General features: G+C 73.1%; 55 protein-coding genes, 2 tRNA genes and 1 pseudogene (1 of these 58 cut by a window edge). 30 read left to right on the top strand and 28 right to left on the bottom strand.

Going from position 1 to position 56096, the window contains the following annotated elements:
* Positions 1–203: the 3' portion of an AfsR/SARP family transcriptional regulator gene (locus D7318_RS03690; protein ID WP_120695379.1), read on the top strand. Its footprint begins 565 nt before the window's first position; only the last 203 of its 768 coding nucleotides appear in the window; its start codon lies beyond the left edge, outside the window; the stop codon is at positions 201–203.
* Positions 204–279: 76 nt separating this feature from the next.
* Here D7318_RS03690 and D7318_RS03685 read toward each other — a convergent pair whose 3' ends face one another.
* From D7318_RS03685 to D7318_RS03665, 5 genes are all read right to left on the bottom strand, one after another.
* Positions 280–1332, bottom strand: coding sequence for an ABC transporter ATP-binding protein (locus D7318_RS03685; RefSeq protein ID WP_120695378.1), 1053 nt, complete (start codon positions 1330–1332; stop codon positions 280–282).
* Positions 1329–2462, bottom strand: a complete 1134-nt coding sequence (locus D7318_RS03680) for an ABC transporter ATP-binding protein (protein ID WP_120695377.1) — start codon at positions 2460–2462, stop codon at positions 1329–1331. Before D7318_RS03680 ends, D7318_RS03685 begins: the two co-directional genes overlap by 4 nt.
* Positions 2462–3505 carry an ABC transporter permease gene (locus tag D7318_RS03675; RefSeq protein WP_120695376.1) on the bottom strand — a complete coding sequence of 348 codons (1044 nt, stop codon included), beginning with the start codon at positions 3503–3505 and terminating at the stop codon, positions 2462–2464. The genes D7318_RS03680 and D7318_RS03675 overlap by 1 nt, the downstream gene beginning before the upstream one ends.
* A gap of 15 nt (positions 3506–3520) precedes the next feature.
* On the bottom strand, positions 3521–5032 hold the full coding sequence (locus D7318_RS03670) for an ABC transporter permease (protein WP_120695375.1): 1512 nt from the start codon (positions 5030–5032) through the stop codon (positions 3521–3523).
* Positions 5033–5249: 217 nt separating this feature from the next.
* The gene (locus D7318_RS03665; RefSeq protein WP_230423316.1) at positions 5250–6956 is read right to left on the bottom strand and encodes an ABC transporter family substrate-binding protein; all 1707 of its coding nucleotides are present in this window, start codon (positions 6954–6956) and stop codon (positions 5250–5252) included.
* Positions 6957–7366: 410 nt separating this feature from the next.
* Between D7318_RS03665 and D7318_RS03660 the strand changes: the two genes are divergently transcribed.
* The 10 genes and pseudogenes from D7318_RS03660 to D7318_RS03615 all read left to right on the top strand — a co-directional run bounded on the left by D7318_RS03660 (position 7367) and on the right by D7318_RS03615 (position 15750).
* Positions 7367–7939, top strand: coding sequence for a DUF2617 family protein (locus tag D7318_RS03660; RefSeq protein ID WP_120695373.1), 573 nt, complete (start codon positions 7367–7369; stop codon positions 7937–7939).
* Positions 7936–8766: pseudogene (locus D7318_RS03655) on the top strand (spermidine synthase); the annotation flags it as partial. The gene D7318_RS03660 and the pseudogene D7318_RS03655, both read left to right, overlap by 4 nt.
* A 159-nt stretch (positions 8767–8925) precedes the next feature.
* On the top strand, positions 8926–9759 hold the full coding sequence (locus tag D7318_RS03650; RefSeq protein WP_120695372.1) for an SRPBCC family protein: 834 nt from the start codon (positions 8926–8928) through the stop codon (positions 9757–9759).
* Between the two features lie 123 nt (positions 9760–9882).
* Positions 9883–10704: an aldose epimerase family protein gene (locus tag D7318_RS03645; protein WP_230423315.1), complete on the top strand. Its 822-nt coding sequence runs from the start codon at positions 9883–9885 to the stop codon at positions 10702–10704.
* Between the two features lie 11 nt (positions 10705–10715).
* The gene (gene pyrE / locus D7318_RS03640) at positions 10716–11252 is read left to right on the top strand and encodes an orotate phosphoribosyltransferase (RefSeq protein ID WP_120695370.1); all 537 of its coding nucleotides are present in this window, start codon (positions 10716–10718) and stop codon (positions 11250–11252) included.
* Positions 11253–11383: 131 nt separating this feature from the next.
* Positions 11384–12406 carry a class II fructose-bisphosphate aldolase gene (gene fbaA, locus D7318_RS03635; RefSeq protein ID WP_120695369.1) on the top strand — a complete coding sequence of 341 codons (1023 nt, stop codon included), beginning with the start codon at positions 11384–11386 and terminating at the stop codon, positions 12404–12406.
* A 66-nt stretch (positions 12407–12472) separates the two neighbouring features.
* Entirely contained in the window at positions 12473–12886 is a 414-nt protein-coding gene (locus D7318_RS03630; protein ID WP_120695368.1) for a DUF3151 domain-containing protein, read from the top strand.
* 101 nt (positions 12887–12987) lie between these two features.
* Complete coding sequence (locus D7318_RS03625; protein ID WP_120695367.1) at positions 12988–13815, top strand: tryptophan 2,3-dioxygenase; 828 nt, start codon at positions 12988–12990, stop codon at positions 13813–13815.
* Positions 13802–15001: a kynureninase gene (gene kynU / locus D7318_RS03620; RefSeq protein WP_120695366.1), complete on the top strand. Its 1200-nt coding sequence runs from the start codon at positions 13802–13804 to the stop codon at positions 14999–15001. Before D7318_RS03625 ends, kynU begins: the two co-directional genes overlap by 14 nt.
* Positions 14998–15750, top strand: coding sequence for an alpha/beta hydrolase (locus tag D7318_RS03615; RefSeq protein ID WP_230423314.1), 753 nt, complete (start codon positions 14998–15000; stop codon positions 15748–15750). Before kynU ends, D7318_RS03615 begins: the two co-directional genes overlap by 4 nt.
* Here D7318_RS03615 and D7318_RS33660 read toward each other — a convergent pair.
* The 4 genes from D7318_RS33660 to D7318_RS03595 form a co-directional block, all read right to left on the bottom strand.
* Positions 15672–16781 carry a class F sortase gene (locus D7318_RS33660; RefSeq protein ID WP_230423313.1) on the bottom strand — a complete coding sequence of 370 codons (1110 nt, stop codon included), beginning with the start codon at positions 16779–16781 and terminating at the stop codon, positions 15672–15674. The genes D7318_RS03615 and D7318_RS33660 overlap by 79 nt on opposite strands.
* Entirely contained in the window at positions 16781–17329 is a 549-nt protein-coding gene (locus D7318_RS03605; RefSeq protein WP_120695365.1) for a hypothetical protein, read from the bottom strand. Before D7318_RS03605 ends, D7318_RS33660 begins: the two co-directional genes overlap by 1 nt.
* A gap of 165 nt (positions 17330–17494) precedes the next feature.
* Positions 17495–19156: an ABC transporter permease gene (locus D7318_RS03600; RefSeq protein WP_120695364.1), complete on the bottom strand. Its 1662-nt coding sequence runs from the start codon at positions 19154–19156 to the stop codon at positions 17495–17497.
* A complete protein-coding gene (locus D7318_RS03595; RefSeq protein ID WP_120695363.1) occupies positions 19153–20103 on the bottom strand; it encodes an ABC transporter ATP-binding protein in 951 nt (316 codons plus the stop codon). The genes D7318_RS03600 and D7318_RS03595 overlap by 4 nt, the downstream gene beginning before the upstream one ends.
* An 82-nt stretch (positions 20104–20185) precedes the next feature.
* On the opposite strand from D7318_RS03595, the gene D7318_RS03590 reads away from it, so the two are divergent.
* Positions 20186–20707: a GbsR/MarR family transcriptional regulator gene (locus tag D7318_RS03590; RefSeq protein WP_230423311.1), complete on the top strand. Its 522-nt coding sequence runs from the start codon at positions 20186–20188 to the stop codon at positions 20705–20707.
* 46 nt (positions 20708–20753) lie between these two features.
* On the opposite strand, the gene D7318_RS03585 is transcribed toward D7318_RS03590, so the two are convergent.
* The gene (locus D7318_RS03585; protein WP_120695696.1) at positions 20754–21491 is read right to left on the bottom strand and encodes a diacylglycerol kinase family protein; all 738 of its coding nucleotides are present in this window, start codon (positions 21489–21491) and stop codon (positions 20754–20756) included.
* 138 nt (positions 21492–21629) lie between these two features.
* On the opposite strand from D7318_RS03585, the gene D7318_RS03580 reads away from it, so the two are divergent.
* On the top strand, positions 21630–22913 hold the full coding sequence (locus tag D7318_RS03580) for an adenylosuccinate synthase (protein WP_120695361.1): 1284 nt from the start codon (positions 21630–21632) through the stop codon (positions 22911–22913).
* 192 nt (positions 22914–23105) lie between these two features.
* On the opposite strand, the gene D7318_RS03575 is transcribed toward D7318_RS03580, so the two are convergent.
* Genes D7318_RS03575 through D7318_RS03565 form a run of 3 tightly spaced genes read right to left on the bottom strand, consistent with a single transcriptional unit; the run spans position 23106 to position 24749 of the window.
* A complete protein-coding gene (locus D7318_RS03575; RefSeq protein WP_120695360.1) occupies positions 23106–23960 on the bottom strand; it encodes a helix-turn-helix domain-containing protein in 855 nt (284 codons plus the stop codon).
* Positions 23961–23980: 20 nt separating this feature from the next.
* On the bottom strand, positions 23981–24511 hold the full coding sequence (locus D7318_RS03570) for a DUF6879 family protein (RefSeq protein WP_120695359.1): 531 nt from the start codon (positions 24509–24511) through the stop codon (positions 23981–23983).
* Entirely contained in the window at positions 24477–24749 is a 273-nt protein-coding gene (locus tag D7318_RS03565; protein ID WP_120695695.1) for a hypothetical protein, read from the bottom strand. Before D7318_RS03565 ends, D7318_RS03570 begins: the two co-directional genes overlap by 35 nt.
* A 205-nt stretch (positions 24750–24954) precedes the next feature.
* On the opposite strand from D7318_RS03565, the gene D7318_RS32385 reads away from it, so the two are divergent.
* From D7318_RS32385 to D7318_RS32380, 4 genes are all read left to right on the top strand, one after another.
* Complete coding sequence (locus D7318_RS32385; RefSeq protein ID WP_147437608.1) at positions 24955–25146, top strand: hypothetical protein; 192 nt, start codon at positions 24955–24957, stop codon at positions 25144–25146.
* Positions 25143–25547: a hypothetical protein gene (locus D7318_RS03560; RefSeq protein WP_147437607.1), complete on the top strand. Its 405-nt coding sequence runs from the start codon at positions 25143–25145 to the stop codon at positions 25545–25547. The genes D7318_RS32385 and D7318_RS03560 overlap by 4 nt, the downstream gene beginning before the upstream one ends.
* A gap of 92 nt (positions 25548–25639) precedes the next feature.
* Positions 25640–25801 carry a Scr1 family TA system antitoxin-like transcriptional regulator gene (locus D7318_RS34875; RefSeq protein WP_220729508.1) on the top strand — a complete coding sequence of 54 codons (162 nt, stop codon included), beginning with the start codon at positions 25640–25642 and terminating at the stop codon, positions 25799–25801.
* Between the two features lie 168 nt (positions 25802–25969).
* Positions 25970–26182, top strand: coding sequence for a hypothetical protein (locus D7318_RS32380; RefSeq protein ID WP_147437606.1), 213 nt, complete (start codon positions 25970–25972; stop codon positions 26180–26182).
* A 54-nt stretch (positions 26183–26236) separates the two neighbouring features.
* On the opposite strand, the gene D7318_RS33310 is transcribed toward D7318_RS32380, so the two are convergent.
* The 3 genes from D7318_RS33310 to D7318_RS03545 all read right to left on the bottom strand — a co-directional run bounded on the left by D7318_RS33310 (position 26237) and on the right by D7318_RS03545 (position 32486).
* Complete coding sequence (locus D7318_RS33310) at positions 26237–28450, bottom strand: protein kinase domain-containing protein (RefSeq protein ID WP_220729489.1); 2214 nt, start codon at positions 28448–28450, stop codon at positions 26237–26239.
* Positions 28451–28618: 168 nt separating this feature from the next.
* Positions 28619–30619 (bottom strand): serine/threonine-protein kinase, encoded by a 2001-nt coding sequence (locus D7318_RS03550; protein ID WP_120695357.1) that lies wholly within the window; start codon positions 30617–30619, stop codon positions 28619–28621.
* Positions 30620–30713: 94 nt separating this feature from the next.
* Entirely contained in the window at positions 30714–32486 is a 1773-nt protein-coding gene (locus D7318_RS03545) for a protein kinase domain-containing protein (protein ID WP_120695356.1), read from the bottom strand.
* Between the two features lie 229 nt (positions 32487–32715).
* Between D7318_RS03545 and D7318_RS03540 the strand changes: the two genes are divergently transcribed.
* The 6 genes from D7318_RS03540 to D7318_RS03515 all read left to right on the top strand — a co-directional run bounded on the left by D7318_RS03540 (position 32716) and on the right by D7318_RS03515 (position 39932).
* A complete protein-coding gene (locus D7318_RS03540; RefSeq protein ID WP_230423309.1) occupies positions 32716–33375 on the top strand; it encodes a GntR family transcriptional regulator in 660 nt (219 codons plus the stop codon).
* 111 nt (positions 33376–33486) lie between these two features.
* Positions 33487–34137 (top strand): hypothetical protein, encoded by a 651-nt coding sequence (locus tag D7318_RS03535; RefSeq protein WP_120695354.1) that lies wholly within the window; start codon positions 33487–33489, stop codon positions 34135–34137.
* 149 nt (positions 34138–34286) lie between these two features.
* Positions 34287–35573 (top strand): phosphoribosylamine--glycine ligase, encoded by a 1287-nt coding sequence (gene purD / locus D7318_RS03530; RefSeq protein WP_120695353.1) that lies wholly within the window; start codon positions 34287–34289, stop codon positions 35571–35573.
* A 182-nt stretch (positions 35574–35755) separates the two neighbouring features.
* A complete protein-coding gene (locus D7318_RS03525; protein ID WP_120695352.1) occupies positions 35756–37267 on the top strand; it encodes a M48 family metalloprotease in 1512 nt (503 codons plus the stop codon).
* A 185-nt stretch (positions 37268–37452) separates the two neighbouring features.
* Positions 37453–38955, top strand: a complete 1503-nt coding sequence (locus D7318_RS03520) for a N,N-dimethylformamidase beta subunit family domain-containing protein (RefSeq protein WP_183091302.1) — start codon at positions 37453–37455, stop codon at positions 38953–38955.
* 62 nt (positions 38956–39017) lie between these two features.
* Positions 39018–39932 carry a phosphoribosylaminoimidazolesuccinocarboxamide synthase gene (locus D7318_RS03515; RefSeq protein ID WP_120695350.1) on the top strand — a complete coding sequence of 305 codons (915 nt, stop codon included), beginning with the start codon at positions 39018–39020 and terminating at the stop codon, positions 39930–39932.
* Between the two features lie 112 nt (positions 39933–40044).
* Here the strand turns inward: D7318_RS03515 and D7318_RS03510 are convergent, their stop codons facing one another.
* The 7 genes from D7318_RS03510 to D7318_RS03480 form a co-directional block, all read right to left on the bottom strand.
* Positions 40045–40656, bottom strand: a complete 612-nt coding sequence (locus D7318_RS03510) for a response regulator transcription factor (RefSeq protein WP_120695349.1) — start codon at positions 40654–40656, stop codon at positions 40045–40047.
* Positions 40653–41924: a sensor histidine kinase gene (locus D7318_RS03505; protein ID WP_120695348.1), complete on the bottom strand. Its 1272-nt coding sequence runs from the start codon at positions 41922–41924 to the stop codon at positions 40653–40655. Before D7318_RS03505 ends, D7318_RS03510 begins: the two co-directional genes overlap by 4 nt.
* 14 nt (positions 41925–41938) lie before the next feature.
* Positions 41939–42769, bottom strand: a complete 831-nt coding sequence (locus D7318_RS03500) for an ABC transporter permease (RefSeq protein WP_120695347.1) — start codon at positions 42767–42769, stop codon at positions 41939–41941.
* Entirely contained in the window at positions 42766–43665 is a 900-nt protein-coding gene (locus D7318_RS03495; protein ID WP_120695694.1) for an ABC transporter ATP-binding protein, read from the bottom strand. Before D7318_RS03495 ends, D7318_RS03500 begins: the two co-directional genes overlap by 4 nt.
* Before the next feature lie 202 nt (positions 43666–43867).
* Positions 43868–43940, bottom strand: a tRNA-Gly gene (locus D7318_RS03490).
* Positions 43941–44001: 61 nt separating this feature from the next.
* Positions 44002–44076, bottom strand: a tRNA-Gly gene (locus D7318_RS03485).
* Between the two features lie 74 nt (positions 44077–44150).
* The gene (locus tag D7318_RS03480; protein WP_113688021.1) at positions 44151–44480 is read right to left on the bottom strand and encodes a histone-like nucleoid-structuring protein Lsr2; all 330 of its coding nucleotides are present in this window, start codon (positions 44478–44480) and stop codon (positions 44151–44153) included.
* A 337-nt stretch (positions 44481–44817) separates the two neighbouring features.
* Here D7318_RS03480 and purS point away from each other — a divergent pair, with 337 nt between their 5' ends.
* Genes purS through purL form a run of 3 tightly spaced genes read left to right on the top strand, consistent with a single transcriptional unit; the run spans position 44818 to position 48037 of the window.
* Positions 44818–45093 carry a phosphoribosylformylglycinamidine synthase subunit PurS gene (purS, locus tag D7318_RS03475; RefSeq protein ID WP_120695346.1) on the top strand — a complete coding sequence of 92 codons (276 nt, stop codon included), beginning with the start codon at positions 44818–44820 and terminating at the stop codon, positions 45091–45093.
* The gene (purQ, locus tag D7318_RS03470; protein WP_120695345.1) at positions 45090–45776 is read left to right on the top strand and encodes a phosphoribosylformylglycinamidine synthase subunit PurQ; all 687 of its coding nucleotides are present in this window, start codon (positions 45090–45092) and stop codon (positions 45774–45776) included. Before purS ends, purQ begins: the two co-directional genes overlap by 4 nt.
* Positions 45773–48037 carry a phosphoribosylformylglycinamidine synthase subunit PurL gene (gene purL / locus D7318_RS03465; RefSeq protein ID WP_120695344.1) on the top strand — a complete coding sequence of 755 codons (2265 nt, stop codon included), beginning with the start codon at positions 45773–45775 and terminating at the stop codon, positions 48035–48037. Before purQ ends, purL begins: the two co-directional genes overlap by 4 nt.
* A 34-nt stretch (positions 48038–48071) precedes the next feature.
* Here purL and D7318_RS03460 read toward each other — a convergent pair whose 3' ends face one another.
* The 3 genes from D7318_RS03460 to D7318_RS03450 are packed head-to-tail and all read right to left on the bottom strand — an operon-like array spanning position 48072 to position 49402.
* Entirely contained in the window at positions 48072–48560 is a 489-nt protein-coding gene (locus D7318_RS03460) for a hypothetical protein (protein ID WP_120695343.1), read from the bottom strand.
* A gap of 44 nt (positions 48561–48604) precedes the next feature.
* Entirely contained in the window at positions 48605–48922 is a 318-nt protein-coding gene (locus D7318_RS03455; protein WP_120695342.1) for a DUF2795 domain-containing protein, read from the bottom strand.
* A gap of 27 nt (positions 48923–48949) precedes the next feature.
* Positions 48950–49402, bottom strand: a complete 453-nt coding sequence (locus D7318_RS03450; RefSeq protein ID WP_120695693.1) for a YbhB/YbcL family Raf kinase inhibitor-like protein — start codon at positions 49400–49402, stop codon at positions 48950–48952.
* Positions 49403–49521: 119 nt separating this feature from the next.
* Between D7318_RS03450 and D7318_RS03445 the strand changes: the two genes are divergently transcribed.
* From D7318_RS03445 to purM, 3 genes are all read left to right on the top strand, one after another.
* Complete coding sequence (locus D7318_RS03445) at positions 49522–50286, top strand: sterol carrier family protein (RefSeq protein WP_120695341.1); 765 nt, start codon at positions 49522–49524, stop codon at positions 50284–50286.
* A 79-nt stretch (positions 50287–50365) separates the two neighbouring features.
* Complete coding sequence (gene purF, locus D7318_RS03440; protein ID WP_120695340.1) at positions 50366–51961, top strand: amidophosphoribosyltransferase; 1596 nt, start codon at positions 50366–50368, stop codon at positions 51959–51961.
* Positions 51962–52048: 87 nt separating this feature from the next.
* Positions 52049–53128 (top strand): phosphoribosylformylglycinamidine cyclo-ligase, encoded by a 1080-nt coding sequence (gene purM, locus D7318_RS03435; RefSeq protein WP_120695339.1) that lies wholly within the window; start codon positions 52049–52051, stop codon positions 53126–53128.
* Between the two features lie 125 nt (positions 53129–53253).
* On the opposite strand, the gene D7318_RS03430 is transcribed toward purM, so the two are convergent.
* Together D7318_RS03430 and D7318_RS03425 are read right to left on the bottom strand one after the other, a co-directional pair.
* Positions 53254–53520 (bottom strand): DUF3073 domain-containing protein, encoded by a 267-nt coding sequence (locus tag D7318_RS03430; protein ID WP_120695338.1) that lies wholly within the window; start codon positions 53518–53520, stop codon positions 53254–53256.
* Positions 53521–53782: 262 nt separating this feature from the next.
* Positions 53783–54907, bottom strand: coding sequence for a Leu/Phe/Val dehydrogenase (locus D7318_RS03425; RefSeq protein ID WP_120695337.1), 1125 nt, complete (start codon positions 54905–54907; stop codon positions 53783–53785).
* Between the two features lie 179 nt (positions 54908–55086).
* Here D7318_RS03425 and D7318_RS03420 point away from each other — a divergent pair, with 179 nt between their 5' ends.
* A complete protein-coding gene (locus tag D7318_RS03420) occupies positions 55087–55935 on the top strand; it encodes a hypothetical protein (RefSeq protein WP_120695336.1) in 849 nt (282 codons plus the stop codon).
* Positions 55936–56096: the final 161 nt, after the last annotated feature.

The raw sequence follows: 56096 nt of genomic DNA, 5'->3' as shown, positions 1-56096 counted from the left end.
AGCACCTGGTGGGCCACCCCACCGACGAGTCGGCCTACCAGCTGCTCATGCGGGCGCTGCACGAGGCGGGGGACAGCAGCGCCGCGCTCGCGGTCTACCAGCGCGCCAACCGCCGCCTGGTGGACCACGGCCTGCTGCCGGGGCCCAGGCTGCGCGGCACGCAGCAGGCCATCCTCAACCACAGGCCGCTGCCGCCCGGTTGAGAGGGGTGCGCCCTGGACGGCGGCCCCGGGCGCACGGGGGCCCGGGGCCGCGCCCCCGCTACGCCGTCCCTCCCCCCTACACCGTCTCCGGGATGACCGCCTGGTCCTCCGCGAAGTGGCACGCCACCGGGTGCCCCGAGCCGCGGTCGACCAGCTCGGGCACCTCGGTCGCGCAGATGTCCTGCGCCTTCCAGCACCGGGTGCGGAAACGGCAGCCGCTCGGCGGGTCGAGCGGGCTCGGCACGTCCCCGGTCAGCACCGTCCGCTTCCTGGCGCGCTCCTTCCTGGGGTCGGCCAGCGGCGCGGCGGAGAGCAGCGCCTGCGTGTACGGGTGCGAGGGCCGCTCGTACACGTCCTCGCGCGTGCCCGTCTCCACGATCCGGCCCAGGTACATCACGGCGACGCGGTCGGAGATGTGGCGGACCACCGACAGGTCGTGCGCGATGAAGACATAGGCGACGCGGAGCCGGTCCTGGAGGTCCTCGAGCAGGTTGACGATGCCCGCCTGCACGGAGACGTCGAGCGCCGAGACCGGCTCGTCGAGCACGAGCAGCCGCGGCTCGAGGGCCAGCGCGCGGGCGATGCCGATGCGCTGCCGCTGGCCGCCCGAGAACTCGTGCGGGTAGCGGTTGCCGTGCTCGGGGCTGAGGCCGACCAGCTCGAGCAGCTCGGCCACCCGCTCCTTGCCGCCCGAACGCCAGCGGCCCGCCACCTTGAGCGGCTCGGCGACGATGTCGTTGACCGGCAGCTTGGGGTTGAGCGACGCGTACGGGTCCTGGAACACCATGCCCGCGCTGCGCTGCACCTGGCGCAGCGCGTTGCCGGTGAGCGTGGTGATCTCCCGGCCCTCGAAGCGGACCGAGCCCGAGGTGGGCTTGATCAGCTGGAGGACGGCCCGGCCCGTGGTGGACTTGCCGCAGCCCGACTCGCCCACCACGCCGAGCGTCTCGCCCCGGCCCACGCCGAACGAGACGCCGCTGACGGCCTGGACCTGTCCCGTGATCCTGCGGATCAGGCCGCCGCCCCTGACGGGGAAGTTGACGACCAGGTCGGAGACGCTCAGCAGCTCGTCGGATCCGCCGTCCGCCGTGTCCTTCTCGAGAGCGGTCGGCTCGCTCGGCGTGGTCATCGGCCCTCCTTGAAGAACGCGGTGGCGTCCGCCGCCTCGGCCAGCTTGTCGCTGTGGTGGCAGGCGGCGTGGTGTCCGTCGCCGGTGTCGGTGACGGCGGGTTCGTCCTCGCGGCAGATGTCGCTCGCCAGCGGGCAGCGCGGCGAGAACGGGCAGCCCGGCGGCAGGTGGATCAGCGAGGGCGGGGTGCCGACGATGGGCCGCAGGCGCGCGTCACGCTCGCCCTCGAGGGAGGGGATGGAGCCGAGCAGGCCCGCGGTGTACGGCATGCGCGGCTCGTAGAACACCTGGTCCGTCGCGCCGATCTCCACGGGCTTGCCCGCGTACATCACGAGCGTGCGGTGGGCCATGCCCGCGATGACGCCGAGGTCGTGGGTGATCAGCAGGATCGCGGCGTTGACCGTGTCCTTGACCTCGAGGAGCTTCTCCAGGATCTGCGCCTGGACGGTCACGTCGAGCGCGGTGGTGGGCTCGTCGGCGATGATGATGTCCGGGTCGTTGATGATGGCCATCGCGATCATCACGCGCTGGCGCATCCCGCCGGAGAACTCGTGGGGGTAGGCCCGCAGCCGCTTGCCCGCCTGCGGGATGCCGACGAGCTCGAGCATCTCCCGCGCCCGCTCGAGGGCCTTCTTGCGCGGCACCAGCTGGTGGGCGAGAACGGCCTCGGCGAGCTGGTCGCCGACGCTGCGGACCGGGTTGAGCGACGTCATCGGGTCCTGGAAGACCATGGCGATCTTCCGGCCGCGCAGCGAGCGCTGCTCCCTCGGGCGCAGCGTCAGCAGGTCCTGGCCGCGGTAGCGGATGGAGCCGCGCACCCTGGCGTTCTTGGGCAGCAGGCCCATCACGGCCATCGAGGAGACCGACTTGCCCGAGCCCGACTCGCCCACGATGCCGAGCACTTCGCGGGCGTGCAGCGTGTAGTCGACGCCGCGGACGGCCTTGACCAGGCCGTCGTCGGTGGGGAACTCGACCGTCAGGTTCTCGACGGTCAGGATCTCCTCGTCGGTGGGCGGGCTCGAGTCGGCCAGCGTCCTGGCGGTGTGGACCTCATCGGCGGCGTCGGTGACCGCGGCGTCGAGCGGCGAGGACGGCGACGGCACCGAGGGGGTGGCAGGGGGAAGGGACATCAGTCACGCACCCGGGTCTGTCGGGGGTCGAAGGCGTCGCGCAGGCCGTCGCCGATGAAGTTCACCGAGAGCGCGATGGCGACGATGAACAGGCCTGGCCAGTAGAACAGCCACGGCCTGACGGTCAGCGCGCTCCGGTACTCGGTGATCAGCCGGCCGAGCGACGTGTCGGGCGGCTGCACGCCGAGGCCGACGAACGAGAGCGCCGACTCCAGGAGCACCGCGCTCGCGATCGTGAGCGTGGCGGCCACGATGATGATGCCGACCGTGTTCGGCAGGATGTGCTTGAAGATGATCCGGCGGGACGAGGTGCCGACCGAACGGGCCGCCTCCACGAACTCCTTCTCGCGCAGCGACAGCACCTCGCCGCGCACCAGGCGGGCGATCTGCGTCCACGCCACCAGGCCGAGGAAGAGGGCGAAGAGGACCACGCCCTTGTCCGCGATGATGACGCCGATCAGGCCCGCGATCAGCAGGGTGGGGATGGCGATGACCACGTCGGTCACCCGCATCAGCACGGCCTCGATCCAGCCGCGGAAGTACCCGGCCGCGGCGCCGATCACGGTGCCGACGAGCGTGGCGACCAGGCCGACGATGATGGCGATCAGCAGCGACACCTGGGTGCCGCGCATGGTGAGGGCGAAGTAGTCGCGGCCTATGTTGTCCTGGCCGAAGGGGTGTTCACCGAGGTGGACGCCGCCCCCGCCGAGGAGGTCGGGGAGCACGGAGAGCGTCGGGTCGCCGTTGCCCACGACGTTGCCCGTGGTGGTGGGGTCCTTGTCCCACCAGCCGGGCAGGGGGCCCGCGCCGATCGAGGTGACCGCGAGCGCCACCACGAAGAACAGCAGCAGCATCCCGGCGAGGGCGCCGCGGTGCCGGAGGAAGCGGCGGCGGACCAGCTGGCCCTGGGAGCGGGCCACCACCGCCATGCCCTGGGCGGCGTCGGCCGCCCCCGGTGGTCGGGCCCCTGCCGTGGCGGGGTCCTTCGCGGGGTCCTTCGCGGGGCCCTTCTCCGGCGCGGACGCCGGCGGATTCTGTGTCATGACCGGTCAGCTCCTCTACGACAGCCGGATGCGGGGATCGACGAACGCGTAGGCGATGTCGGCCAGCATGTTGAAGACGACCACCGCGCCGCCGGTGACCAGGAAGAACGCCATGATCGGCATCGGGTCGCCCTGTTCGATGCCGGTGAAGAGCAGCGAGCCCATCGCCGACCAGCCGAAGACCTGCTCGGTCACCACCGCGCCGCCCAGGATGGCGCCGATGTCGTAGGCGACCAGGGTGGTGATGGGGATGAGGCCGTTGCGCAGGACGTGCCGCGTGACCACGGCCCGCTCGCTCAGGCCCTTGGCCCGCGCGGTGCGGACATAGTCCTGGTTCATGACCTCGAGCATGCTGGCGCGCGTGTAACGCGTGTAGCTCGCCAGGGAGAGCAGCACCAGGGCCAGGGTGGGCAGCGCCAGGTGGCCGAACGAGTCGAGGCCGCTCTCCCAGAACGTGCCCTCGTAGTTGGGGGTCTCCGCGCCCACGGTGGAGATGGGGCGGCCGCCGACGGAGGCGGAGTAGTTGTCGAAGTTCATCAGCATGCGGTCGGTGAAGATGACCGCGCCGGTGAACAGGCCGGTGAGGACGGCGGACGGGATGGCGGCCTGCCGGTAGAGGTCGCCGCCCCAGTACCAGCCGATGCCCGCGCTCACGGCCGCGGTCAGCACGGCGAGGCCGCCGATGGTCAGCACGTCGGGGTCGTCGAGGACCGGGTCGAGGGCGAACATGGCGACCACGCCGACGCCCGCGGTCATCAGGGCGGCCTGGAGCGGGCGTTGCCACTCGAGGCCGCGCACGAGCGTCGTGAAGCCGATGGCGCCCGCGGCGGCCGAGAGCGCGACCACGAAGGGGCCGAGCCCGGGGTCGGTGAACCACTCGGTGGCGGACAGCACGGCGAGCAGCGTGGCCATGGCGGCGGCGGAGGCGGCGAAGGAGATCAGCCGCGTCCTGCGGTCGCCGAGGATGATCGACGCGCACGCCATGCCGGTCAGCAGCGCGATACCGCCGATGAACACCGGCGAGATCGTGGGGTCGGCGAGCCAGTCGTTGAAGTCGAGGGCGAGGAACTGCTTGAGCAGCGTGCCGATCCAGAAGACCGGGAGCGAGAAGCAGATGAACGCGACGAAGGTCACCGTCTGATCGAGCGCGGTGTACTGCCGCAGCGCCGAGACGACGCCGATGGTGATGCCGACGACGATGGCGAGCACGGTGGCGCCGGTGACGAGCTGGAGCGTCGCGGTGAACGCGCCCTCCAGCATGGCGTTGACATCCTGGCCCTGGCGGTTGACGCCGAGGTCGCCGGTGAGCACGTCGGCGAGCCAGAGGAAATAACGGACGATCGTCGGCTCGTCCAGGTGCATCCGCTCGGTGATCTCGGCCATGGCCGACTCCTGGGCGGGGCCCGGCAGCTGCCGGGCCTCGGACAGCGGGTCACGCACGTTGACCGCGAGGAAGAAGATCACCACCGAGGCGGCGAGGAAGACCCAGATCGAGACGAAGAGTCGCCGCACGATGAAGGCGAGCATGGCGCAACTCCTGGTGCATCAGGGAGGTTCGGACGGTGGGCGGGGCAGCAGGGATCGGTGGGGGGAGCCGGCCCGGACGACAGCAGGCGGGGCCGGGGGTCTGGGCGACCCCCGGCCCCGTGAACGGGCGATGCCGTTCAGTGGTGCTCTGCCGTTCCGTGGACCTGAGCCATGGGCGACCAGGCCCGCCGAGCGGCGGGCCGGAGCGCGCCTTCGGTCAGCTTCTCGACCAGGTGTCGGCGTTCCAGGTGATGCCGTTCTGCGAGGGGTTCGGCAGCACGTTCTGCACAGCGGGGTTCCAGGCGGTGATGCCCGGGTGCTGGTACAGCGGAATCGTCACCAGGTCCTCCCACGCCAGGGCCTCGACCTCACCGGCGATCCGGTTGATCTCGTCCAGGTCGGAGGTCACCAGGATCTCGTCGAGCAGGGTGTCCATCGCCTCGCTCGAGTAGCACCCGTTGTTGTTGCCCTTGCCGGTCGGGGAGCACTCGCCGACCGTGCGGTAGGTGGAGTTCCAGCCGGCGACCGAGGGCGAGCCCGACCACGCGAACATGGCGACGTCCCAGCGGTTCTCGGGCAGGCGGCTGTCGAAGAAGTCCAGCTCGGCGGTGAACTCGATCTCGAACCCGGCCTCCTCACAGGCGGCCGTGATCAGCTGGCCCGCGTCGTTGCGCCGCTGGTTGTCCAGCGTGGAGAACGTGATCTCGGTGCCGATCGCGTCCTCGGCCTCGAGGATCGCGCGGGCGGCCTCGATGTCCTGGGTGCCCAGCTCCTCGAGCGAGTCGGACGACGCCTCGATCGCGATGTCGTAGCCCGGGTCCCAGGGCGCGATGTTCCTGACGTCCTTGACGGTGGCGTCGGGGACGACCGGCTGGATCAGGTTGGTCACCAGGGTCTCGCGCGGCACGCACAGGGCGAACGCCTGGCGCAGCGGGAGCGAGTCGGAGAACGGGCCCTCGTTGAAGTTGAAGTCGAGGTGCTCGTAGGTGTATTCCTCGGCGACCTGCGACTCGATGTTCGAGGCGCCGGTGATCTGGTTCGCCAGGTCGACGGTGGGCTGCGGCTCGATGATGTCCACCTCGCCGTTCTGGAGGGCCGCGACCTGCTCCTCCTCGGCGATCGTGCGGAACACGATCGTGTCGGCGGCGCCCGGCTCACCCCAGTAGTTCTCGTTGCGCGTCAGGGTGACGGACTGCTCGGCCTCGTAGCCGGTGATGACGTAGGGGCCCGACGAGGGGATCAGCGCCGGGTCGGGCAGGGCGCCGTCGATGGACCAGCCCTCGTTGAAGAACGCCGCCGCCTCCTGGAGCGCTTCGGCGTCGTCGTCCCTGAGCGCCGCGAGGAACTCCTCGGAGCTCAGCCCGCCCTGCTCGGCCACCACGTGCGCGGGCAGCATGGTGTTGTTGCCGTGCCCGGGACCGTTGTAGATCCAGTCCGCGAACGGCGTGTCGTAGACGAGCTGGAACGCCTTGTCGCCCGGCTCGCACTCGGGCTTCGTGGTGTCCTCGACGCCCTGCGTGCCGACCGCGGAGAACAGCCCGTCGAGGGCGCCGCTCTGCGCGGTCCACCACAGCAGGATGTCGTCGCAGTCGATGGACTCGCCGTCGGACCACACGGCTTCCTCGTTGATGGTGTAATCCACCGTCAACGGGTCCTCGCTGGTCCGCTCGTACGTCCCGAACTCGGTGTTCTCTATCAGCTGGCCGTCCTCGTTGCCGAACGTCCAGAATCCGGAGGTGACCTGCTGCGTCACCTGGCCGTTGGCCACCGTGTTGGCCGAGGCGGTGGTGTTGTTGTATGCCTGGAACGGCTGGGCCATTCCGTAGGTGACGGTGCCACCGGTGCCGCCGCTCTGGTTCTCCTCGCCGCCGTCGTCGTCATCGTCGCCACCGCACGCGGAGAGGACGAGTACGCCCCCCAGCATGGCCGCGACGAACCTCGACGTTCTGCCGATTCGCGTCATCTAACGGGCCCTTCCGATTCGTGTGAAGTTGCCGAGAGCTTCCTCACAGACGCGTGCGGGAACAAGTGCGCCACAGTGACCGTTGTGCAGCCGAGATGTGAAGAACGCAGAGCCGTGATCAGCATTTCGGTTTTTAACGGGACGTAAGGGGACGTTCCGTCGAGTCTCCGCGCGTTGATCGGGCATAAGTGTTCGCATTGCGGGCGACCCCTGGGTGAACACCTGACCCACCCTGTCCCCGACCGGATGGAAACCTGGCCAAGTTGGGTAAAAACGCTGTGGCGGCGGCGTGTTACGTGATTCGGTGGTCCCGTTGTCTCCGGAGGGTCGGCGGCGCCGCCCCTCAACTGCGCGCATGCGGGAGCCGACCCATGCTCACCACGATCCACACCGCCTTCACCGACACGCGAGCGAGCGATCTCGCCTGGGCCCTGGGCCGGGAGCCGCTGCCGTCGCTCGCCACCCTCGACCTGGGACTCGACGGCGCCAACGTGCAGTTGCGCGTGCTCGGCGCCTCGCACCAGGTGCTGCTCGACCGCCGCGACGGCACGTGCTCGGAGACCGTCGCCTGCATCCCCGGCAGCAACACCCCGCTGCCGCTGGGGGTGTCCAAGCGCCTGGGGAACTTCGAGTACGAGTTCGCCGCCCGCGTCGAGAGCATGAGCGCCGGCTCGTTCGCGGGCCGCGCCCAGGAGTTGCTCGCCCTCGTCGCGGAGCACCCGCACGGCCTCGCGGCCCTCTTCCCCGGCGAGCCCAACGCCTTCACCGCGCTGCTCGCCCAGCGCAAGGACGACCAGGTGCACTGGCGGACCTGGCACTCCTATCCCCAGGAGCTCCGCCTGGTGACCACGAGAACGCGGGTCTTCGCGGTGACCGACGACCGAAAGTACACTCCTGTGGGTGACAGGGCGAACCCGAGGTGTGACGTAACGTTCGGTTCATGATCGACACGCCCGAAGCGGAGAGCCCAACTGCCGCGCGTCCGGCGGCCGTAGGGCTCCCCGTGTCGGCGGGGATCGGGCGCTTTCTGGTTCTCGCCGCCGTCTTCGTCTGCGCCGCCTGCGGCCTGGTCTACGAGCTCGAGCTGATCGCCCTCGCGGACTACCTGGTCGGGGAGACCGTCACCTATACGTCCGTCGTGCTCTCGCTCATGGTCTTCGCCATGGGCATCGGCTCGCTGGGCGCCAAGCGGCTCCGGGTGCGCCCTTCGGTCAACTTCGGGCTGATCGAGGCGCTGCTCGCGCTCATCGGCGGCTGCTCGGCGACGCTTCTCCACCTGTGCTTCCTGCTCTTCGGCGACGCGCGCCCGTTACTGGTCGCGTGCTCGCTCGCCATCGGCGTGCTGATCGGCGCGGAGATGCCGCTGCTGATGACGCTGATCCAGCGCATCAGGGAGCAGGACGCCGACCGGGCCGTGGCCGACCTGTCAGCGGCCGACTACGTCGGGGCGCTGCTCGGCGGCCTGGCGTTCCCGTTCATCCTGCTCCCGCTGCTCGGCCAGATGAACGCCGCGCTCGCCACCGGCGTCGTCAACGCCCTGGCCGGGGCCGTGGTGGTGCTGTGGCTCTTCCGCGGCGACCTGTCGCGGCGGGCCAGGCGGCGCCTCTTCCTGCTGAACGCCGCCGTGATCGGCGTGCTGGTGGCGTGCGCGGCGGCGGTGGGGCCGCTCGAGCGGGCCGCCGAGGACGAGGTGGTGGGGGAGGCGCGGGAGCGCCATGGCCTGGCGGGCGCCGAGGTGACGGTCCTGTGGGCGGGCGGCGGGGGCGCGGGGGTGCTCGAGGCGCTCGACCGTCCTTCCGGCGCCTTCGGGGCACGGTCGCCGCTGGCCTGATCCGCCGCTCGGGCGCCCGGTCGGCCGTGCGGCTCGACAGCCGGGGCTCGGTGTCCTTCCGCATGCCTTATGCGCCGGGCAGTGGGTAGGCTCCGCGCCATGGAGCACGAGGTCTTCCTGCCCTGTGACATCGCCGCCGTGGCGAGGGCGCTCGGCGAGCCCGAGCGGGCGGCCCGCTGCGTGCCCGGGCTCCGGCTCGACCCCGAGGGCGACCCCCTGGCCCCCGCCGGGCGGCTGCGGCTGCGGATCGGCTCCTCCTCCCTCACCTATCGCGGCGGGCTCACGGTCATCCCGCGCGGCGAGGGGTTCGCGGTCGAGGCGCAGGGCCACGAGGCCCGCGGCACCGGCTCGGCGACGCTGCTGCTGACCGTCGTGCCCAGGCCGTCGGACGACGGCACGGGGACGGTGCTGGCGTTCGGCGGGGCGGTGGAGGCCAAGGGCCGCCTCGACGAGTTCGAGCCGCAGCAGCGCGAGGCGGCGGGGCGGCGCCTGCTGGATCGTTTCGCCGAGGCGCTCGCCGACGAGGTGGCGCTGGCCGCCGAGTCGGCCGCCGAGGGGGCGGCCGCCGAGGGCGGGCCCCCGGTGCCCGGCGGCATCGGCGAGCCTGGCGACAACGAGCGCGCCATCCCCGGCATCCCGCCCCCGCCGGACTCCGTGGCGGAGCCCGCCGACCTCGACATCCCGCCGCCCACGCTCGACCCCGGCGTCGAGGAGGAGGCCCCCGAGCCCGAGGCGGACTTCGCGCGCCGCACGATGATCGGGCGCAGCGCGGAGGAGGTGGACCACGCGCCGCCGCGCGGCCGTTACGCCCCCGAGCCCGCCCCTGGGCGCACGTCGGTCCCCGTGGCCACGCTGCGCTGGGCGGCCCCCGCGGCGGCGGCCGCGGTGGCGACGGCCATCGTCGTGGCCCGCGCCCTGCGCCGCCGCCGCTGAACGGCGCCCCCGGACGTGGCGCCCGCCGGAAGTGGCGCCCGCCGAAAGTGGCGCCCGCCGAAAGTGGCGCTCGTCGAACGGCCGCGCGGGCGAGGCCCGGGGTGACCCTCTATCGTCGGGAGGGTGACGACTCATGACACCGACCGTGGTGTGCGACTCCGCGCCGCCGGGACCGAGTTGACGCTGCGGCCCGACGAGGGCGGGCGGATCTCCTCCCTGGTGATCGGCGGCACCGAGGTGCTGCGGCAGGGCGAGCGGTACGGCTCGTTCGTGATGGCCCCCTGGTGCGGCCGGATGCGGGATGGCCGCTTCCGCAATGGCGGAACGATTCATCAGATGCCGCTCGCCGGTGCCCCGCACGCCATCCACGGGACCGTCAGGCGTCGCCCCTGGCGCACGGTCGGCGTGCGGCCCACATCGGCCGCGCTGATCTGCGAGCTGACCGACCCCTGGCCCTGGCCCGGGCGCGTCACCCAGCTGGTGGAGCTCGACGAGGACGGCGGCGGGGTGACGCTCACGCTGGGCGTGGAGACGCTGGGCGCCTCGTTCCCGGCCCAGGCGGGCTGGCACCCGTGGTTCCTGCGGCGGCTCACCCCCGACGGGCCGGGCGTCGCGCTGGACTTCACGGCCGATGCGCAGTTGGAGCGCGGCGATGACCACCTGCCGACGGGCCGCCGCGTCGAGCCGCGCCCCGGCCCGTGGGACGACTGCTTCCACATGGCCGACGGCGTCTCCGTCACCCTCACCTGGCCGGGGCAGCTCGAGCTGTCCGTCACCAGCCGCACGCCCTGGGCCGTCATCTACGACGAGACGGCGGAGGCGGTGTGCGTCGAGCCCCAGTCCGGGCCGCCCGACGGGCTCAACACCCACCCCCGGCTGGTCACCGAGCTCGAGCCGCTGGAGATCACCACCCGCTGGGCCTGGACCCGCCAGGGCCTGGCATAGGGTCGGGGGCCATGAGCGTGCGAGACGAGCTGCTGCGGCAGATCAAGGAGAAGGCCGTGGTGCACGGCCGGGTGGTGCTCTCCTCGGGGCGGGAGGCGGACTGGTACGTCGATCTGCGCCGCATCTCCCTCGACGCGGAGGCGGCGCCGCTGGTCGGCCAGGTGATGCTCGACCTCACCGCGGGGCTCGACTACGACGCCGTCGGCGGGCTCACCCTGGGCGCCGACCCCGTGGCCACGGCGATGCTGCACGCCGCCGCGGCGCGCGGGAGCCGCCTGGACGCGTTCGTGGTCCGCAAGGCGGACAAGGTGCATGGCCTGCAACGCCGCATCGAGGGGCCCGAGGTGACCGGACGCCGGGTGCTGGCCGTCGAGGACACCTCCACCACGGGAGGCTCGGTGCTCACCGCCGTGGAGGCGCTGCGCGCGGCCGGGGCCGAGGTGGTCGGCGTGGCCGTGATCGTGGACCGGGGCGCGGCCGCCGCGGTGGCGGAGACGGGGCTGCCATACTTCCCGGCCTATGACCTGGCGGACCTGGGACTCTCCTGAGGGCCGCCCCGGGGGCCGTCACAGCGTGTAGTGGTTTCACGTGAAACTGTGGGCGCTCGCCCCTGCCCCTGGGCAGGTCTGGGAGGATATTCGGGCTGTCGAACGCAACGCACACTCCAAGGAGCGGACAGATGCCCATCGCGACCCCCGAGGTCTACCACGAGATGCTCGACCGGGCGAAGGCAGGAAAGTTCGCCTATCCGGCCATCAACGTCACCTCGACGCAGACCCTCCACGCGGCGCTGCGTGGATTCGCCGAGGCGGAGAGCGACGGCATCGTCCAGATCTCCACCGGAGGCGCCGAGTTCCTGGGCGGGCAGTACCAGAAGGACATGGTCACCGGCGCCACCGGGCTGGCCGAGTTCGCCCATGTGGTCGCCAAGAAGTACCCGGTGAACATCGCGCTGCACACCGACCACTGTCCCAAGGACAAGCTGGACGGCTATGTCCGCCCGCTGATCGCCCTCTCCGAGGAGCGCGTCGCGCGCGGTGAGAATCCCCTCTTCCAGTCCCACATGTGGGACGGCTCCGCCGAGACCCTGAAGCACAACCTGGAGATCGCCGAGGAGCTGCTGGCCCGCGCCGCCGCGGCCAAGATCGTTCTGGAGGTGGAGATCACCCCGACCGGCGGCGAGGAGGACGGCGTCAGCCACGAGATCAACGACAAGCTGTACACCACCGTCGAGGACGCGGTCCGCACCGCCGAGGCGCTGGGCCTGGGCGACAAGGGCCGCTATCTGCTGGCCGCCTCGTTCGGCAATGTCCATGGCGTCTACAAGCCGGGCAATGTCGTTCTCCGCCCCGACCTGCTGAAGGACCTCCAGGAGGGCGTGGGCGCGCAGTTCGGCAAGGAGAGCCCGTTCGACTTCGTCTTCCACGGCGGCTCGGGCTCCACCGAGGAGGAGATCGCCACCGCGCTGGAGAACGGCGTGGTCAAGATGAACCTCGACACCGACACGCAGTACGCGTTCACCCGCCCGATCGCGGACCACATGTTCCGGAACTACGACGGCGTGCTCAAGGTGGACGGCGAGGTCGGCGACAAGAAGACCTATGACCCGCGCAGCTGGGGCAAGCTCGCCGAGGCCGGGATGGCCGAGCGCGTCACCGCCGCCTGCGGCCACCTGCGGTCCACGGGCACCCGGCTGAAGTAGCGCGCTCGGCACCCGGGGCCCGGCCCCGGGGGGGCCTTTCCGCGGCGAACCGGCAGACTGGTCCGCATGGCCATCCATGAGAATCTCCTCGGGGGCCCGCCCCCGACCCACCTGCCCGACGACCCCGAGCCCCGGGAGCTGCTCGCGGCCGGGACGGCCCCGGCCGAGGTGGCCGCGAAGTACCCGGCCTCCTCGCTCGCCTGGGCCCAGCTCGCGGACGACGCGTTCGCCGAGGGCCGGACCATCGAGTCCTACGCGTTCGCCCGCACCGGGTACCACCGCGGTCTCGACGCCCTGCGGCGCAGCGGCTGGCGCGGCCAGGGCCCGGTCCCGTTCGAGCACGAGCCCAACAGGGGCTTTCTGCGCGCCCTGCACGCCCTCGCCCGCGCGGCGGGGGCCATCGGCGAGCAGGAGGAGTACGAGCGCTGCGCGACGTTCCTCAGGGACAGCTCGCCCACCGCCGCCGACACGCTGTCCTGACGACCCGGAAGGGCCCCCGAGGCGCCCCGCTCCCCCGCGGGGCGCCTCGCGCCTGCCGCACGTACGCTGACGTGCGAACCAAGCGGCCCACGGAGACAACGATGTCGCAGCAACCGGTCATGGATTTCGGGGAACACCCCACCCCCTACGAGAGCTACGTCCGCGCGGACGTGATCACCCACCTCCAGCACCCGCTCACGGACGACCCCGGCGAGATGGCGTTCCTGGTCACCACCCAGGTCATGGAGCTGTGGTTCACGGTGCTCGTGCACGAGTGGCGCACCGCCGCCGACGCACTGCGCGCCGACCGCCTGCCCGACGCGCTGGCCGCGCTGGCCCGCTCGACCCACGAGATGCGCGCGCTGAACGCGTCGTGGGAGCCGCTGGCGCACCTGACCCCGAGGCAGTTCAACGCCTACCGCCCCGCGCTCGGCGAGGGCTCGGGGTTCCAGTCGGCGATGTACCGGCGGATGGAGTTCCTGCTGGGTGACAAGTCGGCGTCCCTGCTCGTGCCCCACAAGGGGACGCCACGCGCCCACGCGGAGCTGGAGAAGGCGCTGCGCGAGCCGAGCCTGTACGACGACGTGCTGGCCCATCTCGCGCGCCGTGGCGAGCGGATCCCCGTGGAGGTGCTCGAGCGGGACCTGACCCAGCGTTACGAGCCCCACGACGGGGTGGCCGCGGTGTGGCAGCGGATCTACGCGGCGGGCGACGACGGGCCCGACGGCGGCGCGCTGCTGCGGCTCGGCGAGGCGCTGACCGAGGTGGCCGAGCTCGTGTGGCGCTGGCGCAACGACCACCTGGCCGCCACGCGCCGCGCGATGGGCGGCAAGACGGGCACGGGCGGCTCGCCCGGCGTCGCGTGGCTGGAGAAGCGGGCCGCCCGCTGGGTGTTCCCCGAGCTGTGGACCGCGCGTGGCCAGGTCTGAGGCGCGGGGCGCCGCGGCGTCGCGGGACGCGGCCGATCCGCTGCGGGCGCTGCGGGGGCGTTTCGTGCTCGACGACACCGTCTACCTCGACGGGAACTCCCTGGGCGCCCTGCCGCGCGACGTCCCCGAGCGGCTTGCCGGCGTGCTGGCCCGCGAGTGGGGCGAGCTGCGCATCAGGTCATGGAACGAGTCGGGCTGGTGGACGGCGCCCGAGCGGGTCGGCGAGCTGATCGCGCCGCTCGTGGGCGCGGCCCCTGGCCAGGTCGTGGTCGGCGACTCGACGAGCGTCAACGTGTTCAAGGCGCTGGTCGGCGCCGTGCGCCTGGCCGGGCCCGACCGGGACGAGATCCTGGTGGACGCGGCGACCTTCCCCACCGACGGTTATGTCGCGGCCTCCGTGGGCCGGATGACGGGCCACGCCGTGCGGCCCGTGCCGGTGGAGCGGATGCCCGCCGAGGCGGGCCCGCGCACCGCGGCCGTCCTGGCCAACCACGTCGACTACCGCACGGGCGAGCTGTACGACCTGCCCGCGGTCACCGCCGCGGCGCACGACGCGGGCGCGCTCGCGGTGTGGGACCTGTGCCACAGCGCGGGGGCGCTGCCCGTCGAGCTGGACGCGTGGGGCGTGGACCTGGCGGTCGGCTGCACCTACAAGTACCTGAACGGCGGCCCGGGATCGCCCGCGTTCCTCTATCTGCGCGCCGCGCACCAGGAGCGTTTCGACTCGCCGCTACCCGGCTGGAACTCCCACGCCGACCCCTTCGCGATGGAGCCACGCCACACGCCCGCGGCGGGCGTGGCCAGGGGGCGGGTGGGGACGCCGGAGATCCTGTCGCTGCTCGCGCTCGAGTCGGCGCTCGGCGTCTGGGAGGGCGTGGACCTGGCGGCGGTGCGGGCCAAGAGCCTGGCGCTGACCGACTTCTTCATCGAGCGGCTGGCGGCCGAGCTGCCGCCGGGCGTGGACGCGGGCCCGATCACGCCGATCGAGCACGCGCGGCGCGGCAGCCAGGTGTCGGTGCGCTGCCCCGACGCCGAGGCGGTGCACGCGCTCCTGGTGAGCCGCGGCGTGGTGGGCGACCAACGGCCGCCCGACCTGCTGCGGTTCGGGTTCACGCCGCTGTACACGACGTTCGCCGACGCCGAACGCGCCGCGTGGGAGCTGGGCCTGGCGCTGGGGGGCGGGTGAGCGAGGGGGCGCCGGAGACCGGGCGTGACGCCGAGGAGGCCGACGCCCTGCTCGCGGCGGCGCGTGGGCCCCTTCCCGCGCCCGACGCGACCGTGGCCTACGGCGACGACCCGGAGCAGCGCGTCGACCTCTACGGCGCCGAGGAGCCGGGCGCGCCAAGGGCGGTGCTGCTGCACGGGGGGTTCTGGCGGCAGGCGTACGACCGCGGCTACCTCGTGCCGTTCGCGGCGGCGCTCGTGGCGCGCGGCGTCGCGGTGGCGCTGCCCGAGTACCGGCGGGTGGGCGGGGGCGGCGGGTGGCCCGCCACGTTCGAGGACGTGCGGGCGGGGCTCGCCGCGCTGCCGGGGAACGGGCCGCTGGTCCTGGTCGGGCACTCGGCGGGCGCGCACCTCGCGCTGCTCGCGGCCGCGCGCCGCCCCGACCGGGTGGCGGCCACGGTCGGGGTGGGCGCGCTGGCCGATCTGCGGCGCGCGGCGGAGCTCGGCCTGGGCGCCGGGGCGGTGGCGGCGTTCCTCGCGCAGGGCGCGGCCGATCCGCTCGACGGGCCGCGGCCGCCCGCGCCCGTGCTGCTCGCGCACGGCGCCGAGGACGCGCAGGTGCCGCCCGAGGTCGCGCGCGGCTACGCGGAACGCCACGGTGCCCGGCTCGCGCTGCTGCCGGGCACCGGGCACTACGCGCCGTTCATCCCCGGGTCGACCGCCGGGACATGGCTGCTCGCGGAGATCGTGGAGGCGGTGAGGCGGGCGTAGGCGACGATGTTGGAGTCGTAGCCGCCGCCCTCGGTCCAGCGCCCGCCGCAGGTGATCAGCCGCAGCTGTGGGCTGTCGACCGAGCCGTAGACGCGCTCGTCGGGGAAGTCGGACTTGGGGTACTGCTCGACGGAGTCCACCGTGAAGACGGCGATCTGCCCATCCGCGCGGTCGATCTCGATGGTCTCGCCGGGGCGCAGCGAGCCGAGCCCGGCGAACGCGGCGGGCCCGTCATAGGTGTCGAGGTGCCCGACCAGGATCGCGGCGCCGCGCTCGCCGGGGGAGACGCCGCCCGAGTACCAGGCGGCGCGTTGGGCGTCCTCCTCGGACGGCGATGGCGGGCCCCCGTCGGGGGAGAGGTCGGCACCGAAGACCTCGACGTCGGTGCTGAGTTGCGGGATGCGCACGCGGACCGGGTCAGCCCTGGTCAGGGGCGGGGCGACGACGGCCGACGGCTCGCCCGATATGGACGGGTCGAGGTCCGCGGTCGAGCCCGCGTCGGGGGCGGCGGCCGGGGCGTCCACCGCGCCGGGCCTGGAGACGCCGTCGGCGATGCTGCTCGACGCGCGGGCCTCGCTCATCGAGCCTCCCGCGTCGGGCCAGAGCAGCGCGGCCAGCAGGCCGAGGGCGATCGCGCCCCCGGCCGCCGCCACCTCGAACCGGCGGCTCGACGCGGCGAGCCGCTGCTGCCGGGTCCTGGCGGGCGGGCGCGGCGGGGGCCCGGGGGGCGCCGCGTTCGCCTGGCCGGTGACCTGGCCGTTGGCCTGGCCTGTGGCCTGGTCGGCCGCCCGGTCGGTGGCCTTGGTGAGGACGACGGCCCGTGGCCGCTCCTTCAGGGTGAGGCGTCCGCGGCTGACCGTGGCCAGGGCGCGCCCCGCGTGGCGGCGGCACGCGGCCCCGGCGCGCGGCGCGCCCGCCCGCCACCGGGCGAGGGCGGCGGCGACCACGCGGGCCCGGCCCACCTGCCGCGCGCGCTCGCGCAGCAGGCGGACGAGCCGGCCGAGACCGGGGACGGTGGGCACCCGCGGCATCAGTAGTGGTTGCCGGTGGAGCGCCGACGGCGGGACAGGAACACATAGCCGACCGCGCCCGCGACCGCGAGGCCGCCGCCGACGGCGAGGGCGGTCGCCTGGGTCGAGCCGCTGTTCGCGCCGCCCGAGCCGCCGAAGCCGGCCGAGGCGCCGCCGCTCGGCGTGCCCGCGGTGAACGTGAACGTCGTGCTCAGCGTCACGCCGTCGGTGCAGCGGACGGTGACCTGGTAGCTTCTGCCGACCTGGAGGCCGCTGGTCTTGATGCGGCCCGTGCCGACCCAGCGGGTGTCTTCGTCCTTGCGCAGGGTGATGTTCTCCTGGAACGCCTGCGACGTGGCCGGACCGGCGGGCTGGCATGAGGACTTGACGGTGACCGTGGTGCCGGCGCCGCCCGAGCTCGGCGAGATCGTCAGCGGGGACGTCCCCTGGTCCGAGACGGACTTGGCGTCGTCGGCGGCGAGTGCGGCGGGCGCGGCCAGGCCCAGGGCGAGCACGGATGTGGCGGCGGCCGCGGTCAGCCGGGTGGCGGTGCGGTGCAGGTACTTCATGGACGAGTGACCTCCGGTCGTCAGCCGCACGCGGGGGGCGTGACGGGTTGTCACTCATGCGAACAGTCCGTGACTCCTCGCGCATCCGGAGAGATCTCTACGGGTGAGGGCCCGGCCGCCGAACGGGGAGGTGGCGGCCGGGCCCTGTGGCGTTGCCAGGTGGCGCTACTTGAGGTCGAGGTCCCTGCGGCGGAAGCCCGCGAGGCCCAGGGCGATGAGCCCCGCGGCGAGCGCGGTCAGGATCAGCAGCGGGGTCCACTCCAGGTCCTCGGCGGGCACCTGCGGGACGTGGCTGAGGGGCGAGAGGTTCAGCAGGAAGTCCGGCGTGTCCATCAGCTGGCCCAGATAGACGGTGAAGAACATGTACGCCGGCGCGGCCCACGCCGCGGCGGACGCCCCGGGGAACCAGCCGACGAGCACGAGCGCGATCCCCGCGGTCACCCACACGGCGGGCGCGTACGCGGCGGCGGCCCACGTCAGGCTCCAGATGAGCCCGCTGTCGTCGGCGGGGCCCGCGCCCGCGAGGCCGAACCCGAGGCCCCCGAGCACGCTGATCAGGCTGCCCCCCGCCAGCGCGACGACCAGGTGGCTGCCGAGCCAGCGGGTGCGGGAGAGGCCGGTCGACAGCAGGGGCTCGGCCCGGCCGCCGGTCTCCTCGGCGCGCGCCCGCAGCACGGTCATCACCGCGTAGCAGATGGCGATGAGCACCAGGATGGCGAGCACGACCGAGGCGAACGCCTCCTCGAGGCTGCCGCCGAGCTCCTCGACGGTCTCCCTGAACTCGTCGCTGCTGTCCAGCACGTCGTCCGTCTCGCCGAGCAGCGAGCCGAAGGCCACGCCCATCAGCAGCGCGCCGAAGCCGAACGCGATCAGCACGCCGCGGTGCAGCCTGAGGGCGAACGCCACCGGGTGCGCGAGCCGGTCCGTCGCGCTCGGCCTGCCGGGGCGCGGCGGGCGGAGCCCGGCGCCGACGTCGCGGCGCGTGGACAGGAACACGGCGAGCGCGACGCACACGGCGGCGAGCGCGACGTTGAGCAGCAGCGGCCACCAGCGGTTGTCGACGTAGACGTAGGTGCGCTGGGCCCAGCCGATCGGGGAGAGCCAGGAGAACGTGTCCGCGCCGACGTCGCCGACCGCGCGGAGGGCGTACGCGACGCCGAGGGCGGCGATCGCCATGCCGGACGAGCCCCGGGCGAACGGGGTGATCTGCACGGTGATGGCCGCGATGGCGGTGAAGACGACGCCGATGCCGACGCTGGTGGCGCCGTAGAGCAGGGAGCCGCTCGCGGTCACGCCGTCGACGCCGAGCGAGCCGAGCCCGGCGGCGAGCAGCACGCCGAGCAGGACGTTGGCCGCGACGGCGACGACGAGCGCGGCGGCCAGGTGGGCGTGGCGGCCGATCACGTTGGAACGCAGCAGCTCGGCGCGGCCCGTCTCCTCCTCGGTGCGGGTGTGCCGCACGACGGTGAGGATGCTCATGATGCCGATCACCAGTGCCATGTAACTGATCATCTGGTGACCGGTCATGGCGCCGTAGTGATACTCGCCGCTGAGGTAGTGATCGGGCCCGGACATGGCGAGGCCGGCGGGCGCCTCGAAGGTGGCCTTCGCCGACTCGATGTCCTCGGGCTCGGGGTAGGTGGCCTTGAAGGAGCTGACGGAGCCCACGGTGGCCAGCAGCGAGGCGCCGATCCAGACCGGCAGGCGGACGCGGTCGCGGCGCAGGTTGAACCGGATGAGCGTGCCGGTGCCGGCCAGCGGGCTGCGTGGCCCTCCGGTCCTGTCGGCCCGCTCCCCTGTCGTGGGCGCGGTGGCGGTGGCGGTCATCGCGAGGCCCCCGCGGCGTGCTGCCCGTTGTGCCCGTTGTGCCCGTTGTGCTCGAGCTCGTCGCCGTAGTGGCGGAGCATCAGCTCCTCGAGCGTCGGCGGGTGGCTCACCAGGCTGTGGACGCCGAAGCCCGCCAGGTGGCGGATCACGCCGTCCAGGTGGTTACCGTCGACGCCGAAGCGGATCTTGCCGCTCTCCGCGCGCACGTCGTGCACGCCGGGCAGCTCGTCGAGCCCGGTGACCGGCGTGGACGTCTCCGCCTCGATGCTGGTGCGGGTGAGGTGCCGCATCTCGCTGAGCGTCCCCGACTGCACGATCCTGCCGAGCCTGATGATGCTGACGCGGTCGCACAGCTTCTCCACCTGGGCCAGGATGTGGCTGGAGAGCAGCACGGTCTTGCCCGCGTCCTTGGCCTCGGCGATGACGTCCTGGAAGACGACCTCCATGAGCGGGTCGAGCCCGGCCGTCGGCTCGTCGAGCAGCAGCAGCTCGGCGTTCGACGCGAGGGCGGCGATGAGCGCGACCTTCTGGCGGTTGCCCTTGGAGTAGGTGCGGCCCTTCTTGGTGGGGTCGAGGTCGAAGCGGTCGACGAGCTCGGCCCTGCGCTCGGCGTCGAGGCCGCCGCGCAGCCTGGCCAGCAGGTCGATGGCCTCGCCTCCGCTCAGATTGGGCCACAGCTCCACGTCGCCCGGCACATAGGCGAGCCTGCGGTGCAGCTCGACGGCGTCGTTCCAGGGGTCGCCGCCGAGCAGGGAGACGGTGCCCGCGTCGGCACGGAGCAGCCCCAGCAGGACGCGGATGGTGGTGGACTTCCCCGCCCCGTTGGGTCCGAGGAAGCCGTGCACCTCCCCGGTCCCCACCTCGAGGTCAAGGCCGTCAAGGGCGCGGGTGCGGCCGAAGGTCTTCACCAGACCGCTGACGGTGATGGCGTTGCTTGCCGTGTTCATGGTTTTGAATCTACAGTGGCTTCACAAGTTTGTGAAGTTAGGGAATCGTCAACCTCTGGGAGACCAATGGGAGGATGGCCCGGTGATCAATCACGATGTCCCCGCACAGCGTCCCGAGGAGGAGGCACCGCAGTCACCCCCGTTCACGGAGGTCATGGCCCAGTGGGTCGAGCGGTTCGCCGGTGACCTGGCCAGCGCGGGGATGCCGCGCATGCCGGCCCGGATCTTCTCCTGCCTGCTGGTGTCGGAGGAGCGCTCCCTCAGCTCCGCCGAGCTGGCCGAGCGGCTCCAGGTCTCCCCTGCCGCGATCTCAGGGGCCAAGCGCTACCTCGAGCAGATGCACCTGATCGGCAGGGAGAGCGAGCCGGGCTCGCGCCGCGAGCGCTACCGGCTCCACCACGACGTGTGGTACGAGGCCGTCGCCAACCGCGACACCCTGCTCACGCGCTGGGTGAGCACCATGCAGGCGGGCCTCGACGCGGTCGGCCCCGAGTCGCACGCGGGGGCGCGGATGGCCGAGACGGCGGCGTTCCTGGCGTTCCTCAGGGACGACCTCGGCAGCGTCCTCGAGCGCTGGCGCGCCTTCCGCGGGGAGTCGTCATGACGGCGCGCGGCCCCCTGCCCGTTCAGCCGCCCGTTCACCGGCCCGTTCAGCCGCCCGCGGGCACGGTCAGGCGCAGCGCCCCGGGGCGGACGGTCCAGGTGCGCTCGCGCGTCGGGCCCACGTCCACCGTGTCGGCCCGGTAGCTGAACGCCGCTCCCGACACCGTCACCGACCTGGCGAGCGCCGAGACGTCGCCCCCCGCCTGGCTCGGCCGCACCACCACCTCGGCGCGGCCGCCGCCCGCCGCGCGCAGCGACACCCCCGCCACGGGCCGGTCCACGTCCGCGAGCACCCGGCCGTCCGCCTCGACCCGCAGCCGCTGCCGCGGCCGGTGCACCGTGCGCCACCACAGCCCCGAAGCCCCCGACGCGCGCGGCGCCGGGATGCCGAGCGGCCCGAGCACGACGCCACCCGCGTCGTCCGTCAGCAGGTCGAGGCGCCTGACCGTCCCCGTGAGCACCGCGCGCGACGCGGCCACCGCGTCCGTCGGCACCCCGAGCGCCCGCGCCACCGCGACCGAGGGGCCAGGGCCCACGGGCACCATGGCGAGCGGGCTCGCCCCCAGCTCGCCCGTGCCGTGCAGCAGCGTGACCGCGCGCAGCAGCGCGCCGTCGTCGCCGACGATCACCAGCCGTCGCCCGCCCCGGCGTTCGAGCACGCGGGTGAGCGAGCCCGGCCCGTCGAGCACGCACACCTTCGCCTCACCCTCGCCGGCGCACAGCACATCCCTGGCGATGCGCACCGATTCCCCGTCCGTCCGCCGAGCCGTCGGGTCGATGACGATGAGCACCTGACTGTTCGCCTCCCGGCTGCGTCTCCCGTAAGCTCTCTGTGCAAGAGCCCCTGTCGCGATTGCGCCAGGGGTTTCGTCGATCCGGGGCAGCCCTTGCGTAGATGCCCCGCTCGAAAGGGGTGTACGCCTGTGCCCGCACTTGTGCTGCTCGGCGCTCAGTGGGGTGACGAAGGCAAAGGCAAGGCCACCGATCTGCTCGGCGGTTCGGTCGACTACGTGGTGCGTTACCAGGGCGGGAACAACGCCGGGCACACCGTCGTCGTCGACGACCAGAAGTACGCCCTCCACCTGCTGCCGTCCGGCATCCTCTCGCCCGGCTGCGTGCCCGTCATCGGCAACGGCGTCGTCGTCGACCCCAAGGTGCTGCTCGCCGAGCTGAGCGGCCTCGAGGAGCGCGGCATCGACACCTCGCGCCTCCTGATCAGCGGCAACGCCCATCTGATCACCCCGTACCACCAGACCATCGACAAGGTCACCGAGCGCTTCCTCGGCACCCGCCGCATCGGCACCACGGGCCGCGGCATCGGCCCCGCGTACGCCGACAAGATCAACCGGCAGGGGATCCGCGTCCAGGACCTCTTCGACGAGTCGATCCTCAGGCAGAAGGTCGAGGCGGCGCTCGACCACAAGAACCAACTGCTCGCCAAGATCTACAACCGCCGTGCCTTCGTCGCCGACCAGGTCGTCACCGAGCTGCTCTCCTACGCGGAGCGGATCGAGGGCTATGTCCGCGACACCGCGCTGATCCTCAACCAGGCGGTCGACGAGGGCAAGGTCGTGCTGTTCGAGGGCGGTCAGGGCACGCTCCTCGACGTCGACCACGGCACGTATCCGTTCGTCACGTCGTCCAACCCCACCGCGGGCGGCGCCTGCACGGGGTCGGGCGTCGGGCCGACGAAGATCAGCCGCGTCATCGGCATCCTCAAGGCGTACACCACGCGCGTGGGCGCGGGCCCGTTCCCGACCGAGCTGCTCGACGCGGACGGCGAGGCGCTGCGGCGCATCGGCGGGGAGTTCGGCGTGACCACGGGGCGGGACCGGCGCTGTGGCTGGTTCGACGCGGTGATCGCGCGGTATGCGACACGGGTCAACGGGCTGACCGACTTCTTCCTCACCAAGCTCGACGTCCTCACCGGCTGGGACCGGATCCCGGTGTGCGTCGCCTATGACATCGAAGGGCGGCGCGTGGACGAACTACCGTACAGCCAGAGCGACTTCCACCACGCGAAGCCAGTCTACGAGTACCTGCCGGGCTGGAGCGAGGACATCGGCAAGGCCCGCTCGTTCGAGGACCTGCCGAAGAACGCGCGGGTGTATGTGCGGGCGCTCGAAGACCTCTCGGGCGCCCCCATCTCGGCCATCGGCGTGGGCCCAGGGCGCGACGAGACGATCCAGATCAACGCGTTCGTCTGACGCGTCCGCCCGTACGTCAGCGGGCCGGGCGCCCCGCGCCCGGCCCGTTCCGCGGTGTGGCTGCCGCGGTCACGCGCGGCGACGGCGGCCGTCACTGCTCAGCCACCGTGCTCCCCGCAGGCGGGAGTGACCTGGCCCGCATTGCCACAAGCCGCCGTGTGACGGCGACGGCCGTTCAACGTCCCCGCACGTTCACCGGCCGAGCGCCTCGATCGCTCGTACGATCAGCGTCCGCGCTTCGGAGCCGTACACCGCCAGCTCGCGCAGCTCGTCGAACGCCTTCTGATAGAGGACCACTTCCGAGGGCTGCGTCACCGTCACACGAGCGGTCAGCAGTTCCACCGCCACCAGCTCGTCGTATATGTGGAACGCCTCCAACGGCCGGATCGACCGTTCGGGCAGCCCTGCGGGGATGACGCCCAGCGACACCGCGGGGAGGGTCCCGACCGAGAGGAGGTGGCCGAGCTGAGCAGCCATGGCGTCGGCGTCGGCGAGCTGGTAGCGCAAGACGGCTTCCTCGATGAGCAGCAGGAAGCGCCTTCGTCCCGGGCGGTGGATGATGCGCGAGCGCTCCACACGGGCGGCGGCGGCCTCGCTCACATCGTCGGGGGCCTCGTGGAAGCGCGCCACGCCGCCAAGGAGCGCCGCGGCGTAGCCCTCGGTCTGGACCAGCCCCGGAACGATCCGCGCCGAGTAGACGCGGAACAGCGTTGTCCGGTCGAAGAGATCGGCATAGCTCTGCTGGAGGTGCCGCAGCCCGGTACGCATGGTGCGTCGCCATTCCACGTACAGGGACTCGGCGTTGCGTGATGCGGCGATGATGTCGGGCGCTTGGTCCTCGACTCCGCAGGCGCGGCACCACACCCGGATGTCCGGTGTCGTAGGCGAGGAGCGGGCGTTCTCGATGCGGCTGGTCTTCGAGTGGTGCCAGCCGCAGCGGCTGGCCAGCTCCGTGATGGTCAGTCCGGCGTCAAGGCGCAGGTCTCGCAATCTGGTGCCGACTGCGGCGCGCGCGGCCTGCGCTGACGAGGACGGGGATGTGGGCATGTGCTGGCCAGCCGGTGCGGTCAGTGAATGCGGTACTGGTCGTGCGGGACTGCGCGGGACCATACGGTCTCGAACGCGGCCGAGCACAGTTCGAGGACGGCCGGTTCCTCGGTGAGCTCGTGTCCCGTGAGTGCGCCGTCGCCGTTGAAGTGGCCGAAGCGGACGAGTCGGCCGTCGAGAAGCCAGAAATCGTTCCCCGGCAGAGCGATGTCCGAGGCGTGGCGGCGTGGTAGCCACCGCACATCCTCACCCGCGGCCAGGTTCACAGGGGTGCCCGCATGCTCGAAGCGGATGTACTCGGTCACCGGCTCGGACACGACGCGGGCCCGGCGCACGGAGACGCCGCGGGCCACGGCCCGACGGACCAGCTCCACCCAGCTGCGCCAGTATGCGGACTCGGGGCCGGACCGCTGTCCCGTTCGCCGCCACGCTGCCAGCTCGGTGGACTCAGGAGCCACCGCGTAGACGTCGCGCATCTCCAGGTGGCAGGCGGACTGCCTTGTCGAGTCGAGCAGTTCAGCGATCGGCGGGACGGGGCTGGTCGAGGGCATTGAGGGCATTCCTGATGGTAGGGGCCATGCGGGCGGGGAGGCGGATGACGGTCTCGTGCGGGGGGACTCCGTTGTCATGGCCGGGGGCGGTGCCGCCCTCGGCGTAGCAGCGCTCGACTTCCTCCGGGCTGGCTGTCCACCCCTGGATCAGCAACTCGTTGGCGTCGGTGTCCACCCACACTGTAGGGCTGTCGCCTTGTTCGCTCTTCGGGTCGATTCCGATGAACAGTAGCGGCACGTCGGGCTCCCACGGTCGCGGTTTGCATACCTGTGCGGCACTCTTCCCCGCCCTCTGCCACCTGGTCAAGAAGGCATCGAGCGCCAGTTTGGCCGGGGGCATTCGTGCGCACAAAGTCGCACATTGCTGGCTGGCGACCACCCCGACTCCCTACCGTCCTTGGCACGGACTTTCCGGGTATTGAGACGGTCACAGGAGCTTGTTCATGACTCGCACACCCCTCACGCCGTCGCCGGAGCATCTGCTGCCCGCTCCGCCCCCGCTTGATGACGACGAGCCGGTCACGGTGATCGTCGGGCGGGACTGCCCGCCCGCGACGCCGCTCGACCTGTGCCTCGGCTGTCGCGACCGCGTTCCTTCGCTGGCCACGCACGTGTGTTGCGGTGGTGGGTCGTGAGCGAACGCTGTGCGTCGTGCGGGACGACGATGCCGCCGTTGACGGTGGTGGCGGTGCACCATGCCGGGTCGGGTGGCGGGTGGACGCATCGCGCGTGCGCGAGCTGCCTGGCGCGTGAGCGGCTGATCCCGCTCGCCTTCCACCCGCTGCGCCACGACGGGTCACGGCTCCCGTACCCGGAGATCGTTCCCGGTGAACTGGTCGCCACGCTCGCGCCGTTGGGCGAGTCCTCCGTGCTCGCCGCCCCGATCGGGCGGCTGCTGGCGGCCGTGGCCCGCACGAAGGATCGCACGCTGGACGCCGACCAGCGGCACGCCGCCCACGACGACGCCCGCGCCGCCGTGGCGCGGCTGCGGGAGGCCGCCCGACGGGCGAGCCGCGCCGCCTGGGAGGCGCGGTGAACGGCGCGATCGAACGCGACCGGCCCGCCCACCTGGCCGAGTAGCCGCGCGGCCACCCCTGAACCCCCTGTCGTCGCCGTGAGGCCGCCCCGCTGGGGACGGTACGGCCCGGACGGCGGCAGGGGCTCCATCTGGACCGGCCGCACGAGATCGCCCGGTATGACGCGGCGTTCGCCGACATGTGGGACACGTCGCTGAGCGAGGAAGCCTCCAGGAGCCTCCTCACGAATCTGGCAGGGACCCAGGGCAGTTGAATCCCCCCGGCCGTCACCTCCGCGACGGCCGAGGCCCGCCCTACCATCAAGGGAAGGACACCACCACCATGGCCCATGACGAGGTCAACGGCTACGACCTGGCCGATCAGGAGACGATCGTGCCCGCCGAGCCCGAACCGGACGACCAGCAGCAGGACGACACCGAGGATGGCAAGTAACCCACTCGATCCGGCCGAGCCACCGCGCGTGCGGGACATGTTCCACCGCCCGCTGCTCGACACCGCGCCCGAGCCTCCCGTGTGCGAGCGGCACCCGGACACGCCGCCGCGGCGGGTGCTTCGCGCCGCCTGGGCCTGCCCCGCCTGCGTCCGCTCCGGCGCATCCGGCACACCGGGCGAGCCCGAGGAGCCAGCGGCGTAGCCTCGGCACCACAACGCCCCGCCCACCTGCGGAACTCGGTGGGCGGGGCGTTCGTCAGCCGGTGTACTCCGCGGTGAACGAGTCGCCGCCGCCGTTGCCGAAGCCCGTGAACTGGAGCGTCTGGGCGTCGCTCTCGCTCGCCCCGAGCGTCCAGGTGATCGTGTACGACGGCAGCGGGTCGCAGTCGCCCGACGTCGCCTCGGCCGGGCCGAGCATCATCGTGTCCGTGGGGTTGGCGACCAGGTGCGCCTCCCATGTGCAGGTGCCGTTGGTGTAGGTGGCCGCGACCTCGCCCGCCGAGGCGCTGTGCGCGATGGTCACGTTCCAGTCGGGCCCCTCGTAGGTGTTCTGGTAGACGGCGATCGGGATGCCGTCGCCGCTCTGGGCCAGGGCGGACATCGTCAGCTCGGCCGTCAGCGAGCCCGACGACCACAGCAGCGTGCCGTCGCTCTGCGCCTCGACGGTCTGCTCGCCGTAGGGCTCGCACCGGTCGGGGTCGCTCGAGGGAACGGTGTGGGTGGTGCCCGTGCCCTCGAGGGTCAGCGTGTCACCGCCGGAGACCAGCTCGGACTCCTCGGTGCACAGCAGCGTGCTGAGCAGCGTCCACTGGGTGGCGACCGTGTCGCCCGCGGAGCCCTCGGTGATCTCGATCCGCTGGAACCAGCCCTGCGCCTCGCCGTCGCTGAAGACCTCGCCCTCCCACGCGCCGATGAACTGGTAGCCGACGGTGCCGCCGCCCGTGGTCGGGTCAGCGGTGGGCTCGTCGGTCGGCTCGTCCGTGGGCTCGTCCGTCGGCTCGCCGGTCGGGCCCTGGGACGGCTGGGCCGTGGGGTCGTCGTCCGGGTCGTCGTCGCCGCCGCTCATGGACATCACCGCGATGCCCGCGGCCAGCGCGAAGACGGCGACGGCGGCGACGATGAGCCAGGTGACGTTCTTCCGGTTCCCGCCGCCGCGGTGCCCCGGGCCCTGGCCGCCCGGCGGCACGCCGCCGGGGTAGCCGGGGCCGTAGGGGCCCTGGACCGCGCCGACCTCGGGCGAGCCGTAGCCCGGCGTGCCGGGGGCCTGCGGATAGCCGTAGCCGCTGGTGGGCGGCGGGGTGCCATAGCCCGCGCCGGGGTGGGGCGTTCCGTAGCCCGCGGGCGGCGGGGTGCCGTACCCGGGCATCTGCGCGGTCATCGTCGCCATCGGGTCCACCGGCGCGTTCGGGTGCGGCGAGGGCGGCGGGGACGGCGGCGGCGTGGCCGGGGTGGCGAGCTGCGTGGGCGCGCTCGGCGGCGGCACGGGTATGGACGTGGGCGGCGCGGGCGTCGGCGGGACCTGCGGCATCGCGGGCGGCGGCTGGTTCGCGGGCTTCGGCGGCGCCTGGAGCGGGTCCTCGGAGTCGAGCAGCTCGACCGCGTGCCGACCGAGCTTGGCCACGAGCGCGCCCGGCAGCCACGGCTCCTCGTCGTCGGGGTCGGACTCGGTGACCGCGATCAGCTCGCCGAGCTCGGGCCGGTCGGCCGGGTGCTGGGCCAGGCAGCGCTCGATCAGGCCGCGCAGCCCCTCGGGCACCTCGGTGAGGTCCTGCTGGCCCTGGACGATCCGCAGCATGAGCGCGGTCATGGCGCTGTTGGCGTCGCCGAACGGCGTGGACCCGGTGGCCGCGAACGTCAGCACCGAGCCGAGGCAGAAGATGTCGCTCGCGGTCGTCAGCACCTCGCCGCGGCACTGCTCGGGCGACATGAAGCCGGGCGAGCCGACCGCGGCCCCCGTCCTGGTGAGACCCTCGCCGCTCGCCTCGAGGGCGCGGGCGATGCCGAAGTCGATGACGCGGGGGCCGTCGATCGTGATCATGACGTTGGACGGCTTGAGGTCGCGGTGCACCAGGCCCGCGGCGTGGATGTCGCGCAACGCCTTGACCAGGCCGTTGGCGAGGATCCGCAGCGAGCGCTCGGGGAGCCGCCCGTAGGTGTGCGCGACGACCTCGTGGAGCGAGGGCCCCGCGACATACCCGGTGGCCACCCAGGGCGTCTCCGCCTCGGTGTCGCAGCCGAGCACGGGCGCGGTCCACTCGCCGCCCACGCGCCGCGCCGCCTCCACCTCCTGCTGGAACCTGCGGCGGAACTCCGGCTGTGCCGCGAGCTCGGGCTGGACCAGCTTGACGGCGACCGTGCGTCCGCGGTCGGAGCGGGCGAGATAGACACTGCCCATTCCGCCGGCGCCCAATTTCCCCAGCAGCCGGTAGTGGCCCACTCGTTGAGGATCTGTCGGCCCGAGCGGTTTCATGTCGTGCTACTCCCCTTCGCTCCGATAAGCCTCATGAGAATACGGGGGGACCGTACACAAGGAGGGGGACAGAGGCCGAACCGTGATCGGTTCCCGTCCGGCCTGCCAGAGGCGGTAACCGTACTGATTCGTGACCTGGCGCTGACAAAGCGCAAACAGGAAAGAGACCTATTCGATACGTTCGAGCTCCGCGGGGTCGTCGTCGAGACGATCCAGCCAATTGATCTTGAGGGTGTCCTCGTCGTCCTCGTCCTGGAACACCCGGAAGCCCGGATAGACGTTGCAGTCCGCGTCCTCGCCGGTCTCCACCAACTGGTCGGGCCCCAGGGTGATCTGCCGGTCCCCCGTGGCCACCAGGTGGTTCTCCCATGTGCAGGTCATCTCGTCGTCCTGCGAGCGGGCGAAGCGCAGCACGACGTCGCCGACGCGGCCCTGCGAGATGGTGACGATGTCCTCGCCCTCGATGTCCTCGTCGCGGTCCTCCCACTCGTCACGCCACTCGCCCACGAGCGCCTCGGGGACGTTGGTGGCGGAGGCCGCGGGGGCGCGGTGGAGCTCGGCGCCGCGGTCGTTGTAGCTCCAGTCGAGCGCGTCACCGGCCGCGTTGAGCGAGAGCGACTGCACCGTGGCGTTGTCGCGACAGGACTCGTCGGACTGCTCGGGGGGCGCCGCCCACTCGGACTCCTCGGTGAAGTCGAGCCGGTCGTCGAACGCGTCGAGGCGTATGTGGTAGACGCACAGGGTCTCGGGGGCCAGGGTCAGCGCCCGCCCCACGATGTCGCCCTCGTCGCCCTGCTCGATCTCGAAGCGCAGCTCGTGCACGTCGCCGCCGCTCGAGGTGTACTCGCCCTGCCAGGCGCCTAGATACCCGTCGTCGATCGCGTCGCCGCCGCCGGAGTCACCGGCCAGCTGCGTGGCGACCAGCACGCCGAGCACGGCCATCACCACGAGCACGGCGGTGGTGGCGAGGATGGCGGTCGAGCGCTTGAGGCCGCCGCGCGAGGGCGGGGGCGTGGTCCAGGGGGAGCTGGGATAGCCGGCGCTCGACGGCAGCGAGGGCGGCGGCGGGCGGTAGGAGCCCGAGGGCTGCGAGTACGGCGACGGCATCGGCGTCGGACGCGGCTGCGGGGAGGCGGACCAGGGCCACGCGGGGGCGGGGCTGGCCGGGCCCGCGTCGGTGTGCGGCCCCGGCGCGGGCGCGGGCGAAGGGGTCGGCGACGGCGTGGCGTCCGCGGGGGGCACGACGGGCAGGTCGGTGCGGCTCTCGGGGTTCTCCGAGTCGAGCAGCTCGATCGCGTGCCGCCCCAGCTGGGCGACCAGGGCGCCGGGCAGCCAGGGCTCGCGCGAGACCGCCTCGGGCGTGGTGGCGCGCAGCACCTCGTCGACGGGGAGGCGCTGGGCCGGGTCCTTGACCAGGCAGCCGGATATGAGCTCCCGCAACCCCTCGGGCACACCGGTGAGATCGGGCCGCTCCTCGGCGATGTTGAACATCAGGATGTGCACGCCCGAGTCGAGCGCGCCGAACGGCGTGCGCCCCGTCGCCGCGTACGCGAGCAGCGAGCCCAGGCAGAAGACGTCGCTCGCCGGGCTGATCCGCCCGCCGCGCACCTGCTCGGGCGACATGAAGCCGGGGGAGCCGACGGTCGCGCCGGTGCGCGTGAGGTTCTCGCCGGGGGCCGGGTCGAGGGCGCGGGCGATGCCGAAGTCGATGACGCGGGGGCCGTCGATCGTCATGAGGACGTTGGACGGCTTGAGGTCGCGGTGGACGAGCCCCGCGCCGTGGATGTCGGAGAGCGCGTGCGCCAGGCCGTTGGCCAGCAGCGAGACGCTGCGCTCAGGCAGCGGGCCGTAGTCGCGGCCGACCACCTCGTGCAGCGAGGGCCCCGCGATGTAGCCGGTGGCCACCCAGGGCGTCGCCGCCTCGGTGTCCGCGTCGAGGACGGGCGCGGTCCAACGCCCGCCCACCCGGCGGGCGGCGGTGATCTCCTGCGCGAACCGCCGCCTGAAGTCCGGCTCCTGGGCCAGCGCGGAGCGGATGGTCTTGACCGCGACCGTGCGGCCGCGTTCGGAACGGGCCAGGTAGACCTGCCCCATCCCGCCTTCCCCGAGCTTGCCCAGCAGCCGGTACTCCCCGATCCGGTGCGGGTCCTGTGGCGTCAGCCGATCCATATCGCCGCAAACTCCCCCGATACTGACGTTGGTTGCCCCACCGAGAATAGAGGTGAACGGTTCATCCGCCCATGCCGGTCGGCCGCGGCCCCCTTCACCGTGCCACGCCGGTGAGCCAGCGGCTCTGGTGGGTGCTGATCCTGCGGATGAGTACCAGCGCGAGCAGGGCGGCGAGCGCGCCGACGGCGTTCTCCGCCAGCTCGATGGCCTCTCCACCGGGCTCGCGCCGGGTGCCCACCACGTTCGCGTTCCCTTCCGAGACGACGCTGAGGGCGAAGTACCCGAGCAGCAGCGTCCACCAGGCGTTGACCAGGGCGAGGGACGGGCGGGGCGCCGGGTGCGAGACCCGGTAGATGTCGTCGGCGATCTGCTTGGGCAGGGCGAGGTTGACAAGGGGGACAAACCAGAGCCACACCGATGCGGCCCCCGAGTAGCGGATGCGGCCCGGCGCGATCGCCTCGGCGTTGCGGCGGACGCGCCGGAACCAGACGAGCCACACGACGGAGACGGCCAAGCCCAGGACGCTCTCGGCGCCGTGGATCGCGGCATCGGGGTCGGCCAGGTGCCGCCCGAGGAGCCCGATCCCGTCGTCGTCCCAGCCGGGGATCTCGCCCAAGGCGGCGGCGTGGTGCAGCACGAGGGCGGTCAGGAGCACCGTCAGCCCGGCGAACATCCAGGTCAACGCCGTGGTCAGGCCCCGCACGCGCACCGGCGGGGGCACCGCTGGTGCAACGGGGGTGGCGGGGGGCGCGGATGACGCGGGGAAGTCCCAGCCGTAGGCGGGCGCGGCGGAGGGGTGCGCGTGCGGCGGCGCCGCGTGCGCGGGCGGGTGCGCCGCGTGCGCGGCCTGGGTCGGCGGGTGAACGGCCGCCGCGGGACGGGCCGTTGACGTGGGCTGAGCCGTTGACGTGGTCTTGGCGGCGAGCGCGCCGTCCCGGCGTTCCCCGGCGTCCGGGTCCTCGCTGTCCAGCAGCGCCACCGCGTGCCTGCCCAGCTGCGCCAGCACCTCGGCGGGCAGCCAGGGGCCGCGCGGCTCGTCCCCGCCCGGCTCGTTCACGCCCGTGCGCTCGAGCAGCTCCGCGACGGTGGGGCGTTGCTCCGGTTCCTTGTGCAGGCAGTCGGCGATCAGGCCGCGCAATGGCTCGGGCACCCCTTCGAGGTCGGGCTCCTCCTGAACGATGCGGAACATCAGCGCGTGCCCGCCGCTGTCGCCCGTGCCGAACGGCAGCCGCCCGGTCGCCGCGTAGGCCAGCACCGAGCCGAGGCTGAAGACGTCGCTCGCCGGGCCGAGCCGCAGCCCGCGCACCTGCTCGGGCGACATGAACCCCGGCGACCCGATCACCGCGCCCGTGCTGGTCAGTCCGCCGCTCGTGATGCCGTCGAGGGCGCGGGCGATGCCGAAGTCGATGACGCGGGGGCCTTCGATGGTGATCATGATGTTGGACGGCTTGAGGTCGCGGTGGATCAGCCCCGTGCTGTGGATGTCGCGCAGCGCCTTGACCAGGCCGTCGGCGAGGATCCGCAGCGAGCGCCCGGGCAGCGGCCCGTGGTCGTGGGCGACCACGCGGTGCAGCGTCGGCCCGGCGATGTAGCCGGTGGCCACCCAGGGCGTCGCCGCCTCGGTGTCCGCGTCGAGGACGGGCGCGGTCCACTCCCCGCCCACCCGGCGGGCGGTGGCGATCTCCTGCGCGAACCGCCGCCTGAAGTGGGGCTCGCGGGCCAGCCCGGGCTGGATGGTCTTGACCGCGACGGTGCGGCCGCGTTCGGAACGGGCCAGGTAGACCTGCCCCATCCCGCCCGCGCCCAGCCTGCCGAGCAGCCGGTACCCCCCGATGCTGCGCGGGTCATCGGGCGCGAGGCGTTCCATGTGTGGTGTCCCCTCCCGAAGGGCCCGGTGCGCGGTCGATGGCGACGAGGACGAGGATAAGGGCAACGCCCCAGGCGGGGGCGGCTCCCGGACGTCACGACTCGTCACCCGTTCCGTAACGCCCCCTGTCACACGGCCCGTTCACCGGCGGTGCGCGCCCGGTCACGATCGCCCCGCGCCGCGGGCCGTTCCTCGAAGTCCGCCCGGACAGGGCCTAGGCTGGGCCGCCGTGATTCAACGCAGCACCTTGCGCGAGCAACTCGCCGACGCCCTGCGGGAGGAGATCCTCGCCGGGCGGCTCGCCCCGGGCGGGGAGTTCACCGTGCGGGAGATCGCCGAGCAGTACGGCGTCTCGGCGACCCCGGTCCGCGAGGCCCTGGTCGACCTGTCGGCGCAGGGCCTCCTCGAGGTCGAGCAGCACCGGGGGTTCCGCATCAAGCGCCTCTCCCTCGCCGACTTCCGCCACATGGTCGAGGCCCAGACGATCGTCAGCGACGGCCTCCTGCGCGCCCACCGCGAGCTGGCCCTGCGCGAGGCGAGCTCCTCGGCGTTCACCTCCATACGCCGCCGCGCGGCCGCGGCCCGGCAGGCGGCCGTCGCGGGCGATCTGGACATACTGATCGCCTATGACCTGCGGTTCTGGCGCGAGTTCGAGGCGCTGTTCGGCAACCCCCCGATAGGGGACTTCCTCGACCGGCTGCGCGTCGCGTGCTGGGCCTTCACCGTTCCGTATCTGCGCCGCGAGCCCGCGCTCGCCGGGCGGCTGTGGTCGGGACACCTCGAGCTCGCCGACGCCGTCGAGCGCCAGGACGTGGGGGAGACCCACCGCCTGCTGCGCGCCCAGCGCGAGCACGCCCTCGAGCTCGCGGCGCAAGTCGCCGACGCGTGAAGCCGTTTCAGGCTCTACGCTGACCCGGAGCGCCGACTACGAACGCGTCCTCCCGACCGGGGTCCCTCCCTCCCTCCCTCCTTCCCTCACTTCCTGACAGAGAGCAGTTACGTGGCCTGTGACCTGTGGCTGGTCCCCCTCGTCGACGTGCTGTGCCACAGCCCCGACAACCCCTTCGCCGACGAGCTGGCCGAGTACGACCGCGCCCTGGCCGACGCGGGCCTGCCGCCCGTGCCCGTCCAGGGGTATGTGCCCGGCACCTCGGGCGCGGTCGCGCCGGTCGCGGGGTTCGACTACGCCGCGCTCCACCTCCTGCGCCGCGCCTATCTGCTCCAGCTCAGCGGCCTGCCGGTGGAGCCAGCGGTGGAGCTCGACGGGGACTACCAGCAGCTGCTCGAGATGTTCGAGGCCAGCGCCCAGCAGTCCCACCTGGTGTGGCACTTCGACCACGCGGGCGCGTATGTCCCGGTGGACTTCCCGCACCCGCTGGTCAACGAGACGCTGCTGGCGGGCGGCGGGCCGCTCGGCTCGAGCCATGGGCTGCTGCGCGAGCTCGAGGTGGTGGCGCCGGTGCTCGGCATCGACCCCCTGAAGCCGCCACCGCCGCCCGCGCCGCCCGAGCGCCCGACCACGCTCGAGGAGCCCGCCGCGCTCCCGGCCCAGGCGCCTGGCCCGTTCGTCAGGGAACGCCATGTGTGGCTCGGCCTGCACGCGGCGGCCACGCGGAGCCTGGCGCAGGGCTCCATGATCGTCTTCAGCTGATCCGGCGGGCGCGCGCGCCGGGCGTGCGCCGCGGCCCCGAGCAGCGCCGACGAGGTACCACTCCGCCGTGCGCGCCGCTTCCGACCCGGCCACGCCGCGCGCTCACCCGAACGGGTGGGTGACGCGGACACCCCCTAGTCTTGGGCCCCGTGAGGATCCTTGTCATCGGCGGCGGCGCCCGCGAACACGCCCTGTGCCACGCCCTCTCCCTCGACCCGGCCGTCACGGAGCTGCACTGCGCCCCTGGCAACGCCGGCACGGCGGAGCTGGCGACGCCGCACGCCGTCGACGCGGAGAACGGCCGCGAGGTGGCCGCCCTCGCCACCCGCGTCGGCGCGGACCTGGTCGTCATCGGGCCCGAGGCGCCGCTGGTCGCCGGGGTCGCCGACGCCGTGCGCGAGGCGGGGATCCCCGCCTTCGGCCCCTCCGCCGACGCCGCGCGCCTCGAGGGCAGCAAGGCGTTCGCCAAGGAGGTCATGGCCGCCGCGGGGGTGCCGACCGCGCGCGCCTATGTGTGCGCCACCCCCGAGGAGGCGGACGAGGCGCTCGACGCGTTCGGCCCGCCCTATGTCGTCAAGGACGACGGGCTGGCCGCGGGCAAGGGCGTCGTGGTGACCGACGACCGCGAACGCGCCCGCGCGCACGCCCGCGCGTGCGGCCGGGTCGTCATCGAGGAGTACCTCGACGGGCCCGAGGTCTCCCTGTTCGCCGTCACCGACGGCGAGACCGTCGTCCCGCTGACGCCCGCGCAGGACTTCAAGCGCGCCCACGACGGCGACGAGGGCCCCAACACCGGTGGCATGGGCGCCTATTCACCGCTCCCCTGGGCCGATCCCGACCTCGTGGAGCGCGTGCTCGACACCGTGCTGCTGCCCACCGTCGAGGAGCTGCGGCGGCGCGGCACCCCGTTCGCCGGGCTGCTCTACGCCGGGCTCGCGCTGACGTCGAACGGCGTGCGCGTCGTGGAGTTCAACGCCAGGTTCGGCGACCCCGAGACCCAGGTCGTCCTCGCCCGGCTGCGCACCCCGCTGGCCGGGCTGCTGCTCGCGGCGGCCACCGGGCAGCTCGCCGCGTTCCCCCCGCTGCGCTGGAGCGCGGGCGCGGCCGTGACGGTCGTGGTCGCCGCCGAGGGGTACCCCGACAAGCCGCGCACGGGCGACCCGGTCGAGGGCCTGGCCGAGGTGGCCGAGCACGACGGGCCCGAGGCGTATGTGCTGCACGCCGGCACGCGCCGTGACGACGAGGGGCGCGTGGTCAGCTCGGGGGGGCGCGTGGTGTCGGTGACCGCCGCGGGGCCCGCGCTCGCCGACGCGCGGGCGCTCGCCTACCGCGCCGTCGCCCGCGTCCGCCTCGCGGGCTCCCACCATCGCACCGACATCGCGGCGCGTGCCGCCTCAGCGGTTCCCTCCTCTCCCCAAAGCCCCACCATCGAGTGACCGTCCGACCGTTGTGCTGACGGGCCGGTGGCGCCCCCTCTAGGGTGCGGTGCGGCGTCCTCCACCGCGCCGACGCGATCGGCCCCGCGCACGTTGCGGTGTCGGTCCCCGGTGCGACAGTGGAGAGCGGAACGGCACACGGCACACGGCACACAGCGGCATCGCGCGGCGAGAGGCAGGGCATGGTGCAGCGGACATCGCGGGACGCCGGGCGCTCCGCGCGGGACGACGCCCTCGCCGTCCTCCGCGTGCGGAACGGCGCGTTGGCCCTCGCCCTCATCCCCGCCGCCTCAGCGGTGGTGCTCTTCGCCGCGGGCGCGCCCGGCGCGCTGCGCTGGCCGGTCACCGCGCTGGCCGCGGCGACGGCCGCCGTCGCGACGGCCACCGGCCTGTTCATCGCCCGCGCCCGCCCCGCCGTCACCCCCACGATCGAGGTGCCCGAGCGTTCGGCGCCCGCCCTGCACGGGCTGATACGGGAGTTGGCCGACCGGCTCGACGTGCCCCCGCCCAGCGGCATCGCCCTGACCCCCGACTGCGACAGCTGGCTCGAGGAGCCGCCCCGCGTCCAGGGCGCCGCGGCGCCGCCCGGGCCCGTGCTGGTCATCGGCTCGCCGTTCCTGTGGTGGATGCGGGTGGGGGAGCTGCGCGCCCTCCTCGCGCCCGTCGTGGCGGGCACGGGACCCGCCGCGCACCCCGACATCGCGTCGGCCCGCCGCTGCGTCCGCGCGTGGGACGCCGCCGCCGGTCTCGCCCGCGGCGTTCCCCGGCACCGGCGTCCGCTGACGGCGTTCTCCGGGCTGGTGGCGCGCGTGCTGCTGCGGCTCGGCGCCGGATACGGCGCGGAGATGGAGCGCGGCGTGGCGCGCGCCGCCGCCGCCCGCGCCCAAGGCGTGGACGAGGGGCTGCGCAGCGCGGCGCAGGAGCAGGTCGGCCTGGCGTACGCGGGCTGGGACCGGCTGCTGACCCGCGTCGCGCTGCCCGCCTGGCGCATCGGGCGCTGGCCCAGGGGCCTGGACGCGGGCGTCGTCTCCGCGCTCACCGAGCTGTCCCGCAGGGACCGCCTCGCCGAGGGCTTCGCCGCCAGGCTCGGCGAGCGCCCCGCGTGCGACCTGCTCGAGGAGCCCGGCGCGATGGACGAGGCCATCTCCCTGCTCGCCGCCCGCCTCTTCCACGGCACCCAGGGCCGCGGGGACGCCGACTGGACGCCGGTCGACTGGACCGCGTACCCCGACGAGGTCGTCGACCGGATCTGGCGCGACCGCGCCGCCCGCCTCTTCGCCGCCCTCGACGCCGCCGAGACCCCCACCCTGGCCTGCGCCCTCCAGCGGCTCGCCGACGCCGCCGCCGCGCGGGACGGCACCGCCGCCCTCGCCGCCAGGCTGGTCGCCGAGGCCGCCCGCGCCGAGTCCCGGGCGCCCACCGGGGCCGCGGCGCAGGGGCCGCCCCCGCCCGGCGACCGCGAGGCCCTCGTCGAGCACGTGTCCGCGGCGATCTGCTGCGCGGCCGCCGACACGACGGGCGCGGCCCCCGGGCTCGACTGGCTCGACGGCCCGGTGCTGCTCACGGGCGGCACCCGCGAGCACGACCTGGCCGCCCCCGTCCACAGCCTGGTGGACGACGGCGACCCCGGACCGTTGCGCGACTGGCTCGCCGGCGCGGGGGTCCGCCCCGACAAGCCCGTCCGGCTGGTCTGAGGCGGCCGCCGCCCGCCCGGATCGCGCGACGCGTCCCCCTCGCGGGGGCTCGACACTCCCCGCCCCCGGCGCCACCATCGGGCCATCGCCAACGGTTGACGGTGCGACGACTGGTGACCGTTCGCTCGCGGGATGTGATGTGCTGGGACCGGCACTGCCCGTCCGTCAGGCGCAGGGAGGGGAGCTTGGACAAGAGCACGGAGCACATCCGGCGCTGGGAGGCGGGCGCGCTCACGCACGCGGTCTCGGATCCGTTCGGGCAGGGGCCGGTGCCCTGGGTCAGAGCGGGCGACGGCCATCTGCGGGGCGCGGACCAGGTCCTCCTGCCGGGCCGTGACCGCGGGGCGCCGACCACGCTGCGCGCCGCCGACGACGTCGGCTGCCAGATCAAGGGCTTCGTCACCGAGGCCGTGGTCGCCCCGGGGCAGCCCCTCGACTTCCGGGTGACGGTGGACCCGCCGCGCGAGTTCACCATCGACATCTACCGCATCGGGTACTTCGGCGACGAGGGCGCCAGGCTGCTGCTGAGCAGCCCCAAGCTCATGGGCATCCGCCAGCCTCCCCCGCTGGCCGCGGGCCGCACCGTCTCGTGCCACCACTGGTGGCTGTCCTGGCGCCTCCAGGTCCCCACCGACTGGCTGCCCGGCGCGTATGTCGCGGTGCTGACCACGGCGGACGGCGCGTTCCGCTCGCACGTGCCGTTCGCCGTGCGCGACGACAGGCCCGCCGACCTGCTGCTCGTCCTGCCCGACGTCACATGGCAGGCGTACAACCTCTTCCCCGAGGACGGCAGCGGCGGTGCCAGCCTCTACCACGCGTGGGACGGCGCGGGGCGGCTGCTCGGCGAGCAGGACGCGGCGATCACGGTGTCCTTCGACCGGCCGTACGCGGGCTCGGGCCTGCCGCTGCACGCCGGGCACGCGTACGACTTCATCCGGTGGGCCGAACGCTTCGGCTACGACGTCGGCTACGCCACCGCCCGCGACCTGCACGCCGGGCGCGTGGACCCGGGGCGCTACCGCGCGCTGGTGTTCTCCGGCCATGACGAGTACTGGTCGGCGCCCATGCGGCGCGCGGTCGAGGAGGCCCGTGACGGCGGCACGTCGCTGGTGTTCCTGTCGGCGAACACCATGTACTGGCAGGTCACCCTGGCCGCGCTGCCCTCCGGCGACGAGGATCGGCTGCTGAGCTGCCGCAAGCGGCAGGGCCCAGGGCGCGCCCCGCTCTGGCGCGAGCTCGGCCGTCCCGAGCAGCAGCTGCTCGGCATCCAGTACACGGGCGCGGTGCCGCACCCGCACCCGCTCGTGGTGCGCAACGCCGACCACTGGCTGTGGGAGTCCACCGGCGCCCACGAGGGCGACGAGCTGCCGGGCCTTGTGGCGGGGGAGGCGGACCGTTACTTCCCGAGGACCGGGCTGCCCGAGTGCACCAGCCGCATCCTGCTGGCGCACTCCCCGTACCGCGACGCGTCGGGCGCCCGCCGCCACCAGGAGACCTCGCTGTACCGGGCGCCGAGCGGCGCGTGGGTCTTCGCCTCGGGCACCTTCGCCTGGACGCCCGCGCTCAGCCGCCCCGGGCACGTCGACCCGCGTGTGCAGAAGGCAACGGCGAACCTCATGGACCGCATCTGCAAACGTGACGAGGCCCTGTCGCCCCGATCGGGCCTGAGCCCCGCCCCTGGCCCCTGACGCCGCTGCGCGAGAATGGGCCGGGGCGCCACCGCGCCCCTCGAACGACCGGGAGGCCAACGGTGCCAGGATTCGTCGACAAGCCGGAGCCCATCCGGGTGCCGGGGCTCACCCATCTCCACACCGGGAAGGTCCGCGACCTCTACCGCACCGAGTCGGGCGACCTGGTGATGGTCGCGAGCGACCGGGTCTCCGCGTTCGACTGGGTCCTGGCCACGCCGATCCCCGAGAAGGGGAAGATCCTGACGCGGCTCTCGCTGTGGTGGTTCGACCAGCTGGCCGACCTCACGGCGCACCATGTGATCGGCACCGAGCCGCCGTCGGGCGCCCCCGACGACTGGGCGGGCCGCACGATGATCTGCCGCCCGCTGTCGATGATCCCGGTGGAGGCCGTGGCCCGTGGCTATCTGACGGGCTCGGGCCTCGTCGAGTACGAGCGCGACCGCACCGTCTGCGGCCTGGCCCTCCCCGAGGGCCTGGTCGACGGCTCCGAGCTGCCCGGGCCGATCTTCACCCCCGCCACCAAGGCGGCCGTCGGCGACCACGACGAGAACGTCAGCTACGAGGAGGTCGCCCGCCAGGTCGGCAGCGAGACGGCCACCCAGCTGCGGCAGGCCACCCTGAGCCTGTACGGCCGCGCGCGCGACATCGCGCGGGAGCGCGGGATCGTGCTGGCCGACACGAAGTTCGAGTTCGGCAGGGTCCCCGGGGCCGCCGCGGGCGACCCGCTGATCCTGGCCGACGAGGTGCTGACCCCCGACTCCTCCCGCTTCTGGCGCGCGGACGAGTGGCGGCCAGGGCGACCCCAGAAGCCCTACGACAAGCAGTACATCCGCGACTGGCTGACGTCAGGGGCCGCGCGGTGGGACCGCGCGTCCGACACCCCGCCGCCGCCCCTCCCCACGGACGTCGTCGCCCAGACCCGCGCCCGGTACGAGGAGGCGTACCGCCTGCTGACCGGTACCGACTGGTCCTGAGCCGCGGGCGCCCCGAGCACCCGCGCACACCCCCGAAGGCGCCGACGTCCAGTCGACGGTAGTGTCCTCAGCCCTCGTACACGCTGCCGCACGCCGCCAGGACGGACCTGGCCTAGAGCCACCCGCGCTCGCGCGCCATCCGCGCCGCCGTGTGGCGATTCTCGGCACCCAGCTTGGCCGCCGCCGACGAGAGATAGTTCCGTACGGTCCCGGCGGCCAGGCCAGCGCGCGCGGCGATCTCGTTGATCGGCGCCCCGTCCTCCGCCATCTCCAGCAGCTCCGCCTCACGCGCCGTCAGGGGCGAGTCGCCCGCGCTGATCGCGTCGGCCGCGAGCTCGGGGTCGATGTAACGGTGGCCCCCGTGCACCGTACGGATCACCTCGGCCAGCCGCTGCGCCGACACCGTCTTCGGCAGGAACCCCCGCACCCCGGCCGCGAGGGCCCGCTTCAGGTGCCCGGCCCGCCCGTGCCCGGTGACGATCATCGTCGCGCAGCCCGGCAGCTCCCTGCGCAGCGCCTCCGCGACCGAGACGCCGTCGCCGCCCGGCATCTGGAGGTCGAGCACCGCCACATCGGGCCGGTGCGCCCTGGCCATCGACAGCGCCTCGGGCCCCGAGGCCGCCTCAGCGACCACCGCCAGGTCGTCCTCGAGCGCGAGCAGCGCGGCCAGGGCCCCTCTGATGAGGTGCTCGTCGTCGGCGAGCAGCACCCGGATCGCCGTCATGACTCCGCCGTCCCCTTCATCGGCACCCGCGCGACCAGGCGCCATGTGTCGTCCTCAGCCCGCGCGGTCAACGAGCCGCCGAGCGCCGCGAGCCGCTCCCGCAGCCCGGCGAGGCCCGTGCCCCCGGCACCGTCGCCGTCTCCCCGCCCGTCCCCGTCGCCCTCCCCCGGCGCCGAACGACCGCCGCGCACCCCGTCGTTCACCATGTCGAGGATCGCCTCGCCGCGCGCGGTCCTGCGCACCCGCACCGTGCACTGCGTGGCGTCGGCGTGCCTGAGGACGTTCGTCGTGCCCTCCCTGACCACCCAGCCCAGCGTGGACTGCACCCGTGCGGGCAGCGCGCCCGAGTCCTCCGAGGCGTTCATGTGCTCGATCCGGCAGCGGATCCCCGCCGCCTCGAGCACCCCCCGCGCCCCGGCCAGCTCCGCGTGCAGGTCCACCTCGCGATAGCCGCGCACCACTTCCCTGATCTCCCGCTGCGAGTCCCGCGCGATCTCCTGGACCTCGGTCATCTGGGCCGTCGCCGCCGTCACGTCCCGCTGGGCCAGCTGCGCGGCCAGCTCGCTCTTGAGCGCGATCACCGAGAGGTTTCGGCCGAGGATGTCGTGGAGGTCACGCCCGAAGCGCAGCCGCTCCTCCGCCACCGCGAGCCGCGTCTCCGTCTCGCGCGCCGAGTCCAGCCTGTCCACCACCCGCAGCATCCAGGCCGAGGTGCGGGCCGTGAACCCCAGCAGCACGGCGATCAGCGCCGCCGCGACCACCGTCCCCAGCTGGAGGCCGCCCCGGCCCCCGGCGATCAGCGTGGCCACCGCCGCCGACGCCACCAGGCCCCCGCTCAGGCCGATCGCCTGCCGCAGCGGCAGCGCCAGCAGCACCGGGCTACAGGCATACCCGGCGGCATAGGAGATGATCAGGTGCGAGCCGGGGGAGAGCGCCCCGGTGGCGATGGCCACCGCCGTGCCGGCCACCGTCGCGAGCGTCAGCGCGCACAGGACCGTCAGCAGCCGGTCGGGGCGCTCCGCCGCCCCCAGGTAGTGGGCGAGGCCCGCCCTGGTCAGCCGCAGTGCCACCACGGCCTTGGCCAGGGCGACCACGGTGATCGGGATGAAGGCGAAGGCGCTGCTGTCCTCCGCCGTGACACCCACCACCGCGAGGATCACGACCAGCTCGGTCACGCAGATGGCGTCGAGCGAGTACCGGAAGTACTGGTGGATCCTCCGCTGCTGGCTCGCGCCGCGCAGCCGCCCCAGCCAGCCGAACCCCCGCATGGGTCCTCTCCTCGTCAGTGCCGTGGCTCCCAGCGGAACCACCGGCGTACAGCAAACACCGCGAACGCCGTCCAGGCCACCGCGACCACCAGCGCGCGCAGCCGCTCCGTCCCGTCGAGACCGCCGAGCCAGCCGTCCCTCATCAGCTCGGTCAGGGACGTCACGGGAAACACGCGGCACACGGCCGCCATCGCGTCCGGCATGACCTCGAGCGGGACCATGAGGCCCGAGCCCACGAGCGACACCATGAGGAGCGGCATCGAGGTGATCTGCGCGCTCTCCACGGTCTTGGTGAACGCCGCGGTCGCCGCCGCGAGGGCCGTCAGCATCACGAAGCCGAGCACGATGCCGACCAGCAGCAGGGGAAGGGACCGGGGCGCCGAGACGTCGAACGCCAGCACCCCGCACGCCACCAGGATCACGCACTGCGCCAGGGCCAGCGTCGCCGCGGGCGCGGCCGAGCCGACGAGGATCTCGCCGTCGGTCAGCTCCCCGGTCCGCAGCCGCTTGAGCGTCCGCTCCTCGCGCCTGGCCACATACGTCGGTATCAGCCCGGTGTAGATGACCAGGACGAGCACGATGCCCAGGCCGCCGGTCAGCACCACCTCGCCCGCGCTGAAGCCCGTGCCCTCGAGGTCGAGCTCGCCCACCGTGGACGAGGTCGCCCCCATCATCAGCACGGGCATCGCCAGCGAGACGAACACCGCCGTGCGATTCCGCAGGAGCAGCGTCAGCTCCGCCCTGGCCAGCGCCCGCATCCTGCGCCACGCGCTGGGGCTCGGCAGGCCCAAGACCGACCAGAGGCCCCCGGACTTCGTCGCGCCTTCGGCGCCGGTCACGCTCATCGGGCCTCCTCCGCCACGGCGAGAAACACGTCTTCCAACGAGGCCGAGCGGGCGTCGATCCCGCCCAGCTCCAGCCGCCGGTCCCTGGCCCACACCAGCAGGTCCGTCAGCGACGTCTGGAGATCGGGCGTCTCGAACTCGATCTCCTGCCCGCGCACCACGGCGCCGCCCACCGGCAGCACCGCCGGGTCGACCCCGTCGGGCAGGGTGAAGCGGATCCGGGACGGCAGGGCCGCGGTGACCTCCCCCGGGGTGCCCGCGAGCACGATCTGCCCCGCGCGCATGATCGCCAGCCGGTCGGCCAGCGTCTCGGCCTCCTCCAGGTAGTGCGTGGTCAGCAGGATCGTCGCGCCCTCGTCGCGCAGCTGCTGCACCAACTGCCAGGTCGTGTGCCGCGCCTGGGGGTCGAGGCCGGTCGTCGGCTCGTCCAGGAAGAGCACCCGCGGCCGCCCCGCCAGCGCCAACGCCAGGTCAAGACGGCGTCGTTCGCCGCCGGAGAGCTGCTTGACCCGCACCGTGGCCCGGTGGCCGAGGTCCACAAGATCGAGCGCCTCGGCCACGGGCCGCGCCGCGGTGAGCGAGTCCGCCCACATCCTGGCCGTCTCGGCGACCGTCAGATCCGAGGGGAACCCGCCCTCCTGAAGCATCACCCCGGTGTGCCGCCGGACTTCGGCCCGCTCGCGGTACGGGTCGCGCCCCATCACCCGCACGGTGCCCTCGGTGGGCGGCGCCAGCCCTTCGAGCACCTCGACCGTCGAGGTCTTGCCCGCGCCGTTCGTCCCGAGGAGGGCGAACACCTCGCCCCCGCGCACCGAGAAGTCCAGCCCCCTGACGGCATCGAATCCGCCCTCGCCCCGCGGTCCGTAACGCCGCCGCAGGCCTCGTACGTCGATCATCGTGTCCATGTGATCAAGCGTCGGGCCCCTCGCCCCCCGGCGGTAGTGCCGATCGTCATGGCCTCACATGACAAATGTCAGTCCTGGCCAAAGCTTCAACGCCCAAGCCCCGACGCGAAGTCGACCTCCGACGCGGAGTCCACTCCGACGCGAAGTCCACACACGCCGAAGGGCCCGATCCGAAGACCGGGCCCTTCACATGAGCGGACGACGAGATTCGAACTCGCGACCCTCACCTTGGCAAGGTGATGCTCTACCAACTGAGCCACGTCCGCACGACGCTCACTATACCCCCACCCCGAGGATGAGGGCCCCACCCTGAGGTGGGGAAGTGGCTGGAGCGGGTGACAGGAATCGCACACTGCGCCTCCCTCTTGGAAAGAGGGTGTTCTGCTACTGAACTACACCCGCCTGGCTTCCGGGGCTTGCGCCCCTCGGCGTGCTCCAGACTCTAGCGGATCAACCGGGGTTCATGGCAAGTCGGCTCAATGGACGGCGGCGTGTGCCTCGTTGAACGCGTCGTAGACCTTCTTGGGGATGCGCCCCCTGGCCGGGACGCCGAAGCCGTTCGACTCGGCCCAGGCCCGTACCGCCTTGGGGTCGGGGGCGACGGCGGTGTGGTGGAACGCCTTCCCCGACCGCGCCCGCTTCCGCCCGGCCTCCACGTACGGGGCCAGCGCGGTGCGCAGCTTCTCGGCGTTGTGCGAGCTGAGATCGATCTCATACGTTTTCCCGTCGAGACCGAAGGCAACCGTTTCCGACGCTTCTCCCCCGTCGATGTCGTCGGAGAGGGTGACCACTACACGCTGTGCCACGGGATATCGGTCCTTCCGGGAGTCTCGCCGCCCGACGGTGCCCGAGCCGGTGACCGCCGAATCACACGCAGCGATGCTGACGCTCCCTGGTTCGCGACTGTGCTTCATTTTATTTGTTCCGCGCTCTCATGAGAATGCGCGGCAACGGAATTCCCGCTCTCGCGAGATCCCGCAAGGCGGACCTTACTTTTCCTCGGGGCTTCCTTGCAGGGGTTTCCGCCCTCGATACCTTAACGTGACCGAAGCGCCCTATCTACCCGGGTAGATTCGCCGTCCCGGTACGCTGAGCGGTGCAGCGTCAAGCACCACCACCACCGCATCACCACCGGGAGTACCAGTGGCTCGCGTCGTAGTCGACGTCATGCTCAAGCCGGAGATCCTCGACCCCCAGGGCCAGGCCGTCCAGCGCGCCCTGCCCCGCCTCGGCTTCGACGGCGTCGCGGACGTCCGTCAGGGGAAGCGTTTCGAGTTGGAGCTGGCCGACCCTCTGGACGAGGCCGCCATCGAGCGCGTCCGCGAGATGGCCAGGACGTTTCTCGCCAACACCGTGATCGAGGACTTCACCGTCCGCGTCGAGGAGCCCGTTCATGTCCGTCCCGAGGAGCGGCTGTGACCACTCGTGTGGGTGTCGTCACCTTTCCCGGCTCCCTTGACGACGGCGACGCGCGGCGCGCGGTAAAGCTCGCCGGGGCCGAGCCGGTCGCGCTCTGGCACGGCGACAAAGACCTTCACCAGGTCGACGCGGTGATCCTGCCCGGCGGATTCTCCTATGGGGACTATCTCCGCTGCGGCGCGATCGCCCGTTTCTCGCCCGTCATGGAAACGATCATCGAAGGGGCCCGCGCCGGTCTCCCGGTCCTCGGGATCTGCAATGGCTTCCAGGTCCTGTGCGAATCCCATCTCCTCCCCGGCGCCCTCACCCGGAACGATCACCTGCACTTCATCTGCCGTGACCAGCGCCTCCGCGTCGAGAGCACCGCGACGGCCTGGACCCGGGCGTTCGCCGATGGCCAGGAGATCACCGTCCCCCTGAAGAACGGCGAGGGTGGGTACGTCGCCGACGAGCGCACCCTCGACGAGCTCGAGGCGGAGGGCCGCGTGGTCTTCCGCTACCTGGACGCGAACCCCAACGGATCCCGCCGCGACATCGCCGGGATCACCAACCCCCAGGGGAACGTGGTGGGCCTCATGCCGCACCCCGAGCACGCCGTGGAGTCCCTGACGGGGCCCGGCACGGACGGGCTCGGCTTCTTCACCTCGGTCGTCGGGGTCGTCGGGGAGCTGGTGGCCCGATGAGCGCGCACGCCCGCGTCGACACCGTCAAGCACGCCGAAGTCACCCCCGAAGCCCCGCAGCCCTGGGCCGAGTTGGGCCTCAAGGAGGACGAGTACGCCAGGATCCGCGAGATCCTGGGCCGCCGCCCGACGGGCGCCGAGCTGGCCATGTACTCGGTGATGTGGTCGGAGCACTGCTCCTACAAGTCGAGCAAGGTCCACCTGGCGCAGTTCGGCGAGAAGGCCCCGGCCACCGACGCCCTCCTGGTCGGCATCGGGGAGAACGCCGGGGTGGTGGACATCGGCCAGGGCTACGCCGTGACGTTCAAGGTCGAGTCGCACAACCACCCGTCGTACATCGAGCCCTACCAGGGCGCGGCCACCGGCATCGGCGGCATCGTGCGCGACATCCTCGCGATGGGCGCCCGCCCGGTCGCCGTGATGGACCCCCTGCGCTTCGGCGCCGCCGACCACCCCGACACCCGGCGCGTGCTGCCAGGCGTGGTCGCGGGCATCGGCGGCTACGGGAACTGTCTTGGCCTGCCCAACATCGGCGGCGAGGTCGTCTTCGACCCCTGCTACCAGGGGAACCCCCTGGTCAACGCCCTGTGCGTGGGCGTCATGCGGCACGAGGACATCCACCTGGCCAAGGCGTCGGGCACCGGGAACCGAGTGATCCTCTACGGCGCCCGCACCGGCGGCGACGGCATCGGCGGCGTCTCGGTGCTCGCGTCCGAGACGTTCGACGACGCGGGGAAGCCCGCCAAGCGCCCCGCGGTCCAGGTCGGCGACCCGTTCCAGGAGAAGCTCCTGATCGAGTGCACCCTGGAGATCTTCGCCGAGAAGCTGGTCGCCGGGATCCAGGACCTCGGCGGCGCGGGCCTGTCCTGCGCCACGTCCGAGCTGGCCTCCGCGGGCTCGGGCGGCATGCGGATCGACCTGGACGCCGTTCCGCTGCGCGACTCCTCGCTCTCCCCCGAGGAGATCCTGATGAGCGAGTCGCAGGAGCGCATGTGCGCGGTCGTCGCTCCGGAGAACGTCGAGCGCTTCCTCGCCGTGTGCGCCAAGTGGGACGTCATCGCCACCGTGATCGGCGCGGTCACCGACGGCGACCGCCTGGAGATCCACTGGCGCGGCGAGCAGATCGTGGACGTCCCGCCGCGCACCGTCGCGCACGAGGGCCCCGTCTACCGGCGGCCCTTCGCGCGCCCCGCCTGGCAGGACGCCCTCCAGGCCGACGACCCGGCCGGGCTGCCGCGCCCCGCGGACGGCGACGAGCTGCGCGACCACGTGCTCGCCGTCGCGTCCTCGCCGAACCAGGCGTCGAAGTCCTGGATCACCGACCAGTACGACCGTTACGTCCTCGGGAACACCGTGCTGTCCCAGCCCGAGGACAGCGGCATGATCCGCGTCGACGCGACGACGAACCTCGGCGTCGCCATCGCCACCGACGGGAACGGCCGTTACGCCAAGCTCGACCCGTACACCGGCGCGCAGCTCGCCCTGGCCGAGTCCTACCGGAACGTCGCGGCCACCGGCGCCCGCCCGCTCGCCGTCACCGACTGCCTGAACTTCGGCTCGCCAGAGGACCCGGCCGTCATGTGGCAGTTCGCTGAGGCGACGCGCGGCCTCGCCGACGCCTGCCAGGTGCTTGGCACCCCGGTGACCGGCGGCAACGTCTCGCTGTACAACCAGACGGGCGACGCCGCGATCCACCCCACCCCGGTGGTGGGCGTGCTCGGCGTCATCGACGACGTCACGCGGCGCACGCCGATGGCGTTCGCGACCGAGGGCCAGCTGCTCCACCTGCTGGGCGACACCGCCGACGAGCTCGGCGGCTCGGCCTGGGCCCAGGTGGTCCACGGCCACCTGGGCGGCCTGCCGCCGCGCGTCGACCTCGAGAGGGAGCGGCTGCTCGCCGAGATCCTGCTCGCCGCCTCGCGCGACGGCATGATCGACGCGGCGCACGACCTGTCCGACGGCGGCCTCGTCCAGGCGGTCGTCGAGTCGTGCCTCAAGGGCGGGCACGGCGCGCGGCTCGTCGTTCCCGACGGGCTGACCCCGTTCACCTTCCTCTTCTCCGAGTCGGCGGGCCGCGCGCTCGTCGCCGTGCCGCGGAGCGAGGAGGTCCGCTTCACCGACATGTGCGCCGCGCGCGGTCTCCCGACGGCGCGCGTGGGCGTGGTGACGGGCGAGGCGGTCGAGGTGCAGGGCCAGTTCACGCTGGGGCTCGGCGAGCTGCGCGCCGCGGTGGACGCGACGCTGCCCGCGCTCTTCGGCTGAACGACGGGCCTGAACGACCGGCCTGGCCCGTCCTTCACCGGCCCGGCTTGGTCTCGAAGCGCGGCCCCTGGTCGGGCCGGTCCGTGCCCTGGAGCTCGGTGGCAAGGCGGTGCACCGACACCAGGTCGTGCAGCAGGACCCGGGTGCGCTCGCGGGGCAGACCCGCCCCGCGGGCCACCTCGTCCACGTACACGCCGCGCCCCGCGTGCCGCCGCTGCGCGTCGCCCAGCGCGCGGAACACCCGCTCGTGCTCGGGCCCGTAGTCGGGCGCGCGCCCGCCGAACGTCCGCTCGGGCGGCGGCTCGCGCCGCTCGCGCCCCGGCCCTGGGTGCCGCTGCTTGCCCTGGTGGAGGGGCGCCGTGCGCTCCTCGTGGCTCAGCGACGAGCGGTCGGGCACGTGCGTGCGCTGCTTCGAGCCCCCGGTGGTCGACCCGGTCTCGCTGGGCCGCTCGCCGCTCCGCTCGGCGTCGCGCGCGGCCCTGCGCCGCTGCTCCTCGTTGCCTTCCATCTTCTTGCGCACCATGCCGTGCACGCTCCTCTCGACCTCGGGCCCTCTCGCCCTGCCGCTCAGCGGTCCAGCTCCTCCTGAACGGGCGGCTCGGGCACGTCCCGCATCCACTGCGACTGACGCGGCCGCCCGCCCTCGCGCGCCTGCTCGGCCCGCACCGCGGGGCTCACCTCGCTCCCCGCGTCCGCGGGCAGCCGCACGGAACGCGCCACCTCGGAGCGGTTGCGGTACTGGTCGGGCGGGATGCCGCGCAGCGCCTTGATCGCGGCCTGGGACGCCCCGGCCCGCTTGGCCTGCGTGACCAGCTCCTCCTTGCCCGCGGGGAAGTCCACGTCCCGCACGGCGCGCAGGATCTCGTTCATGTCGGTTCCGGCCATGGGAATCCGCCTCCTCGTCTCGGCCGGTCAGCGCTGGTGGAGCCCCATCAGCGTGCCGCTGGCCAGCTGCCGCCTGCCCAGCGCGCGGTGCACCTCGTCGGCCGACGCGCGCTCGGGGAAACGGACCGGCTCGGGGAGCGCGAACAGCCGGAAGAAGTAGCGGTGCGCCGGGTCGCCCACCGGCGGCCTCGGCCCGTCCCAGCCCTCGTCGCCCATGCCGTTCCGGTGCTGCGTGCCACCGGGCGGCACCCGGCCCGTGGCCACGCCGTCACTGTCCGGATCGATGCCGGTGACCAGCCAGTGCAGGAACGTGCCCGAGGGCGCGTCCGGGTCCTCGCACATCAGCACGAGCTCCTCGGTGCCCGCGGGGGGCCTGCTCCAGGTCAGCGGCGGCGACAGGTTCTCGCCGTCCAGCGTGTACCGCGGGGGAATCGGCGCGCTGTCGTGGAACGCGCTGCTCATGAGTTCGATACCAGCCATGGGCCCGGAGTACCCGCCGATGGACGGCCCATGCGACTGCCCCCGCCCGACCCCCGTCAGGGCCCCCGCCCCGCCCGCCACCGGGCCTTCGCGGGGCGACGATCGTTAAGCTCCGTGCCATGTCTGCCGTCCGGCGCAAGCCCCGCGCCTACCACCCCGACCGGGTCCGCGACGCGCTGCTCGCCCAGGTGGAGATCGTACGGCTGGCCGCGCCCGACCTCGGCGGGGAGCGGCCCGACGTCCGCGCGCTGCTCGCGGACGTCGCGGGCCTGATCGACGCGCTGCCGCGGCTGCTGGCCGAGCCGCCCCCTGCCGCCACCCGCCCGACCGCGGACCCGGTCACCTGGGCCCTCTCGACCACGGCGGCGGCGCCGACGGCCCCCTCCGTGGACGAGCCCGCCGACCCCGCCGCCGCCGTCGACGCGGCGGCGCAGGAGCTCGAGGCCGTGCTGGAGACGGGCGTGCGCGACGACGTCCTCCTGCCGCACGCGTCGGGGCCCATGCGGGCGCTGGACTTCACGGTCACCCGGGTCGTCGCGCTGGCCGTCCGCACCGACGACCTCGCCCGCGCCACCGGCCACCCCGTGCGCCTCGACCGGGGCGCGCTGGCCATCGCCACCCGCGTGCTCGCGGACGGGCTGGCCGCCAAGGCGCCCGGCGCGTCGACCGAGCTGCGGGTGCCGCCGTTCGTCGCCGTCCAGTGCCTCGCGGGCCCCCGGCACACCCGCGGCACCCCGCCCAACGTCGTCGAGACCGACCCCCTGACCTGGCTGCGCCTGGCCACCGGGCGCACCCCGTGGGAGGCGGCCACCGCCACGGGCCGCCTGCGCGCCGTCGGCGAACGGGCGTCCGCCCTCGCGTCCGAGCTGCCCGTGATGGGCTGATCACACCGGTTCGGTATGGGCCATCTCTCATCCACGAGGGGTTCTCGCCACACCGGGGTCCTGGCCTAGACTCGGGAACGTGCCACGTGGTGACGGACGACTCAGCCACGACCTTGACCCCGGCGAGCAGGGCCCGAGGGACGCGTGCGGCGTCTTCGGTGTCTGGGCCCCGGGCGAGGAGGTCGCCAAGCTCACCTTCTTCGGGCTCTACGCTCTCCAGCACCGCGGACAGGAGTCCGCGGGCATAGCCGTGAGCGACGGTTCCAAGATCCTGGTCTTCAAGGACATGGGCCTGGTCTCCCAGGTCTTCGACGAATCATCCCTCGGCTCCCTCACGGGCCATATCGCCGTGGGCCACGCCAGATACTCCACGACGGGCGCCTCCACATGGGAGAACGCCCAGCCCACCTTCCGCGCCACAGGGCATGGCTCGATCGCCCTGGGCCACAACGGCAACCTGGTGAACACCGCCGAGCTCGCCGACCTCGTCGCCGCCCTCCCCGGCGGCCGCGGTCCCCGGCAGGGGGCACCTCCCCGCCGTCAGGGCGGGGGGAGTGTCGCGGCCACCAACGACACCGACCTCGTCACCGCCCTCCTCGCCGGGCAGACCGGCGACGAAGGGCGTCCGCTGACCGTCGAGGAGGCCGCGCCGCTCGTGCTCCCGCGCGTGCGGGGCGCGTTCAGCTTCGTCTTCATGGACGAGACCACCCTCTACGCCGCCCGCGACCCCCAGGGCATCCGCCCGCTGGTGCTCGGCCGCCTCGAGCGCGGCTGGGTCGTCGCATCGGAGACGGCCGCCCTCGACATCGTCGGGGCCTCGCTGGTCCGCGAGATCGAGCCGGGCGAGATGATCGCCGTGGACGAACGCGGCCTGCGCACCCTCCGTTTCGCCGAGGCCGCGCCGCGCACCTGCGTCTTCGAGTACGTGTACCTCGCGCGCCCCGACACCGACATCTCGGGCCGCAACGTCTACCTCTCGCGCGTCGAGATGGGCCGCAGGCTGGCCGCCGAGGCGCCCGTGGACGCCGACCTGGTGATACCGACGCCCGAGTCCGGCACCCCCGCGGCCATCGGGTACGCCGAGGCGAGCGGCATCCCCTACGGCTCGGGCCTGGTGAAGAACGCCTATGTGGGGCGCACGTTCATCCAGCCGAGCCAGACCATCAGACAGCTGGGGATCAGGCTCAAGCTCAACCCCCTGAAGGAAGTGATCCGCGGCAAGCGCCTGGTCGTGGTGGACGACTCGATCGTCCGCGGCAACACCCAGCGCGCCCTGGTCCGCATGCTGCGCGAGGCGGGCGCCGCCGAGGTCCACGTCAGGATCAGCTCGCCACCCATCAAGTGGCCCTGCTTCTTCGGCATAGACTTCGCCACCCGCGCCGAGCTGATCGCCAACGGCCTCTCGGTCGAGGAGATCGGGACGTCGCTCGGCGCCGACTCGCTGTCCTACATCTCGCTCGACGCGATGGTCGAGGCCACCACGATCCCCAAGTCGAGCCTCTGCCACGCCTGCTTCGACGGCGTCTACCCCATGGAGCTTCCCGACCCCGCGGTGCTCGGCAAGGATGTGCTCGAGCAGCCGCGCGACGAGCGGCCCAAGCCCGCCGATGCCCCCGAGGCGCGCCCCCTGCTGGCGACGGGCCCGGGCGCCGCCGACGCGCTGCGGCGCCCCTGACGCACGGGCCCGCACGCGGCGCGACGAGCACCGGCACGAGCGACGAGCACGAGAGATCTCCCGTCCCCGAACCCATGGCAGAGTCCGATGACTGAAAACGCGCTGCCCGGCGCAAGCTACGCTGCGGCCGGCGTCGACATCGAGGCGGGCGACACCGCCGTCGAGCTGATGAAGGAGTGGGTGGCCAAGGCCCAGCGCCCCGAGAGCGTCGGCGGCCTCGGCGGCTTCGCCGGCCTGTTCGACGCCTCGGCCCTGACCCGCTACCGCCACCCGCTGCTCGCCTCCGCCACCGACGGCGTGGGCACCAAGGTCGCCGTCGCCCAGCGCATGGACGTCCACGACACGATCGGGCACGACCTGGTCGCCATGGTCGTGGACGACCTGGTGGTGTGCGGCGCCGAGCCGCTGTTCATGACCGACTACATCTGCGTCGGCAAGGTGCGCCCCGAGCGCGTCGCCGCGATCGTCAAGGGCATCGCCGAGGGCTGTGTGCTGGCCGGCTGCGCCCTGGTCGGCGGCGAGACCGCCGAGCACCCCGGGCTGCTGGGCCCCGACGAGTACGACGTGGCGGGCGCCGGCACGGGCGTGGTCGAGGCGGACGCGGTCCTGGGCGCCGAACGGGTGCGCCCTGGCGACGTCGTGATCGCCATGGCCTCGTCGGGCCTGCACTCCAACGGGTACTCGCTGGTGCGCCACGTGTTCTTCGACCGGGCGGGCTGGGCGCTCGAGCGCGAGGTGCCCGAGCTCGGCGGGACGCTGGGCGAGGAGCTGCTCACGCCGACCCGGATCTACAGCCTCGACTGCCTCGCGCTGATCGCCGCCACCGATGTGCACGCGTTCGCACATGTGACGGGCGGCGGGCTTGCCGCCAACCTGGCGCGCGTCGTTCCCGAGGGCCTGCACGCCCGCGTCGACCGGACGACCTGGACCCCGCCGCCGATCTTCGGAACGGTCGGCCGACTGGGCGACGTGGCCACCGAGGAGCTGGAGAGAACGCTCAACATGGGCGTCGGGATGGTCGCCGTCGTGCCCCCCGACGCGGTCGGCACCGCCCTTGCCACCCTCACGGAGCGCGACGTGCCCGCCTGGGTGGCGGGCGAGCTGGTGCCGGCGGGCGACGGGCTCCCCGGCGGCGGCGCGAGCCTCACCGGGCGCCGTGCGGGGTGAGGGACCGGCGGTCGGCCGGGCACGACTGAACCCGGTCCGGCGCTGCCGGACCGGGTCGAAGTCTGCCTCGTCGTCTCGTTCGTCTCGTCGATCGGTGTGTGGATCAGAGAGCTCGGAGAGTCGTGTCAGGCGCCGCGGCGTTTCGAGGAGGTGTCGGACGCCGGCTCGTCGCCGTCGTCCTCCTCCTCGTCGCTGTACATCTCCGCGTACCGTGCGTACAGGTCATCGTCCTGATCATCGTCGTCCTCGAACCGCTCGCCGTTCGGCGGTTGGTGGTCCGGCGTCGATGCACCCAGCTCCTCGGCCAGACGAGAAAGGTCCGTCCTGCCGCTGTTGTACTTCAGCTGGCGGGCGACCTTCGTCTGCTTGGCCTTGGCCCGGCCGCGCCCCATTGGCTCGACCCCCTCAACGACGGGGCGCAACGGCCCCGGAGTGTTGACATCCGTTCATGATTGAGAGCGAGCTCTCGGACGAGAGCCCGGTCCATCGGCCTTCAACCGTACCTGCTTCCGCGGGCCTGCGGTACGCCGTCCGCAGGACCGGGCCGCGCGCACGGCGACCGATGGCCCTCTCCTTGCTGGTCAGCCGCGATTTTACCTTCTTTCGGCGCGCGACTCGCGCGAGGGGGGTGACATGTCTTACGCGACCGCGCTTTCAGCGGGTGCCGGCCTCGGCCATTCGGTGCTCGGCGATCCGGTCGGCGGCCACCGCGGGGGGCACTCCCTCGGCCTCGGCGCGGGCGAAGATCTCCAGCGTCGTGTCGTGGATCAGCGCGGCCTTTTCCTTCGCACGCGCGAAGTCGAAGCCATGGAGCTCGTCCGCGACCTGGATGACGCCGCCCGAGTTCACGACATAGTCGGGGGCGTAGAGGATGCCGCGGTCGGCGAGGTCCTTCTCCACTCCCGGGTGGTCGAGCTGGTTGTTGGCCGCGCCGCAGACCACGCCCGCCGTCAGGAGCCGCACGGTCCTGTCGTCGAGCGCGCCACCGAGCGCGCAGGGTGCGTAGACATCGAGACCGGGGGTGGCGATCAGCTCGTCCGTCGAGGCCGCCACGGCCGTCCCCGGGTGCGCGCTCAGGACGCGCCGCACCGCCTCGTCGCGCACGTCGGTGACCACGACCCGGGCCCCCGCCTCCACGAGCAGGTCCACCAGCAGGTGGCCGACCTTGCCCACGCCCGCGACGCCGACCGTGCGGCCTCCCAGGTCGGGGGAGCCCCAGCGGTGCGCGGCCGAGGCGCGCATGCCCTGGAAGACGCCGAACGCCGTGAGCACGGACGAGTCGCCCGCGCCCCCCCGCTCGGGTGAGCGCCCGGTGGTCCAGCGGCACTCGCGCGCGACCACGTCCATGTCGGCGACATAGGTGCCGACGTCGCACGCGGTGACATAACGGCCGCCCAGCGCGGCCACGAAACGGCCGTAGGCGAGCAGCAGCTCTTCGGTCTTGATCAGATCGGGATCGCCGATGATCACGGCCTTACCGCCGCCGTGCTCGAGACCGGCCATCGCGTTCTTGTAGCTCATGCCCCTGGCGAGGTTGAGCGCGTCGCGCAGGGCGGCCTCCTCGGGCCTGGCCCGGTCGGCGTAGGCGTGGAAGCGGGTGCCGCCGAGGGCGGGGCCGAGCGCGGTGGAGTGGACGGCGATCACGGCCTTGAGGCCGCTCGCCCGGTCCTGGCAGAGCACGACCTGTTCGTGGCCGCCCTGGTCCGAGTGGAACAACGCGTCCAGCACGCCGGCCTCACCGAGGCCGTCGACGCGGACAGCGGGACGTACGTCAGTCACGGTGGTGACTCCTGTATGTCGATGTGGCTGCTCTCCGGTGGGGTCGGGAGGGCATGGTTGTGAGATGAGACTACGGCGATCGGGGGCGGGGGGGTGCCCCGGGATCCGCACACTGACACGATCGGGGGAGGCGCGCGGGACGCGCTGACCGTTGGTGAGCGAGGGAGTGGGAGGGTTGCGTGCCGAAGGTTCCGTACGCGGCATATCTCAGGGTCTACGAGCCGCTCGCGGCCTTCCCCGAGCCGGAGCGCTCGCACTGGGCGGCGTACGCCAGGCGCGAGCGGCTGCCGACCGCACAGGACGAGGCCGAACGCGCCCTGGCCGCGCTCGCCGCCGCGCCCCCGCGGGCGGCCCCGGCGCGGGAGAGCGGCGACGCGTTCGTCGCCACGGTCGACGGCGTGCTGTGCGTGTGCCCGTGGCGGACCCGGCTGCGGGCCTGGCAGGCGCTCGGCGAGGTGGACCACTGGCTGCTGCCTGGGTCGGTCCTCGACACCGCGCTGCCGCCCGAGGTGCGGCGGCGCGCGGCGGCCGAGTACGCGGACTGGCGGGAGCGCAACCCCGACGCGCGGCCCTGGATCCGCTCGGCGCTGTGGCACGTGCCGGTGCGCTGGTTCGCGCTCTTCACGGACGAGGAGCGGGTGTTCGCCAAGGCGGGGGACGGGGCGGAGGGCGAGGGCCGCGGGGCGCCGCGGCTGCGGTACCGGACGAAGATGGTCGAGGCCAGGCGGCGGGTGGCCAGGGGGCTGCGCGCGGTGCGCGAGGCGATGCCGCAGGGGCCGCTGGCCGAGGCGCTCGTGGATGTGGGGCGCTGGCTCGAGGAGTTCCATCCGCGGTCGCTGGTCGAGCTCGACTACGGCGGGCTCGTGCACACGATCGACGAGGACCGGCTCGCGGCGGACCGTTCCGCGGCCGAGGTCGCCGAGGGGCTCGCCGCGCTCGCCGCGGACGACCTGGAGCGCGCGAGCCGGGTCTACGAGGAGCTGACCGATCGCTGGATGGCCATCAGGGAACGCCAGTTCGCCAACTGATCACGGGACTAAAGCCCCAAGCGTGATGGAAGGCACTGTAAGGAACTCTTGCCAACAAGTAGTCTCCTCGTGTCAAAATAGGACAAGGAGTCCGGGAGGGTGCTCACCTGTCCGTCCGGTCATCATGTCGTGACTGGGCGTTACGGTCGAGTGACTGTCCG

Origin of the sequence: Streptomyces radicis, from assembly GCF_003626575.1 — a bacterium.
GTDB lineage: Bacteria > Actinomycetota > Actinomycetes > Streptomycetales > Streptomycetaceae > Streptomyces > Streptomyces radicis.
The sequence above is the reverse complement of the archived record's forward strand: the minus strand, read 5'-3'. Positions and strand labels throughout refer to the sequence as shown.

Coding starts and splice junctions, on each gene's coding strand:
- D7318_RS03525 (WP_120695352.1), top strand. CDS start 35,756: ATGGTGCAGCGGACATCGCGGGACGCCGGGCGCTCCGCGCGGGACGAC.
- D7318_RS03650 (WP_120695372.1), top strand. CDS start 8,926: ATGGAGCACGAGGTCTTCCTGCCCTGTGACATCGCCGCCGTGGCGAGG.
- D7318_RS03595 (WP_120695363.1), bottom strand. CDS start 20,103: ATGAACACGGCAAGCAACGCCATCACCGTCAGCGGTCTGGTGAAGACC.
- D7318_RS03495 (WP_120695694.1), bottom strand. CDS start 43,665: ATGATCGACGTACGAGGCCTGCGGCGGCGTTACGGACCGCGGGGCGAG.
- D7318_RS33660 (WP_230423313.1), bottom strand. CDS start 16,781: ATGCCGCGGGTGCCCACCGTCCCCGGTCTCGGCCGGCTCGTCCGCCTG.
- D7318_RS03625 (WP_120695367.1), top strand. CDS start 12,988: ATGTCGCAGCAACCGGTCATGGATTTCGGGGAACACCCCACCCCCTAC.
- D7318_RS03630 (WP_120695368.1), top strand. CDS start 12,473: ATGGCCATCCATGAGAATCTCCTCGGGGGCCCGCCCCCGACCCACCTG.
- D7318_RS03510 (WP_120695349.1), bottom strand. CDS start 40,656: ATGACGGCGATCCGGGTGCTGCTCGCCGACGACGAGCACCTCATCAGA.
- D7318_RS03545 (WP_120695356.1), bottom strand. CDS start 32,486: ATGGAACGCCTCGCGCCCGATGACCCGCGCAGCATCGGGGGGTACCGG.
- fbaA (WP_120695369.1), top strand. CDS start 11,384: ATGCCCATCGCGACCCCCGAGGTCTACCACGAGATGCTCGACCGGGCG.
- D7318_RS03665 (WP_230423316.1), bottom strand. CDS start 6,956: ATGCTGGGGGGCGTACTCGTCCTCTCCGCGTGCGGTGGCGACGATGAC.
- purL (WP_120695344.1), top strand. CDS start 45,773: ATGAGCGCGCACGCCCGCGTCGACACCGTCAAGCACGCCGAAGTCACC.
- D7318_RS03505 (WP_120695348.1), bottom strand. CDS start 41,924: ATGCGGGGGTTCGGCTGGCTGGGGCGGCTGCGCGGCGCGAGCCAGCAG.
- D7318_RS03445 (WP_120695341.1), top strand. CDS start 49,522: ATGTCTGCCGTCCGGCGCAAGCCCCGCGCCTACCACCCCGACCGGGTC.
- D7318_RS03450 (WP_120695693.1), bottom strand. CDS start 49,402: ATGGCTGGTATCGAACTCATGAGCAGCGCGTTCCACGACAGCGCGCCG.
- D7318_RS03575 (WP_120695360.1), bottom strand. CDS start 23,960: ATGCCCACATCCCCGTCCTCGTCAGCGCAGGCCGCGCGCGCCGCAGTC.
- D7318_RS33310 (WP_220729489.1), bottom strand. CDS start 28,450: ATGAAACCGCTCGGGCCGACAGATCCTCAACGAGTGGGCCACTACCGG.
- D7318_RS03660 (WP_120695373.1), top strand. CDS start 7,367: ATGCTCACCACGATCCACACCGCCTTCACCGACACGCGAGCGAGCGAT.
- D7318_RS03685 (WP_120695378.1), bottom strand. CDS start 1,332: ATGACCACGCCGAGCGAGCCGACCGCTCTCGAGAAGGACACGGCGGAC.
- D7318_RS03680 (WP_120695377.1), bottom strand. CDS start 2,462: ATGTCCCTTCCCCCTGCCACCCCCTCGGTGCCGTCGCCGTCCTCGCCG.
- D7318_RS03500 (WP_120695347.1), bottom strand. CDS start 42,769: ATGAGCGTGACCGGCGCCGAAGGCGCGACGAAGTCCGGGGGCCTCTGG.
- D7318_RS03670 (WP_120695375.1), bottom strand. CDS start 5,032: ATGCTCGCCTTCATCGTGCGGCGACTCTTCGTCTCGATCTGGGTCTTC.
- D7318_RS03430 (WP_120695338.1), bottom strand. CDS start 53,520: ATGGGGCGCGGCCGGGCCAAGGCCAAGCAGACGAAGGTCGCCCGCCAG.
- D7318_RS03675 (WP_120695376.1), bottom strand. CDS start 3,505: ATGACACAGAATCCGCCGGCGTCCGCGCCGGAGAAGGGCCCCGCGAAG.
- D7318_RS03605 (WP_120695365.1), bottom strand. CDS start 17,329: ATGAAGTACCTGCACCGCACCGCCACCCGGCTGACCGCGGCCGCCGCC.
- D7318_RS03550 (WP_120695357.1), bottom strand. CDS start 30,619: ATGGATCGGCTGACGCCACAGGACCCGCACCGGATCGGGGAGTACCGG.
- D7318_RS03460 (WP_120695343.1), bottom strand. CDS start 48,560: ATGGTGCGCAAGAAGATGGAAGGCAACGAGGAGCAGCGGCGCAGGGCC.
- D7318_RS03570 (WP_120695359.1), bottom strand. CDS start 24,511: ATGCCCTCGACCAGCCCCGTCCCGCCGATCGCTGAACTGCTCGACTCG.
- D7318_RS32380 (WP_147437606.1), top strand. CDS start 25,970: ATGGCAAGTAACCCACTCGATCCGGCCGAGCCACCGCGCGTGCGGGAC.
- D7318_RS03455 (WP_120695342.1), bottom strand. CDS start 48,922: ATGGCCGGAACCGACATGAACGAGATCCTGCGCGCCGTGCGGGACGTG.
- purM (WP_120695339.1), top strand. CDS start 52,049: ATGACTGAAAACGCGCTGCCCGGCGCAAGCTACGCTGCGGCCGGCGTC.
- D7318_RS32385 (WP_147437608.1), top strand. CDS start 24,955: ATGACTCGCACACCCCTCACGCCGTCGCCGGAGCATCTGCTGCCCGCT.
- D7318_RS03600 (WP_120695364.1), bottom strand. CDS start 19,156: ATGACCGCCACCGCCACCGCGCCCACGACAGGGGAGCGGGCCGACAGG.
- pyrE (WP_120695370.1), top strand. CDS start 10,716: ATGAGCGTGCGAGACGAGCTGCTGCGGCAGATCAAGGAGAAGGCCGTG.